Genomic DNA, 57671 nt, shown 5'->3' on the forward strand with positions numbered 1-57671 from the left:
ACTTCCAGGCAGTTGGCCATATTGGACAACTGTTTGCCGGGCATACCTGCCGCCTGCAGGTCTTCTACACCAAATATGGTTTGCCCTTTGGCATAACTCTCCCCGAAGTTAATGGCAATCCCATCCATGGTTACCCGGTTAAAGGGCGGAAAAGGACGGTCTGCCGCTACAGGTTCCCGCAATATCCTGCCAACGGCATCCATAAAAGGCACCTTTTCGGTGCCCAGGTCGCGTACCGACTTCATCACAGCAGCATAGGCAGTAGAAACATCTAGTAGCATTGTATTAACTTTGAGTGAAAGTTGTTGATCATTAGCCGTCAGCTGTTAGTTAATGCGACTATTCGCGACATGCACTAAGGACTTATGACTAATTACTAACAACTTATAAGTGTGTTGTAAATTTATCGCATTATGTCCAATACATCAACCCCCCAGCAGTTCTCTCATCTTGACGAGAAGAACCAGCCGGCTATGGTAGACATCAGTGACAAGAGCAGTACGATTCGTGTAGCCATTGCTGAAAGCCGTGTATGGCTGCCGGAGATCATACGCCGGGAGTTCAGCGGCGGGGATATCAATACCCGCAAGGGGGCTGTGTTCCAGACCGCGATCATTGCCGGTATTATGGCGGCAAAAAAAACACCTGAGCTGATCCCGCTTTGCCATACCCTGCTCCTGGATAACTGCGGCGTAGAGATCCAGCTGCTGAATGAAGAAGCCGTGATACGCTGTACGGTAAAAACCACCGGCAAAACCGGTGTGGAAATGGAAGCCCTCACAGGCGCCAGCGTGGCTGCCCTTACGGTGTACGATATGTGCAAAGCCTTTACCCACGAGATGGTTATCCGTGAAACCAGATTGATCAGCAAAACCGGCGGAAAACGTGATGTATTAGTACCTTAGCAATATGGAATTAAAAGGGCTCATATTATGTGGCGGCTACAGTACCCGCATGCAGCAGGATAAAAGCAGTATCTCCTATCACGGCATGCCGCAATGGCAATACCTGCTAACGCTGCTGAAAGGCATCGTACCGGAGGTGTATATCTCCTGCAGACCTGACCAGGCAGCTGTTTTCAGCGAGGCGGCCCCCCTGATCACTGACAGCGTTCGGGGTGGGGGCCCTGCCACCGGCCTGCTGAGCGCAAGCGCTGCCTTTCCGGATGCCGCCTGGTTCGTACTTGCCTGCGATCTTCCCCTGATCAGCCACCAGAGCCTGGAATACCTGGCAGCTCACCGCAACCCGGGAAAAGCTGCTACCGCCTTCATCAGCCCGGTCAACCATCTTCCTGAGCCTTTAATTGCCATATGGGAGCCCCGCGGACTGGAAGTGCTGGCACAAAGTGTTGCAGCAGGCAAATCCTGCCCGCGTAAAGCCTTATTACAAACCGATATACAAGTGTTGGAAAATCCCTATGCAGGGGAGCAATTCAATGCCAATACGCCGGAAGAAATGCAGGAAGCTATTAAGACGCTAAAGGCTTAATGCAGTATTACGGATGGGCTGCTACCCATACTTCTCCATCTTCAAAATATTCCTTCTTCCAGATGGGAACCGTTTCCTTCAGGGTATCTATTGCATACTGGCAGGCGGTAAATGCAGCCCCCCGGTGTGGTGCTGCGGCGGCTATCACTACCACGGTCTCACCCGGCAGCTTTTCTCCGCTTACATGTAAAATGGCTATTCGTTGAATGCCCATTTCCTGTTGAATGTGGCGGGCAATTTTTTCCATTTCCGACAGCGCCATGGGCGTATAGCACTCAAAATAAAGCTTCTGTACGCTTTTGCCCCTGGTTTCATTCCTGACGGTACCGATGAATACGGCCACTCCCCCGCAGGAGGGCGACTGTACAAAATCAACCGCTTCCTGAACGGTGATACTGTCTTTTATTTGTACTAGTAAGTCCATAGGTCATCCTCCGCTTACCGGCGGTATTACGGCTATTTCATCTCCCGGCTGCAGGGCGTCGCCGTCTGCAGCATAAACTTTGTTCACGGCTATCATGCAGGAGCGCAGCTCCCGCAAACGCGGATACCGCCCGTACAGGTACTCCCGCAGGCCTGCAACCTGCGTAACCGGCGTATCCACCTGGATCACCGGGGCGCCGGCAATATCTTTTGCTATGCCAAATAATAACACTTTCATACGCTACTGCAAATTATTGCATTAAAACTACAATATACCCTGTCTAAAATAGTATTTTTGAATATCAAGGAGTATTGCACACATGAAGATCAGGATCAGGGGAAATACCATCCGTTACCGGCTCGATAAGCAGGACGTTAACGCCCTGCAGCAGACCGGGAAAATAGATGCGGACACCACAATAGGGGCACAGGCCCTGCATTTCTGTATAAAGGCCAAAGATATTGCCAACGCCGCCGTTAAGCTGGAAGCCTTCGGCCTCCATCTCTCCCTACCACAACAGCAGGTAAAGCAATGGACTGAAACAGACCAGGTAGGCATCGAAGCGGAACTGCCCAATGCAGACGGTTCCCGGCTTACCATACTGGTGGAAAAAGATTTTAAATGCCTTACCCAACGCGATGAAGACGAAAGCCAGGCTTTCGATAATCCCCTGGCGGGGCAAAACTGCTGAATGGAATGCTGAAAGACGCGCACAACAGGACGATCAACTACGTTAGGCTGGCGGTTACTGACCGCTGCAACCTGCGCTGCACCTACTGTATGCCTGAACATATGCAGTTCCTGCAACGCCGTGAGCTGCTCAGCTACGAGGAGATCCTCCACCTGATGCAGCTGCTGGCTGCCCGGGGCGTAAGTAAAGTGCGCATCACCGGTGGTGAGCCTTTCCTCCGGAAAGACCTCCTGCACCTGCTCGAAAAGCTGTCTGCTACCCCCGGTATAGAACAGATCTCCATTACCACCAACGGCGTATTAACCCGCTCCTTCATCCCCGCTTTGCAGTCCCTCGGTATCCGCAACATTAACCTGAGCCTGGACACCCTCCAGCGCGACAAATTCAAACAGATCACATTCCGTGATGAATTTGAGGCCGTGATGGCCACCTTCCATGCCCTGCTGGAACATAATATGAAAGTGAAGATCAATGTAGTGGTCATGGATGGTGTAAATACGGGGGAATTACTGGATTTTGCGGCCCTTACCCGTGATTACCCGGTTGGGGTTCGCTTTATAGAAGAAATGCCTTTTAATGGCCATGGCAAGACCTTCTCCGGACCGCTGTGGAACTATGAACATATACTGAATACCATCCGCGCGGCATACCCCATGGAAAAAATAGCGGATGCGCCCCATGCCACTTCCATCAACTACCATGTTCCCGGTCACCAGGGGCAGATAGGCGTGATACCCGCTTACAGCCGTACTTTCTGCGGCAGCTGTAACCGCATTCGTATTACGCCCACCGGGGGACTGAAAACCTGCCTCTATGGAAAAGATGCCATTAATGTGAGAGACCTGCTTCGTGCAGGCGCAACAGATGCACACCTGATGCAGGAGTTACAGCAGGCTATCCATCGCCGTTTTGCCAATGGATTTGAAGCGGAATCGGATAATGAGCGTATGGTGAGTATGTCGGAGATAGGGGGGTAATCAATTACGGCTGCCGGTTCTTCTTTGTCACTGTCTTCTTGTTTTTTACATCTCTTTCATAGTCCCAACTCCTCAAACTTCTGCTAATATGTCATCATCTCCTCATCTATCTCCTGCGCCCAGGCATGTATCCCTCCTTCCACATTATACACTGCGTCAAAACCCGCCGCCGCCAGCTGCTGCGCCACCATCAGGCTGCGCATACCATGATGGCACAATATCACTACCGGCGTGCCGGGCGACAACTGTAACTGCGGTAAAGCGTTCATAACAGCCCGCATGGGTATATGACTGGCCTGCGGAATATGGCAGATCTCCCATTCATCCATTTCACGTACATCCAGCAAGCGGAACTGTTTACCCGTATCCAGCCATTGCTGCAGCTGCTGCACGCTAAGGCTTTGTACACTGCGGGTATTGCAAAGGCCCTGTTCATAATCCGGCAGCAGGGCTTCGATACTGTGATTGCCGGGTACAGGCTTTACTTCAAAAATATGATGGGTGTTGTATAAGGTATCGATCGTTAACAGCTGGTTAGCCAGCGGCACACCAATGCCGCAAAGCACTTTCACCGCTTCATTGGCCTGGTAGGTGCCAACAATGCCGGGCAGCACGCCCAGCACGCCTATCTCACTGCAGTTGAGCATATCACCTGCCTGCGGCGCTTCGGGGAACAGGCAGCGGTAAGTAGCGCTGCCCTTGTAGTTGAATACGCTTACCTGCCCTTCGTACTTGTAAATAGCGCCGTATATAAAAGGTTTGTTCAGTATTACGCAGGCGTCATTCACCAGGTAGCGGGTACCGAAATTATCTGTACAGTCTATTACGATATCGTAGGGCGCAATCACATCCAAAGCATTTCCCGGCATGAGGAAATCAGGATGCTGTACAAAATCCACTTCCGGGTTCAGTTGCTGCAGGCGCTTTACGGCAGCCTGTAGCTTGGGCTTACCTTCGTCCTCCATGGTATAGATCACCTGGCGTTGCAGGTTAGTGATGGAAACATTATCCTGCTCCACGATGCCCACCTTACCAATTCCCATGGCGGTCAGGTATTGCAGCACCGGTACGCCAAGGCCTCCGGCGCCAATTACCAGCGCGCTGGATGCGCCCAGCTGCCGCTGTTTTTCTTCTCCAAATCCTTCCAGTCTTATCTGGCGGTCATATCGTTGCATCTTACTGTTTTAATGATATAAAGATACGCAACAAAGTGCTATCGGTGATAGCCGGGCCTGGCTGCATCTCCCGGTTAATATACCGGATGCGGTTGTTCAAATCGGGATGGCTGCTGAGCCATTCGGAAGGCTGCAGGCTGTTACCCTGTTTAAGGGTATTGAACAGCCACTCAAACCCGCGGGGATCGATATGCCTTTCCTGCAACAGCTGTAATCCGTAAAGGTCCGCTTCTTTCTCCAGGCGGCGTGAATATTGCAAACTTTTCAGGCTGTTGGCATTTTCTACCACCACGGCGCCCGCACCTCCCAGGTCGCCAAACAGCAGGGAAATAAGCATATAGGTGCCCATGCTGCGGAAGATCGTTTTGGTAGTGTGCTTCTTTTCAATATGCGCATACTCATGCGATAACAATGCAGCCAGCTCCTCGTAGTGTTGCATGTTCTGCAGCAGGTGGTCATACACGATAATATGTCCGCCCGGCAACGCAAAGGCATTTGACTGCTTATCCTCCACCACGGTGATCTCTACCGAATAAGGCGTTTGCACTTTCATCTGCCCGAAAAATTCATTCACCAGCTTTGTTGCTTCGGGCTTTATCCTGTATTCTTTGATCAGGGCGTCATAACTGCTTTGCCCCAGTTTTTCCTCGTAACTAACGGGCACATTATTGGCAATACGAACGGCCAGGAAAGGTATGAACCACAAATATGCCAGCAATAGTACAGTGACCAGGAACAGGAATATGGAGACAACAAGCAGCTTTCCTTTATTGGCAAAAAAGCCGGGCTTCTTTTTACGCTCCAGGTAAAATGCCGCTGCATCTGCAAAAGTGAGTGCGTGTACGGTAATGCGCTGTAAAGGGTAACCGGGATATTCCAGCACGGTGCCTGCTTCACCTTTGACCTGCCTTACCTGCTCCCAGAACCAGTGCACCTGCCTGGCGGCGTCCGCAGCATTTCGGATAGTGATGGTAATTTGCTTAGCCGTTAACGTTATGTCCGCATCCACGGCGGCATCGGTCTGTCCGTTATAGTATTTCCCTGTGTAGGTTTGCATAGTATTGGTTAAATCACTGTCCACTATTTTATTTTCTTATACATCATCACAAGGTCTGAATAACTGCCATCTGGCTGATGGATCCCGCCGGGCAAACGCCCGCATTCCATAAAATCAAAGTTACGGTATAGCTGTATGGCTTTTTCATTGTTGGCCATTACGTTGAAATAAATGATCGTGATAAAAGGGTGCGCCTCTGCCCAGCGTAACATAGCCGTCATCAAACGGCGGCCTATTCCGAGGTTCCGGTAAGCATGCTGTACGGCAATACCCATCTCTCCCATATGATGCTGCTTCCGAAAGCCGCCCTGCCGTACACTCACCGAGCCTACTATTTGTCCGCCGGCTTCTGCCACCAGCAATAAATGCCGGGTGTTATCTCCGAATGAAGCGATGAATTGTTGTTCTGCATGCAGGTCTATGGCCTGTGCTTCTGCCGGAGTGGACAACAGGAAATCCGTCTCAAGTGTGATCTGCCTGAAATTGGCCAGTAATGCTGGTGCATCTGCCTCACTGGCGGGACGGATCAACAATACCTGTCCGTTGGATAAGAAATGGCGCATACCTGTAAAATACCAAGAATTTTGTTGTTATTTAACGCTTACATTGCCCCACTTCCGCCTGTACAAATACCAGCCCGCGGCGCCTGCTATCCAGAAGGGCCATAAACGCAGCAGGAAAATAAATACATTCCGGAAGATCTCCACACCATCGCCAGCTGCACTCAGCAACTCGGCTCCAAAGCCTGCACGCACCACTTTCCCCGGGTCTACCACTACCTGTATGTCTGCTACCTCCGGTTGAAAAAGCTGTACGGAAAAAGTAGCATAGTTTACATCATCCAGGATACCCAGGTTAATGATCCTGCGGTCAATGGCCACGTTTCGTTTCGCATCCTGGTAAGCTGCTACATCCAGCGGTGTACTGTTTTTCCCGGGGCTCAGCTGGTCGGCATTCTTTTCAGTGTCTTTATTCTTTAATGCATTGGAAAGATAATCCAGCGTTTTGTCCTGCTCCTTCAGCGTACGGTGCTCAATAAAAGAAGACATAGCGGTAAGGATACGAACAATGGAATCAAGGCCGGCTGCGGGTACCCGCAAAGTAAGGTAGGCGGTAGGGGTGTACAGTTGTATGCGTTTCATCGAATCTGCGCTGTAAGGCGCTTCACTCAGGCGGCCAAAGGAATTACGCATCGTACTCTCCACTATTACGCCATTCATACTTAATACGGCCTGTTCCAGTGCTGCGGTAGCATTGAATACATTGTTTACGCGGCATCGTACATCCGCCGTTCGTATCCTTTTCCTGGAAGGGGAGTTTAGCGCTGCAATGTCGTTGGAGAACTGTGTGGAATCTGCCGCGATTTCGTAGGCTGCAGCAGGTTCGCTGGCATTGACCCGTTTTTCCATATTGGCCTGGCAGGCAACCAGCGTTATAGCTCCCAGGAGGAGATAACATAGTAAAGGGCGCATAGTGTTATAGGTTTCCAGTGTATACACCGGATCCTGTAAAGGTAACCTGGCTTAAAAGTTAAAATAAACCAAAAGCCGTCTCATAAAAAAATCGTTGGGCCATGCCTGCAGCACTTGTCCAACGATCTTTCATTATTAATTATCAATTATCAATTCGCTATCACTGCCGCCCCGAAATAAGGCTGCAGCACCTGTGGTATATGTATTCCATCTGCAGCCTGGTTATTTTCCAGTATACAGGCCAGTATACGCGGCAAGGCCAGGGAGCTGCCGTTCAGGGTATGCACCAGCTGTGGTTTACCGCCGCTGTCTTTAAAACGTATCTTCATGCGGTTAGCCTGGTATGCTTCAAAATTGGATACAGAACTTACTTCCAGCCACTTCTGCTGCGCTGCGCTATACACTTCAAAATCATAGGTCAGCGCAGAAGTAAAGCCCATATCACCGCCACACAGGCGTAAAATGCGGTAAGGTAAGCCTAAGCTCTGTACCAGGCCTTCTACATGCGCCACCATTTCATCCAGCGCAGCATATGATTTATCCGGATGTACCAGCTGTACCACTTCCACTTTATCAAACTGGTGTACGCGGTTCAGGCCTCTTACGTCTTTACCGTAAGAACCGGCTTCCCTGCGGAAACAGGGTGTGTAAGCAGTCATTTTGACGGGAAGTTCACTGTCTTTTAATATCTCGTCGCGGTAAATGTTGGTTACCGGCACTTCAGCCGTTGGTATCAGGTACAGTTTATCTTCACCTACAAAATACATCTGGCCTTCCTTATCGGGCAGCTGACCGGTACCATAGGCCGTATCTGCATTTACCAGGTAAGGCGGCTGATACTCCGTATATCCTTTGCTGATATTATAGTCCAGGAAATACTGGATCAATGCACGCTGCAGGCGGGCGCCCCTGTTCTTGTAAACCGGGAAACCACTGCCGGTGATCTTATTACCCAGCTCAAAATCGATCAGGTCATATTTCTTTGCCAGGTCCCAGTGAGGTACGGCATCAGCAGACAAGGCAGGTTTATCGCCTCCACTCTTTACTTCCACGTTCTCTTCCGGTGTTTTCCCTGCAGGCACAATAGCGGCAGGCAGGTTAGGCAGTCTGATCAGCGTATCGTGCAGTTGCTTCTCTGTTTCGTTCAATTGATCGTTGATAGGCCCCTGCTGTTCCTTCAGTGCAGCTACGGTGGCCTTGCGCTGTTCCGCTTCGTCTTTCAGCCCCTGCTTCATCAGCTTCCCGATCTCTTCCGATGCTATCTTGATCTTCGCCTGCGTTTCATCATAAGCGAGGGTTAACTGCTTGCGCCTGTCATCCAGCGCCAGTACCTCTTCTACCAGGCCCAGTTCCCTGAACTGCTTGTGGGCCAGCCGCTCCAATACTAATTCCTTGTTTTGACGAATGAACGGAACCTGTAACATTAATTCAAATTTTGCGCTAAGATAAATAAATCAGCGGTTAGGATTTAGCTTTTAGCTGCTAGCTATTAGCTGCCAGTGTATGCTGTTGTACAGATGGCTCTCTTAAAGCCAATAGCTAAAATCAATAGCTAATAGCTGGCAGCTAGCATTTAACTCAAATATTTCCCAACTATCGGCACTCTTCTCCCCACGCCGAATGCCTTGGAAGATACCCGTATGATGGGGCAGAACTGGTTACGTTTATACTCATTGGTGTTCACCAGCTTCAGCGTACGGGCTACCAGCTGCGGGTCAAAACCCTGGGAAATGATCTCCCGGGGGCCTTGCCGTCGTTCAATGTACTGGTACAATATCCTGTCCAGTACCGCGTAATCAGGCAGGCTGTCAGAATCTTTCTGATTGGGCCGCAGCTCAGCCGATGGCGCCTTTTCTATGATATTGACAGGGATGATCTCTTTGTCCCGGTTTATGTACCGGGCAAGGGCATATACCTGCATTTTATACACGTCTCCCAGCACAGACAGGCCACCGGCCATATCGCCGTACAACGTGCCGTAGCCGGTGCTAAGCTCACTTTTGTTGGAAGTGTTCAGCAAAATGTAACCAAACTTGTTGGCAAGGGCCATCACCAGGTTCCCCCTGATGCGCGACTGGGTATTCTCTTCCGCCACATTGAAGGGCAGGCCTTTAAAATAAGGCTCCAGCGCATCCAGGAAGCTCTGGTAGATACCATTGATGCGGATGGTATCGTAGGGATTACCCAGGCTCTCTGACAGGGCCACGGCATCATCTACCGAGTGTTCTGTAGAATAAGGCGAAGGCATCAGCACGGCCCTTACATTATCCTTACCCAGCGCCTCGCAGGCAATGGCCAGTGTAACAGCGCTGTCTATCCCTCCTGATGATGCTACAATGGCTTTTGTAAAGCCCATCTTCCCGAAATAATCGCGGATACCCAATACCAGCGCATTATAAATACGGTCAATGTTATAATCAAACACCAGTTCGCGTATTGGCGTGTGCTGCACCACAGGCGCCGGCTGCCTGGAATTCACCAGGTCATCCAGCTCTACCAGCTGCAGGGCTTCCTGGAAATAAGGCATCTCTTTCACAATATTTCCCTGCGCGTCAAAGATCAGCGATCCGCCGTCAAACACGATCTCTGTCTGCGAGCCTACGGTACAGCTGTACAGCATCGGCAGTTTATACTTCAGTACATTGGCGCGGATGATCTCCTTACGATCCTGGTCATGATCATAGTCAAAGGGACTGGCAGAAATATTGATCATCACATCGGGCTGCTGCAGAATCAGCTGATCCATGGGGCAGATACGGTACAGGGGGTTATCACCCAGGTTCCAGATATCTTCGCAAATAGTGAGGGCCAGTTTCTTTCCCTTGAAGGGAATCACGTTCCACTCATATGCCGGTTCAAAATAACGGTACTCATCAAATACATCGTAGGTGGGCAGCAGGGTTTTGTGCACCACATGCTTTACCTCCTGTTCATGCAGGAACCATGCAGCATTGAACAGGTCTTTACCTTCACGCTGGGGGTTGCGGGCCGGCGCGCCTACAATAACGGCTATACGGTCTGTATGCGCTTTAATGGTATCGATGGCGGCGTAACATTTGGTAATAAAATCCTCAAATTCCAGGAAATCCCTGGGGGGATAACCGCATACGCACAATTCAGAGAATACAACCAGGTCTGCCCCCATGGCAATGGCTTCCTGTATGCCGCTGATGATCTTTTCCGTATTCAGTTCAAAATTGCCGATGTGGTAATTCTGCTGCGCCAGTACAATCTTCATATCAAAAATTTAAAAGTACATGCCTAATCTCAGGGCAAAGCCGTTCAGGTTTACTTTGCCGTCATCCCACCTTGAATTGCGGGTAACATCTACAAAACCGTTCTGGTAACCCAGTCCTATCAGCGCTGTCAGCCTTTCGCCCAGGGGATATTCTATACCCGCGCCCAGTAAGAGGCCTGCGTTTATTTTACTGATGCTGCTCAGGATGTTCTCCTTTTCGTAACGCTGATCCAGGCTGGTTACGTTGGCCCGGCCCCGGATCGGGAATCCAAGGTACGTGCCAAACTGTCCCCAGAATGCTATGCCGTTATAAGCGGTGGTCTTGAGTTTGATGCTGGCGGGTATTTCAATATGCTGCAGCTTCATCACATATTCGGTAGGGTTCGTTTTGAAGCGGTCCAGCCCTTTTCCTGCGTCGTATTTTAATGTGCTGCCGCCCATACTGATCTGCAGGCCGGTGGCAAAAGCGTAGTTGCCTTCGTCATTCAGCAAAAAATCTACCATCAGGCCATAGCTCAGACCCAGGCGTGTTCCTGTACGATTGGCCCCTGCATCCTGCGGGTTCAGAATGGATATGGCAGGATCCAGTTTAAAACCCAGCCTTACCCTGTCCATTGAAAACCGCTGCTGTGCCTTTGCTGCCATTCCTATGCCCAATAATGCCAGTATCCAAACTGCCTTTCTCATAATTTTCTTTTTTTTAATACAAGGTAATGATATTTTTACCCGTCATTAATAAAAACGATGCAAAGGTACATCAATAAAATTTCGGGTTCATGCTGGCTGGCTGTATTGCTGCTGATAACATACGCTGCCTGTAAATCACGTAAAAAAGTGCCGGATGTTAGCCATATACCGGTTACCGTTAGCGTAGCCCGCTTTGACCAGGACCTGATACAAATAGATACCAGCCATGTGGCAGAAGGCCTGCAATCCCTGCAGGCGCGTTACCCGGTATTTCTGCCTGCCTATGTGGAGCATATCATGGAATTTGGCGCTTATAATGACAGTGCCCGGCAGATCCCTTTGCAAATGCGGATGCTGCTCACCCACAAAGACTTCCGCTTCCTGCAGGAAACGGTTCAGCAGAAGTTTCCCAACCTTGCACCGCTGGAAAAAGAGCTGGCCCAGGGCTTCCGCTATATGAAATATTATTTTCCGGATTTTAAAGTGCCCCGGGTAGTAAGCTTTATCTCAGCCATCGGCAATTACGGAGCAGTAACAATAGACACGATACTGGGCATAGGCCTGGATATGTACCTGGGCAGCGATTTCCCGGTATATGCAAGCCTGCCTGATTACCCGGCCTATATGGTACGCCGCTTTTCTCCCGAATACATCAGCACCAACTCCATTCAGGCGCTGGCGCAGCAGCGTTACCCGCTGCCCGCTCCCGGCTCCAGGCTGGTAGAACAAATGGTGGCGGCTGGCAAACAGCAATACCTGCTGGAACAAATATTACCCGAAATACCGGATACCATCAGGCTCGGCTATACGAAAGAGCAGCTGGAATTCTGCCACGAAAATGAACGCATGATCTGGCAATACTTTATACAGAACGAACTGTTGTACAAATCAGACTGGCAGGAAGCCATGCACTTCATGGGCGATGGCCCCACCACGCAGGGTATGCCCGCAGGCGCTCCCGGCCGTATCGGTTATTTTGTGGGCTTACAGATCATAAAAAGCTACATGGACAAACATCCGGAGCTGTCCCTGCAACAATTAATGGAAAATAAAAATCTGGCGGAAATATTCAACGAAGCTAAGTACAGACCAAGATAATAGAAGATGGAGCGGTTCGTGAAAAGGGGATATTCGCTGCGATGGTTAACAGCTAATGGCTAACAGCTGAACGCTGCTAATTCAGTTTGAAAGGCACTACCATCTGGAACTCAGGTATCTTCACCTCAAACAGCTTCTTGTTCAGTTGATTCTCCATCTGGTAAGTACCATACATTTTACCGATCTCTGTGCGGAGATTTGAACCGGAAACATACTGGTAGCTTTCCCCGGGGGCCAGTAAAGGCTGAACGCCCACTACGCCCTCTCCCTCCACTTCACGGTGCGTACCGTTGGAGTCTATAATATACCAGTGCCGGCGAAGAAGCTTGATAGGGAAGGTATTGTTGTTCTCTATAGTAATGCGGTAGGCAAACATGTACTCGCTTCCAACGGGATTGGAATAATCAGGCTGGTAGAATGTCTCCACGCTGATCGTGATACCTTCTGTAACCTTTTTTACCATAAGAACCTTTCCTTTAACGTAAAAATAAGGAAAATAAATCCAGTCGGGCTAAAATTTATGTGTTATACCGACACACTTTAACCACCCTTTAACATTAATTAACAGCCGTTAAGCGCCGCTACACAAACTCAACGCCGGTGATCATCCCCTCATCCTTTTCGGCTTCCCTGGCCGCCACTTCAAAGCGGTTTTGCCGGTAGCCACAGCGCCAGTACTCCAGCAGGTACAGCCATATAAAGCGCAGAAAGCCGTAATGCCTGTATTGCTTTACATGACAAACTTCATGCCTCACCCAGGCTTCATCCCACAGGAATTCCTGCCGGTTTACCCCGTGCAGGTGTATGGTATGGCCAAATACAATGGCTACCCGGGGGGCGCCCAGTTGATGGGCCGCCCTCCGGGCAAGCCAGGAATGTTCTTTAATACGGCACCTTATTTTTTCCAATCTTTTTTACCGAATAGCGAAAATCTCCGTGAAATGTTGAAACCCCAACGGAACTGTCCCTGTAACCAGGATGACCGTGTTTCAGGTATGAACTGGTTTTCAAGTATGGCCGTGGAGTTCGTAAAGTTAACACTAAACACGTGACCTCCGGTCTCTATTTCAAGTCCGGCGCCCAGCGGGTTGAAGAACTCAACACCCTGCGACTTGTAATAATCCTTGCTGCTCTGGCTGCGGAAAGGGTAGTAATATTCAGCAATAAAAGCCAGCCTTTTAGACAGCTTCACCCGTCCGCTGCCCCCCAGTGCGAACATATTGTTCTGATCCATATAACCCACACGGTTACGGTGTACGTAGGTGGGAGATAAGGTAAGCGAGAGCCTTTCCCCGAATTTACGGGCCAGGATGGCCTGCCCTACGTAAGTCATACGGTCGGTGAACTCGTCAAAATGCGAAGGCGAAGTGGCATCATCGTTGGACGACATTGTGCTTACGGTAACATTGCCAAATACGGTCAATGATACAGGTATATGATCATCCGTTGTTTGTTTCAGTATCCTGTACTTGGCCAGGCCTTCAAATATCTGCGTCAGGTCTCCCGATCCTTTTGCCCGGCTGATGCCGATCATGAGGTCGTCTGTGATGCCATATTCAAAAGCGATCCGGATGTCGGTAGAGTTATCCAGGCCAAAAGCGGTCTTACCGCCGCCAAAAGAGCCCCCGGCATCTCCAAAGCGGTGCGCTACCCTGAAATCCAGCTCGTGCTTTTTCAGGGTCTCATTAGAATGCCCCATAATGATCCGGGTCGATTTAAAAGTGCCGATCACCGGCTGGTGGCCGGTGGAATCCTTGAACATTGTGCTCAGATCGTCTTGCGCCTGGCTGGTGATGCACAGGCCGCAGCTTATCAGTAACAGACTTATCGCCTTCATAGATCTTTGGTTTGTATAGCAGATGAATTGTTATTAAATATGAAAAGGTACGGGTAGCGAACAACAGCAGCCGGCTTACCTGGCATAGGTTGCCTTTACTGTTACTTCTACTACCTCGGCTATATTCTTGATCACCAGAGTAGGTATTTTTATCTTGTGATCTGCCAGTTTTACATTGAATTTGGAAGCAGAAATAACCTGTCCGTTCTGCACTGTAATGGTGCCTTTTTCCCGGTAGGTCTTGTCTACTCCATGTAGTGACAACACGCCTTCCACCATTACGTCGTGTGTGCCGTCTTTGCTAAGGTTTGCCGCATCCGGCTCCACCACTTTTCCTTTGAACTCCGCATAGGGATACTTATCCGTTTCCAGGTAGTTTTCATTAAAGTGCTCCTGCATCAGCTTTTTCCGGAACTGAAAAGTGTTCACAGGCACTTTGAAGTACACGGCCCCGGTTTTCAGGTTGATGGCAGAAACGCCTTTATCTGTTTTAGCTTCGATATCCTCCATTGGTGCGGATGAAAAGAAGGAAAAACTGGCATTACGGCAGGAGTAGATGTCCTGCGCAAAAACATTCACTGTTCCCAGTACTATACCCAGGATTAAAAGCATTCGTTTCATGCGTACAAAAAATTTTAGTGTAAATCGCTCCAATGGCCAATGGCTGTTACTCCGGCAATCCTTTGTCTATCCAGCAACTGATGGAATCCCGTAAACTTTGCCTCAGCTGTCCGCCGGGAGGCATATCTGCCTGGGCGCTCAGTACCCGCAGGCGGAAGATGGTAGTATTGGCAGATACAAAGCTTACGAACTTGGCCTTGGTGGAAAAATCGGCTCCAAGCGGCGCAGTAGGTCCGCTATGACAACTGGTGCACCTGGAAGAGATCGTGGCATATACATCCGAACTATTGATCACTACCGCATCGCAACCGCTCGGTTCCGGACCTGTGTCCGGCGCCGCGGCTTCCTTGTTCGTACAACTATACATGGTCACTGCCAGCAGGCCTAACAATACAAGATATGTCTTCATGTGTCTCAAAAAGGGTTTTTAATGAACTGATGATTTATTTGTTTTTAATTGTTTAACAATAGTAATTTCACAAGTTGCAGGTCTGCTGCTGTTTGCTGGTGTATGTGACCTTTTCATGCTATACGTAGATTAATACGCATCGCTTTTCTTAATGGTTGCCTCATCAGTGGTAAGGCCCGCTAAATTATTCAAATTATATTTTAAATACATTTGTTGATTATGAGTATCGCCGAGTTATACAGCTTCTACCGCCAACATCCGGGTGTTCAAACGGATACACGCAAACTGAAACCAAACGATATTTTCTTTGCGCTCAAAGGGCCCAACTTCAACGGCAATACCTATGCGGAAACCGCCCTGGATATGGGCGCTTCACTTGCTGTAATAGATGATAAATCATACTTTACACGGCCGGATAAAATGATGCTGGTGGACGATGTACTGAGCACCCTGCAGGAACTGGCCCTCTGGCACCGCATGAAGCTGGATATTCCGATACTGGCCATCACCGGTACTAACGGTAAAACCACTACGAAGGAACTGGTAAGCACAGTGCTTGCTTCCACCTATAAAACAATTGCCACGGCAGGTAATCTTAATAATCACATCGGGGTGCCTCTTACTTTACTGAGCATACCACCGGATACAGATATTGCCGTTATAGAAATGGGGGCTAACCACCAGCATGAAATCGAAAGCTATTGCCGCATTGCCAGGCCCACGCATGGCATCATTACTAATATTGGTAAGGCCCACCTCGAAGGCTTTGGCAGTGAAGAAGGCGTACGAAAGGCAAAAGGAGAGCTGTATGACTTCCTGCGGGATCATGACGGTTCCGTTTTTGTCTGCAATAACTACCCTTACCTGCTGGAAATGAGCCAGGGTATTATGGAGGTGATCACTTACGGAGAAAAGGATGCCGATTGCACCGGTGAGCCCCTGGCTACATCAGCGTTCCTCGGTGTAAAAGTTACCAGTGATGATACGGTAGGCACCCTGCAAACCCAGCTCACAGGGGCCTATAACTTTCCGAATGTAATGGCTGCCGTAACCGTGGGATTATATTTTAATGTGCCAGGCGACAGGATCAGGCAGGCGATAGAAAACTATGTGCCTTCCAATAACCGCTCCCAGGTAATGAAACAAGGTACCAATACCGTGATCATGGATGCCTACAATGCAAACCCCTCCAGCATGCGGGCCGCTGTTGAGAACTTTACCGGTATCAGCGCAGAAAAGAAAGTACTGCTGCTGGGCGCTATGATGGAGCTTGGACCAGATAGTGTGAAAGAGCACCAGGCGCTGGTAGATCTGCTGCAGCGTACGCACTGGCACGCTGTTGTACTGGTAGGAGGCGACTTCAGCAAAGTGCAGCATCCATACCTGTTCCTGGAAAATGCAGCAGCAGCGGCCCAATGGCTGCAGCAACAGCAATTTACAGATACCTACATACTGGTAAAAGGCTCAAGAAGTATAGGCATGGAAAAAGTGGTGGGAAATTAAAAGTTTGAGCGTTTGAAAGTTTGGGGGATCGGATACCGGAAAGGATACTCCTGGTTCAAAGCCAACTTAAACCTTCAAACGCTCAAACTTTTAAGTGTCTATACTTAAACACCGACCCGCGGCGTTATAACAATCAGGGTTATAATAAAAAAAAAGACCTGCAAGTTAAAAAACCCGCAGGTGTTCATAACCTATGCCAACTTTAGAGTTTCGTTTTTAGAAGAAATACGCTTAATTACGATTTTCTATATCTGTAAACACTCTCGAAAAGTTCTTGTTTGTTTGAAAGCCCCTTCCCGGTTCATCCCTTACACTCCCCCGGCTTTTATTTTTACAAAGGCCCACTCATTTGCTATCTCTTTCTCTGCCCTTTATATACTTATTTACGAGGCTGGATCATGTTTGGATTTACTAAAATGGAAAATTTTTCATCACGAACAATCAACTGGTTATCAACTCAATATCAAAAATTCGTCCAAAAGTAAATCCCTCGTATATTATCCGGTTTTAATGCGAATAAAACTGCGTTTTTCCCGGTATTGTTTCCTGCGTTTATCTCCTGGCCCGGTGCCCCGCTGCGGGCAAACTTTTAAGTATACAATTGAGCGCTTAAGCCTGCTCCTGGCACAATTCAACCAGCACACCGCCCGTATCTTTAGGGTGTAGAAAGCAGATCAGTTTATTATCAGCCCCGGGTTTGGGCTTATCCTGCAGCAGGGTAAAACCCGCAGCCTTCAGCCGTTGCATTTCTTCCTCAATATTGCTTACCTCGAAGGCAATATGGTGCATGCCCGCCCCTTTTTTTTCCAGGAACCGTGCAATAGCACTGTCAGGCCCGGTGGCTTCCAATAGTTCTATTTTGGTCTCCCCCTGGCGGAAAAATGCCGTTTGTACCTGCTCACTTTCCACTGTTTCCGTTTTATAGCACGGACTATTCAGCAGTTTCTCAAATAAAGGCACCGAATCCCGGAGTGAAGCAACCGCTATACCAATGTGTTCAACTTTCAGCATGCAACGTTTTTTTATGCCCGGTAAGTTCATAAAAAATCCGGAATCCCATAGAGGCATTCTATCCGCCTATCAGATATATAGATGAAGGGTCAGGGAAAAAATTGTAGTTTAATGGTAAATTTGTAATGATTGCCAACTTAACATAAAGTATTGTATCCATATGATGAAACTGCCTATATACCTTGACAATAACGCTACTACGCCCTGCGATCCAAGGGTGGTAGAAACCATGCTGCCATATTTCACCGAAACATTTGGCAACGCAGCCAGCCGCAATCATCCTTTCGGATGGGCGGCAGAAGAGGCAGTGGACTATGCGCGTGAACAGGTGGCCAGACTGATAGGCGCCGATACAAAGGAGATCATTTTCACCTCCGGCGCTACGGAAGCAGATAACCTGGCCCTGAAAGGGGTGTTTGAAATGTATGCGGCCAAAGGCAATCACATCATCACATGCGAAACGGAGCACAAAGCTGTATTGGATACCTGTAAACACCTGGAAAAAACAGGCGCTTCGGTTACCTGTCTCAAAGTGAACCATGAAGGGCTCATTGATCTGAAAGAACTGGAAGCAGCCATCACGCCCCAGACTATTATGGTGGCCATTATGTACGCCAATAATGAAACAGGCGTGATCCATCCTATCCGCGAGATCAGCCACATTACCCGTAAGCACGGTGTGCTGCTGATGACAGACGCCACGCAGGCCGTTGGCAAGATACCGGTGGATGTACATAAAGATGGTATAGACCTGCTGGCGTTCAGCGCACATAAAATGTACGGGCCCAAAGGCATCGGCGCCCTGTACGTACGCCGCAAATCACCCCGCGTAAAGGTGACCGCCCAGATGGACGGTGGCGGCCATGAAAGAGGTATGCGCTCCGGCACCCTGAATGTGCCCGGCATAGTAGGATTTGGTAAAGCCTGTGAACTGGCCCTGCAGGAAATGGAAGCCGAAGCCAAACGTCTTTCCGCGCTGCGCGACAAGCTGGAAAAAGCCCTGCTGCAGCTGGAAGAATCATATGTGAATGGCTCTCCCGTTCACCGTTTACCGCATGTAACCAATGTCTCTTTTAAATACGTGGAAGGCGAAGGACTGATGATGGGCTTTAACAAAAATATCGCCCTTTCTTCCGGCTCTGCCTGTACCAGCGCATCCCTTGAACCCAGTTATGTGCTGAAAGCCCTGGGCCTCGGTGATGATTTGGCACATTCTTCGCTTCGTTTTGGATTGGGACGCTTTACCACAGAAGAGCAGATCGATTACACGATCACAGCAGTGACAGAGACAGTGAACAAATTGCGCGAAATGAGCCCGCTGTGGGAAATGTACAAGGACGGGGTGGACCTGAACTCTATTGAGTGGGCGCACCACTGATAGCTGTCAGCCATTAGCTGTTTGCTTCTGGCTACAAAGCTGCCGGCCGATCAACCAACAAAGGATAACATAGCATTTAATAACAAAGCCGGCTGAAAACTTTTAGCTGATTGACCATATCCAAAAAAGCTAAAGGCTTTTAGCCGACAGCTAAAAGCTCAATAAAATGGCTTACTCAGAAAAAGTGTTGGATCATTACAACAATCCAAAGAATGTGGGCACGCTGGACAAAAGCAAGAGCACGGTAGGAACCGGTCTGGTAGGCGCGCCTGAATGTGGCGACGTGATGCGTTTGCAGATAGAAGTGGATCCCGCCACACAGGTAATTAAAGATGCCAAGTTCAAAACCTTCGGCTGTGGCTCTGCCATCGCATCTTCCTCTCTGGCCACAGAATGGCTCAAAGGTAAAACCGTGGAAGAAGCAGTGAAGATCGACAACATGGACATCGTGGAAGAGCTCAGCCTTCCCCCAGTAAAGATCCATTGCTCCGTACTTGCGGAAGATGCCATTAAAGCGGCCATCAACGATTACCGCAAGAAGAACGGACTGGAAGAACTGAAGTTCGAGGAAAGCGCCGTGAACTAAGCCAGCGCTCAGCCTTTTGCCCTTAGCTGTGAGCCGGATGCAACAGCTAACAGGCCGTCTGTCTCACTACCGGGCCATACACCCAAACCTGCAACCATCCCCTCCTTTCCTGTTACTGTCAAAGCACCCTATCCTGTTCAATCCCCAATAATGCCCTGTTTCCCCATTTCCGCTGTAAAACGCAGCCGGTATAGCATCCGTATAGCTACTCCGTAACCAGTAATCTGCGGAACTCCGGGCGCCAATGCCCCTGCTTATTCCGCTCAAGAAAAATAAGAGCAAGAATTCCAGCGTTCTAATATATTTGTACTTTTAATAATTCTTATGCTAGCCATCTTCAGAAAGGAAATACACCAGTTTTTCAGCAGTATCACCGGTTACGTGGCCATTATCCTTTTTCTGCTGGCAAACGGATTGTTATTGTTCGTGTTTCCGGATACCAACCTGCTGGACTTTGGTTACGCCAACCTCGATCCGCTGTTCGAACTGGCGCCCATCATCTATTTGCTGCTGATACCTGCCATTACCATGCGCAGTTTTGCAGACGAATTCCGCTCCGGTACCATAGAGCTGCTCAGCACCAAACCACTTTCCTGGTGGCAGATCGTACTGGGTAAATACTGGGCCAGCACCCTAATCGTGCTCATCTCCCTGCTGCCCACCGGGGTATATTACCTGGCCATCCACCAGCTCAGCACTGCCCCGGTACGCCTCGATAACGGCGGCATAGCCGGCTCCTACCTGGGCCTCCTGCTGCTGGGCGCCGTATTCACCTCCGTCGGCATCTGGGCCTCGTCTATTACCACCAATGCAGTAGTGTCTTTCCTAATAGCCGTATTTACCTGTTTTCTTTTCTATAATGGCTTTGACGCCCTGAGTAAAATACCGGCGTTTTCAGGCGGCGCAGATTATTACCTGCAGATGGCCGGTATCAAGTTCCATTATACATCCATCAGCAGGGGAGTGGTAGACAGCCGCGACCTGGTATATTTTGCCAGCGTAATTGTGCTGATGCTCTACCTGAGCAGAACCTCGCTGCAGCGCCGTGTATGGCAGGGGGTAAGCAACCGCAAGAAATATTTCCAGCGGGCGCTGGCCGTGCTGGCTGTACTGATCGGGGTTAACGTACTGGCGGCATATGTACATGGCCGTGCAGACCTCACCGCCGAAAAAAGATATACCCTGGCCCCCGCCACCAAACAGCTGCTGCGTGACCTTGACAGCACCATCACCATCGAAGTGTTCCTCAAGGGCGACTACCCCGCCGCCTTCCGGCAGCTGGCCCAATCTACACAGGAACTCCTGGAAGAGTTCAGGGAATACGGCGGCAAAAACATCCGCTTCTCCATCCTGAACCCGGGACAAGGCCTGCCCGACTCCGCCCGTATGGATTTTCAGCAGCAGCTGGTAGAAAAAGGGATCATGCCCTTTAACCTCCAGGTACAGCAGGAAGCCAGCGAAGGCTACAGCGAGAAACTGATCTTTCCCGGCGCACTCGTACACTATAAAGACAAAACCATTGGGGTGAACCTGCTGAAAAGCCAGGCAGGGCAAGACCCTCAGGCCGCTATCGGCAGTTCGGAAGCCCTGCTGGAATACCAGTTTGTGAACGCGATCTATAAGCTCCGGCAGGAGCATAAACCCCTCGTTGGTTACATGCTGGGCAACGGCGAATCACTGGGCGCCGAAGTCTACGACGCACTGACCACCGTACAGGCCAACTATGCGCTGGATACCATCTCCCTGCAATACAACTCACATATCCCGAAAGATTTCGATCTGATCATCTTTGCCAAGCCTGCCAGCCGTTTTTCAGACGATGATAAGATGAAGATCGATCAATACATTATGCACGGCGGTAAGGTGATCTGGTTCCTCGATGTGCTGAACGCCTCGATGGATAGCCTCCAGGAACAAAGCCGCTTCATTGCGTTTGACCGCGGACTCAACCTGGAAGACCTGCTCTTCCGCTACGGCGTAAGGGTGAACCCGGACATGATCCAGGACCTGCAATCTGATATCGTACCGCTGGTGGTAGGCAATGTAGGCAACAAACCGCAGATACAACCGGTGCCTTTCCCCTATTTCCCGCTGCTCTCGCCCACCGGCAACCATCCTATTGTAAAAAATATGGACCTGGTGATGAGCCGCTTTACCAGCTCTATAGACACGATCAAGGGCGGGGATATTACCAAAACCATCCTGCTCACCTCCTCCCGCAGCAGCCGCCGGGTAAGAATGCCCGCAGAGATCACCTGGGAAAGCATCCGTACAAAGCCCAACCCGCGCGAATTCCGCGAGTCCTTTATTCCCGCGGCTGTATTGCTGGAAGGTCATTTTACCTCCCTGTTCCGCAACCGGCTTGACCGGGCGCAGCAGGCGGCTATCACACAGGCCTCCGGTCAGCCCTTCCTGGATGCCGCTCCTGCACCCGGTAAGATGATCGTGGTGGGCGATGGCGATATCATCTCCAATGCTGTTTCCCGCAAGAACGGCCCCCTGCAGATGGGCATCAATGCTTTCAATCCTGACTACGTATTTGCCAATAAAGAGTTTTTCCTTAACTGCCTGGAATATCTTACCAATACCGCCGGCATCATGGAAACCCGCAACAAGGAAGTTACGCTGCGTCTGCTGGATGCCGCTAAAGTAAAGCAGGAGCGGACGAAATGGCAGATCATCTGCTTCGTGGTGCCTGTCGGCCTCATCCTGCTGTTTGCAATGGTGTTCCAGTTTATCCGTCAGCGCAGGTTTGAGTAATGGTCTGTCCATGGTCCATTGCATGTTCTAATTATTACATGTGTTAGCTATACTACAGGCATTACGCTGCAACACCTGTAGTACAGGGCAGTCTATGGACTATTGACTATATCCATTATCTTTGCTGTTCACTAAACAACAACCGGCTGCATGACACCCACACAGTGGACGTATCTGATCTTTGGCATTGTTATCGTCCTGGCCCTGATCTTTGATCTTGGTTTACTGAGTAAAAAATCTACCACTGTATCCATTAAAAAGGCCCTTATCCAAACCTCTTTCTGGGTAGGACTTTCCCTCGCTTTTTTCGTATTTGTATGGTTTGAGGATGGCGCTGACATTGCTATCAGCTACCTCAGCGCCTACCTGATGGAATGGTCGCTTTCTATTGACAATATCTTTGTATTTATACTCATATTCGGATTCTTTAAAGTAAAAGAAACCAGCTACGCACGCGTGCTGCTCATCGGTATCATGATGGCCATCGTATTCCGCGCCATCTTTATCACTATCGGTACAGCCCTCATTGCCCAGTTTAACTGGATACTCTACATTTTCGGCGCCTTCCTGGTGTATACCGGTGTAAAGATGTTCGTAGTAGATCAGCAGGACGATTTCAAACCCGAAGAGAACATTGCCTACCGCTTTATGAGTAAATACATGCGTATCTCCCACGAAGAGCCGCATGGCAGGTTCACTATCAAAAAAGGCGATAAAGTGTATTTTACCACCCTGGCCATTGTAGTGGTAATGCTGGCAGTTACGGATATTATATTTGCACTGGATTCCATTCCTGCCGTGTTTGCCATTTCACAGGTGCCCCTGGTGATTTATACCTCCAATATTTTTGCCGTACTGGGCCTTCGCTCACTGTTCTTCCTGCTGAGGGGAGCAGTGGATAAATTTGATTACCTGCAGCAGGGCATTGCCATTGTGCTTGTATTCATTGGCCTTAAAATGCTGGCAGAAATTATACATTTCCGTATGCCGGTGTACGTGTCACTGATCGTGATCGTATCATGCCTGGGCGGCTCTATCCTGTATTCTGTTTTCTTTCAGAAGAAAGGAGTGCCTGAAAAACTGGAAGTAGAAGAAAACCATGCAAAAAAGCATTCAGCTAACAGCTAAATGCTAACAGCTAATTCACATTATGTACAACGCAGCAAATATCAGTAAGATCCTGAAGGGGGAACTTTTACAGGACAGAGGAATTCCGGAGATAGCGCATATTTTGCTGGACAGCAGGAAACTGATCTTTCCTGAAACCTCGCTTTTTATTCCATTGGTCAGCACCCGGCGGAACGCGCACCAGTACATCCCCGATCTGTATGAGAAGGGAGTGCGCAATTTTATTGTCAGCGAGCACCTGCCGCTTGAACAGTATCCTGAAGCCAACGTTATACTGGTGAAAGATACCATGCAGGCATTGCATACGCTGGTAGCCTGGCACCGCCAGCAGTTCCATGTACCGGTGATCGGTATCACCGGCAGCAATGGCAAGACCATTATCAAGGAGTGGCTGTTCCAGCTGCTTGAAAAAGATTACAATATTGTTCGCAGCCCTAAAAGCTATAACTCGCAGACAGGTGTTCCCTTGTCTGTATGGCAGATGCAGCCCGAACATGAACTGGCCATCTTTGAGGCAGGTATCTCCCAGCCGGGTGAGATGGAGCATCTCGAAAAGATCATCCGCCCCACTATCGGCATCTTCACCAACATCGGCGAAGCACATAATGAAGGCTTCCTCAATGTCCGGCAGAAGATCAATGAGAAACTGGTGCTCTTCGCCAAAAGCGATATACTTATCTACTGCAAGGATTACCTGGAACTGAATGAGTGTGTGCTCAACTTCCATACACAGATCGGCAGAAAAGATAACCAGGAAGGCCTTCAGCTGCTGTCATGGTCGCGGAAAACCGATGCAGACCTGCGCATTATCAGTATAGACAAGGATCAGTCGCATACCCGTATTGATGCCCTGTACAAAAATGCGCCGCTGTATATACGCATTCCTTTTGTGGATGAAGGCTCTGTAGAAAACGCCATCCACTGCTGGGCGCTCATGCTTTACCTCGGCACCGCACAAAACGTGATACAGCAACGGATGGACCAGCTGGGCAATATTGCCATGCGGCTGGAGCTGAAGCAGGGCATCAATAACTGCTCTGTTATCAATGACAGCTATAACTCAGACCTCGGCTCACTCACCATTGCGCTGGATTTCCTGCAGCAACAGCAGCAGCATCCTACACGTACCGTCATCCTCAGTGATATTCTCCAGAGCGGCAAAAGCGACGCTTCCCTGTATGAGGAAGTAGCCGGTTTGCTGCAGAAAAAGGGGATCACCAAATTTATCGGCATCGGTAAAAATATCAGCCGTGAAAAGAAGAGTTTCCAGCAGATCGAAGGTTTAAAAAACCATTTCTTCCTCACTACGGAAGCGTTTATACAGCAGTTCAACCCGCAGGATTTCCAGCACGAGACCATCCTGCTCAAAGGTGCGCGCATCTACGAGTTTGAGCGTATCGGCAAACTGCTGGAACAGAAAGCGCACCAGACCATCCTGGAAATAAATCTCAGCGCGCTGGCCCATAACGTAAAACAATACCAGTCGCTGTTAAAGCCCTCCACCAAGCTGATGGCCATGGTAAAGGCATTTTCTTACGGCAGCGGCAGTTTTGAAATTGCCAACCTGCTGCAGTTCCATGGCGTAGATTACCTGGCCGTAGCTTATGCAGATGAGGGCGTGGAGCTCAGAAGAACGGGCATCACCATGCCCATTATGGTCATGAACCCGGAACCCAGTTCTTTTGGCGCCATCCTGCAATGGAACCTGGAGCCGGAGATCTACTCACTACACCTGCTGCAGCTGTTTGAAGAAGAAGTGCGGGTGGCAGGGAAAACCGATTTTCCCATCCATGTGAAACTCGACACGGGCATGCACCGCCTGGGATTTGAAAGAAAAGATATCCCGGCCCTGGCCCTGATGCTTACAGAGAGCGGCAGGCTCAAAGTGCAGTCTATTTTCAGCCATCTGGCCGCCAGCGAAGATCCCGGTAAAGATGCTTTCACGCAGCAGCAGGGCCGCCTGTTCTTTGAAATGAGCCATGAGCTGCAAAAAGCCCTGGGATACACCAGCATCCGCCACATTTCCAACAGCGCTGCCATAGGCCGCCATCCTGATCTTCAGCTGGATATGGTAAGGCTGGGCATCGGCATGTACGGGGTTGACAATGGCGAGATGCAGGAAAAGCTGCGGAATGTGAGCACGCTCAAAACCACGGTGGCCCAGGTAAAAGAACTGCAGGCAGGAGATACCGTAGGCTACGGCGGCAAATGGACCGCCAGCGGCCCTTCCGTTATCGCCACCGTTCGTATAGGGTATGCTGATGGCTACCCCCGCAGCCTCAGCAACGGCGTTGGCAAGATGCTGATCCGCGGACAGCTGGCCCCTGTGGCGGGAATTGTGGCCATGGATATGCTGATGCTCGATGTTACCCATATCCCGGAGGTAACAGAAGGCGATGAAGTGATCGTATTTGGGCAGGATCTGCCCGTACAACAGCTGGCTACCTGGGCGGGTACCATCCCCTACGAGATCCTCACCGGCATCTCTCAAAGGGTAAAAAGGATCTATTTTGAAGAATGATACTGCCCCCACTTTAAATAAAACTGTTATTTTTGAGAAAATTATAACGCAGATAACCGGATGAAATACCGTCACGTAATATTCATAGTCGTACTGATCCTCCTGATTGACCAGGCGCTGAAGATTTGGATCAAGACCCATATGTACATGCAGCAGGAGTTTATTATTTTCCCTAACTGGTTCCGCATACATTTTATTGAAAATGAAGGAATGGCCTACGGACTAAAATTCGGTGGCGATTTTGGTAAAATACTTTTAACCCTCTTCCGCCTGGCTGCTGTGGTGATAGGTTTCTGGTATATGAGAAAACTGGTGCGCGAGCATTTTCATACCGGCCTGCTGATCTGCGGCTCCCTCATACTGGCCGGCGCCGCCGGCAACCTGATAGACAGTATGTTCTACGGTATTATCTTCAGCGACAGCACCTATGATATTGCCCGCTTTCTGCCAAAAGAAGGCGGCTACGGACCTTTTCTACACGGTAAGGTGGTAGATATGCTCTACTTCCCTATCTATGAAGGCTATCTGCCTAAATGGATCCCTTTTAAAGGCGGTGACTATTTCATTTTCTTCCGCCCGGTATTCAACATTGCAGATGCCGCCATCTCTACCGGCGTTATCACCATCCTGCTCTTCCAGAAACGTTTTTTCAGCAGACACATAACCACTGAACCTTCTCAGAACGAGCCCGTTGTGAACGGAGCGGTGGAATAAATATTGTTCGAGGGTTTGAACCGTTTGATAGTTTGATAGTTTGATAGTTTGAAGGACGCCTTCTAAGTCATTGACCTCCAAACACTCAAACTGTCAAACCCTCAATTATTCAGACGCTCAAACGTTCCCGCTTCACCGTGAAAGCTGCGTCTTTAACCTGCCGGATCAACGCTATACATCCTTCGCCGCAGGCTCGCCATCAGCGCATTATACTATACTTCCATCCGCCCTGCTAAACTTTCCCGCCTTCACTGCAAAATAGTATCAGAAAGCAGACTTTTTTCCGCATTTATTTGGATATGCTGCTTATTCCGATTACCTTTAGTCTATTATTTATATAGACTATATAACTAATAGGTATTTATGTCGCATAACGAGGTGATAGATAAACTGGAACAGCAGCCGGCAACGTTAAGAAGGCAGGAAATGCTCATTACCCTGGTCAACGAGGAGAACAAGAAGAAAAAGGGGTTATGGGTGCTGATCGTCCTGTTATCTGTCGTAACCGTAGCAGGTTTATGGTTCACTTATTATTACAGTGTTCCTGCCGCTACGCAAACCAAAGTGTACCAGTTCATCCAGTCGCTTTTTACATCACAGTTACTGTTCTATATAGGCGTTGGATTAGCGGCACAGGTAGTAGACGGAGCGCTGGGCATGGCCTATGGCGCCACTTCTTCCTCCCTGCTGCTGGGTTTGGGTATTCCCCCCTCCATTACAAGCGCCAGTGTACACGTAGCAGAAGTTTTCACTACCGGTGCATCCGGCATTGCGCATTTCAAGCTGGGTAATGTAAATAAGAAACTGTTCCTCTACCTGCTTATTCCGGGTATGTCTGGCGCCATTATCGGCGCATACCTGCTTTCTGATAAAATAGATGGGGATGTTATCAAACCTTTCATGAGCGCATACCTCATGATACTGGGCATTATCATTCTTAAAAAAGCCCTGCAGAACAACCGTCGTAAAAGTAAAGTAAAACGTCTTGGTCCGCTCGCTTTCTTCGGCGGTTTCATGGATGCTATTGGCGGTGGCGGCTGGGGTCCCATCGTTACCTCCACCCTTTTAAGCAAAGGCCGTGCAGTACATTATACCATTGGTTCTGTAAATGCGGCAGAATTCTTCATCTCTGCATCCAGTGCAGTCACTTTCCTGATATTCACCGGTATCAGCAGCTGGCAGGTGATCGTTGGCCTGGTGATCGGCGGCGTGATCGCTTCTCCCTTTGCCGCCATCCTGGTACGCCGCGTTAAACGCAAACCCATGATGATCATGGTAGCCGTGCTGGTAATACTCCTCAGCCTGCGCACCATCGTCTTAAGCTTCATGAAATAAAAAAGCTACAAGCCGTTTTACAGCTTGTAGCAATGCTTAATTATTAATCCTTAACTACTAATTAAATATTTATCTCTCCCACCATCTTCGCGGGGTCTACCCATTCGTCAAACTGCTCGGGTGTAACATATCCCAGTTTCACCGCCATTTCTTTCAGGGTAGTGCCTTCATGATGCGCTTTCTGCGCAATCTCCGCAGCTTTGTAATAGCCTATTTTGGTGTTCAGCGCTGTTACCAGCATCAGTGAATTATCCACGTGCTTTTTGATATTGGCTTCTATCGGGGCCAGGCCTTCTGCACACTTGTCGTTGAAGCTTACGCAGCCATCACCTATCAGGCGGGCGCTGTGCAGGAAGTTATAGATCATTACCGGTTTGAATACGTTCAGCTCAAAGTGACCGGTGGCGCCGCCAATGTTAATGGCCACATCGTTGCCCAGCACCTGTGCAGCGATCATGGTCAGCGCTTCACACTGGGTAGGGTTCACCTTACCGGGCATGATGGAAGAACCGGGCTCATTATCCGGGATGAACAGCTCACCGATACCGGAACGGGGACCGGAGCTCAGCATGCGGATATCATTGGCAATCTTCATCAGGCTCACCGCTACTGTTTTCAAAGCGCCATGGGCCTCTACGATGGCATCGTGCGCTGCCAGCGCCTCAAATTTATTTTCAGCCGTTACAAAGGGCAGGCCGGTCAGTTCTGCGATCTTCTTCGCTACATTCTCCGCATAACCTTTCGGTGTATTAATACCGGTACCAACTGCGGTACCACCCAGCGCCAGCTCGCTCAGATGGGCCAGCGTATTTTTAATGGCTTTCAAGCCATGATCCAGTTGTGACACATATCCGCTCAGTTCCTGTCCAACAGTGAGCGGGGTAGCGTCCATAAAATGCGTACGGCCTATTTTCACCACGTTCTTATAGGCAGCGGCTTTTGCTGCCAGTGTATTACGCAGTTTGGTGATGCCGGGTATAGTTACCTCCACCAGCATTTTGTAAGCGGCAATATGCATGGCGGTAGGGAAGGTATCGTTGGAAGACTGTGACTTGTTCACATCATCATTCGGATGCACCACCTTATCCTTATCTGTCAGTTGGCCGCCGTTAAGCACATGCGCACGGTAAGCCACCACTTCATTCACGTTCATATTGGATTGGGTACCGGAACCGGTTTGCCATACCACCAGGGGAAATTCATTGTCCAGTTTACCTTCCAGGATCTCATCGCACACTTTACTGATCAGCGTTGCCTTTTCCTCGGGCAGTACGCCTGCATCCAGGTTGGTCAGCGCAGCCGCTTTCTTCAGATAGGCAAATGCCCTGATGATCTCTTTGGGCATCCTGTTAATATCCTGGGCGATCCTGAAATTATCGATGGAGCGCTGGGTCTGTGCGCCATAATAGGCGTTCACAGGTACTTTCACCTCGCCCATCGTGTCTTTCTCTATTCTGAATTCCATATGCTTGAATTTTGAATTACAAACCTAATAAAGAATTAGGAATACTAACAGCGCAACTAAGCTATTGCCATAATTTCTCCTGCTCCCGGCCAGGAATAAAACCCATGAGCGTAGTGAAACCGACACCGCGTTGACGCAGTAGTTCGATTTGTTTCGATATAGTCGTGGTTGGCTTGGTGTACGGGGTTGCCATATATAAAAAAGCCTCGCCCTGGGACGCTGATCTTACGGGTAGCGTGGCGAGTTCTGTTGATACGAATATCAACACTTTCCGGGAAAGTGTAAAATTATATTTACAATCAAATGTTTACATCAGTGGGCGGTTACTCCCCCGTAAATCTCGCTTGCCTCTTCTGCACAAACGCCTCCGCTCCTTCCTGCAGATCTTTTGTGGCAAAGCATGCAGCAAACTCATTTATCTCCGTTGCAAAGCCATCAACGTCCTTGTCCAGTGCGGCGTGAACACATTTGATCACCCGGGCTACGGCCAGGGGGGCTTTACTATGTATCTTTTTCAGTATTTCCTTTGCTTTGTCCAGCAGGGCTTCCTTTTCTGTTACGTGGTTCACCAGGCCTATGCTCAGGGCATCTTCGGCGCTGATCATATCACCGGTCATCATCAGTTCCATGGCGCGGCCTTTACCTACCAGGAGGGAAAGGCGCTGCGTACCGCCATAACCGGGTATCAGTCCCAGGTTCACTTCCGGCTGACCGAATTTTGCGTTATTGCTGGCCATACGAAAATGGCAGGCCATCGCCAGCTCGCAGCCACCGCCCAGGGCAAAGCCGTTTACGGCCGCTATAATAGGTTTGGGACATTCTTCTATACGCTGGAAAATAGTGTGCCCTTTCTTGGCCAGCTCCGCTCCCTGCTCCGCAGAGAGGGTCAGGAACTCTGCAATGTCTGCCCCAGCTACAAAAGCCTTTTCACCGCTGCCGGTGATAATGGCGCTCCTGATCTCTTTCCGCTTGTATACTTCATCCACCGCCAGCGCCAGTTCAGCCATTACCTGCTGGTTTAAGGCGTTCATCTTATCCGGGCGGTTGATCGTTATGATTAGGATCTCATCTGTTAAGGTAGTGCTGATCGTTTGATACATAAAGCTTGGTTTTATTTGTACAACCTTGTTTATTGCGATGCTGTGCTAGAAATTGCGGTGCTCAGCCACCCAGCCGGTGATATAGCCCGCTATTTCGCCGGTTTTGGTGCCGGGTGGGAACAACCTGCCTACCCCCAGCTGTTGCAGGGCCTGCATATCGGAATCGGGTATGATGCCGCCACCTGTCAGCAGCACATCATCCATGCCTTTTTCTTTCATCAGGTCCATAATCCTGGGAAACACCGTCATATGGGCGCCGGATAATATACTGATGCCTATAGCATCCACATCCTCCTGCAGCGCCGCATTTACCACCATCTCCGGCGTTTGTCTGAGCCCGGTATAGATCACTTCCATACCGGCGTCCCGCAGGGCGGCGGCTATTACCTTGGCCCCCCGGTCATGGCCGTCCAGGCCAACTTTTGCTACCAATACCCGTACCGGGCGATTTAAAGGGTTGATCATTTTCTTGATTGTTGCGTGGGTAAATGTAGCATTTTTTAGCGCTTGGCTATTAGCCCATTGCACTTAGCCCGCTAAAAGCCGGCCGCTAAAAGCTAAGAGCTGATTTTTACTTACCTTTGCAGTTCCGAAAATCACAACCTCTTAGATATGAGCGAAGAAAGGTCACTCAACTTTTTAGAACAGATTGTAGAAGATGATATAGCAAACGGCGTCAACGGCGGCCGGATACATACCCGTTTCCCGCCTGAACCCAATGGCTATCTCCATATAGGCCATGCCAAATCCATATGCCTCAACTTCGGCCTTGCCCGTAAATACAATGGCCAGACCAATCTTCGTTTTGACGATACCAATCCCGTTACAGAAGACACCGAGTATGTAGACTCTATCAAGGCCGACATACGCTGGCTGGGCTTTGAATGGGCCAATGAGCTCTATGCGTCCGACTATTTTGAACAGATATACGAATTCGCGGTAACCCTGATCAAAAAAGGTCTGGCTTATGTGGATGATTCCACTCCGGAAGAGATAGCCGCCCTGAAAGGCACGCCTACCGAACCCGGAAAAGACAGCCCCTACCGCAACCGCAGCGTGGAAGAGAACCTGCGCCTCTTCGGGGAAATGCGCGATGGCAAGTACAAGGACGGCGAAAAAGTATTGCGCGCCAAAGTAGATATGGCCTCGCCCAATATGCACATGCGCGATCCCATTATGTACCGCATTAAACATGCGCATCACCACCGTACCGGCGATAAATGGTGCATCTATCCCATGTACGATTTTGCACATGGCCAGAGCGACAGCATCGAACATATCACCCACTCCATCTGTACACTGGAATTTGTACCGCATCGCCCGCTGTACGACTGGTTCATTGAAAAGCTGGAGATCTTCCCCTCCCACCAGTACGAGTTTGCCCGCTTAAACCTGAACTACACGGTAATGAGCAAGCGTAAACTGAAACAGCTGGTGGAAGAAGGCTTTGTACGCGGCTGGGACGATCCCCGCATGCCCACCATCAGCGCTCTGCGCCGCCGCGGTTATACCGCCGCCAGCATCCGCGCTTTCTGCGACCGGGTAGGAGTGGCCAAACGCGATAACATCATCGAAATCGGACTGCTGGAATATTTTATACGGGAAGAACTGAACCGTACCGCCAACCGCGTAATGGCCGTACTGGACCCTGTTAAGCTGGTGATCACCAATTACCCGGCAGACCAGGTAGAGGAGCTGGAAGCGGAAAATAACCCGGAAGACGAAGCCGCCGGTAAACGCATCGTTCCCTTCAGCAATACCTTGTACATAGAGCGGGAAGATTTCATGGAGAACCCGCCCAAGAAATTCTTCCGCCTGGCCCCCGGACAGCTGGTACGCCTGAAGTATGCCTACATCATCAAATGCGACAACGTGGAAAAAGATGCTGCAGGCAACATCACCACCATCTTCTGCTCTTACCTGCCCGAAAGCCGCAGCGGTGGAGACACCAGCGGCATCAATGTAAAAGGCACCATTCACTGGGTAAGCGCCGCACATGCCGCTACCGCAGAAGTACGCCTGTACGACCGCCTCTTTAAGGTGGATGATCCGGGTAATGAAGAGGGTGATTTTAAATCCTACATCAATCCCGATTCCTTACAGGTAATACCCAACGCCTATATAGAACCGTCCCTTACCAGCGCCAAAGCAGGCGACAGGTTCCAGTTCCTGCGCAAAGGATATTTCTGTGTAGACCAGGATACCACCGCCGATAAACTGGTATTTAACCGTACCGTTACCTTAAAAGATACCTGGGCGAAAGAAGCAACAAAAAACCAAAGCGTAAAAGCAAAATAATAGTTTGAGCGTTTGCAAGTTTAAAAGTTAGAAGGCGGCCCGTCACGACAGGCCGCCTTCTAACTTTTAAACTGTTAAACTTTCAAACTGCATTCACGCATCAAATGCCGGTAATGCTTTCATGATCCTGGCAATGGTTTCATGTTTGCCCAGGGTTTCTGCAATGTTGAATACCGGCGGACCAAACTTGCCACCGCAAAGCATAATGCGGAAGGGCAGCTGCAGCTCACCCACTTTAATATTCATGGAAGTGGCCAGCTGCTTAAAGCTTTCTTCCACGGCGGACAGTGAAAAATCTGACAGCGTTTCCAGTACAGATGCCCAGTCCAGGAAGAACTGGCGCTTTACCTCACTCCACTTGGGCTTTACCGCCGCTGTGTCATAGGTTTCCGGCTGCCGGAAGAAGAAGAAGCCATGATCCCATATTTCATTTACAAGATTGCAACGTTCCTTTACCAGTCCGGCGATAGTAGCCACATATTCTTCAGATGCCTGCACACCTTTCTCTTTCAGCACGGGCATAAACAATGCTGCCAGCCGCTGGTTATCTGCTTTCAGTATATACTGGTGATTGAACCAGTTGGCCTTTTCAATATTGAACTTGGCGCCTGCATGGTGCACCCGTTCCATCGAGAACTTTTCTACCAGCTCGTCCAGTGTGAACAGCTCCTGCTCTGTGCCGTCATTCCATCCCAGCATCGCCAGCATGTTCACAAACGCTTCGGGCAGGTAGCCCATTTCACGGAAGCCCCGGGTAAATTCATTACTGCGCGGATCCAGCCAGTTCATGGCATATACGGGGAAGCCTAAACGGTCGCCATCGCGTTTGCTGAGCTTACCATTTCCGTCAGGGCGCAGTATCAACGGCAGATGCGCCCACTGCGGCATATCTGCTTCCCAGCCCAGGTAGCGCCACAGCAGGATATGTACAGGCGCAGAAGGCAGCCACTCCTCCCCGCGGAAAGCATGTGTGATCTTCATCAGGTAATCATCCACCACTACCGCCAGGTGATAGGTAGGCATACCGTCTGCCTTCAGCAGCACTTTATCGTCTACCGTACCGGTGTTGAACTGTACCTCGCCGCGGATCATGTCTGTAAAAGAGACCTCCTCACTGGCGGGCATCTTGATACGTATTACATGCGGGGTACCGGCTGCCAGCAGCTTTTCCGTTTCTTCCGCCGGCAGGCTCAGCGAGTTCCGCATCTGCTGCCTGACAATATGATTATACTGGGGGGATGGATGCTCCTCCGTTTTCAGGCGGCTGCGCATCTCTTCCAGTTCTTCGGGTGTATCAAATGCGTAATAGGCATATCCGTTCTTCACCAGCTGCTCTGCATACTGGCGGTACATTTCCTTCCGCTCGCTCTGCCGGTAAGGGGCATAAGGCCCGCCTTTGTGCGGCCCTTCGTCTGCCTCCAGCCCGCACCAACGCAGGCATTCTATGATATATTCTTCAGCGCCCGCTACATAACGGGTTTGATCCGTATCTTCTATACGCAGCACAAAATCGCCCTTATGCTGCCGGGCAAACAAGTAGTTGAATAAAACCGTGCGTACGCCGCCCAGGTGCAAACCACCTGTTGGGCTGGGCGCAAAACGTACCCTTACTTTTTTGTGTTCCATAGGCGCAAAGGTAGTAATTTAGTTGTCAGCTGTTGGCTATTGGCACTATAAACGAATACGCATGTTCTATCTCACAAAAACACCCGGCATCCTGAAAGCCCTCTACCCCGGCTGCACCTGGCAGCTCTCTCCGGCCCGCCGGGCGGTGTACCTTACTTTTGACGACGGCCCCCACCCGGAGGCTACTCCCTTCGTGATGGAACAGTTGAAGAAATATGACGCCAAAGGCACTTTCTTCTGTATCGGCAAAAATGTGGTAGCGCACCCGCAGATCTACCAGCAGCTATTAGAGGAAGGTCATGCCGTAGGTAACCATACCCATAACCACCTTAACGGCTGGAAAACAGGCACCCGTAAATACCTGGAAAATATACTGGAAGCAGGTAAATATATTCAGTCTCCCTTGTTCAGGCCCCCTTATGGCCGTATAACACCCTTCCAGGTAAAGAAACTAAAGGATACCATCCCCGGCGCCAGGATCATTATGTGGGATGTATTAAGCGCCGATTTTGACACCAGCCTCACCGGCGAAGCCTGCGTGCAGAACGTAGTGTTCAGGGCACAACCCGGATCAATTATCGTATTTCATGACAGCGCCAAAGCATGGGACCGCCTTTCGTATGCCCTTCCCCGTGTGCTGGAATATTGTAAGCAACAACAATGGGCCATGGAGGCTATACCGGGGTAAATAGTAAATACCAAGTACAAATACCAAGTACCAAATACCAGATAGCAAGATTCAGGTTCAGCCCGGCAATACTGAAAACAGCAGATCCCAAATTCCAGACTGCGGAAACTTCCGGCTATCGTTTGGAATTTGGGATCTGTTGCTTGTGTTCTGGAATTTGATACTTGGTACTTGGAATTTTACTTCATAAGTATGCCTTTCACTTTGTCGCCGATGCTGATAGTAGCGGAGTCGTCGCAAAGACCGGCGCCATAGTTGATGGTGGCGGTGATCTGGTCAATGGTAACATCGGCAGTACCTTGTCCGATCCACGCGCATTTCAGGGCTTTTACCAGCGGTTCTTTAACAGTATAGGTAACACTGCTGCCACCGGGTAAAGTTAAGGTAGCGGTACCTGTTCCACTGTATATATCATCATTTGTATAGAGCGGCGTGGCGGCACCATCTGTTTGTGTAATGGTCTTATTGCTGGTATAGCCGAAAACCTGTGAGTCCAGTGTCAGTTTACCGTCAATCACTTCTGTTTTATAGCTGAAACCGTTGGAGTTGCTCAGGTTGGTAATTATTTTTTTACCTTCTAGTTTGATACCGTTCACCGTATAGTTCTCCGGCTCAATCGTAACAGTAGCACCAGGCAGCAGGATAAAATTGCTGATGGTCAGGTGTACTTTACCCGTGCGTACACGGCCATCATCACCTGCACATTGGGTACCGAAGTCCATGGTCAGCTCTTTAGGCCATCTGCCCGGCGTAGCATCGTCTACGGTAGATACCCAGCAGGTACCTATTTTCCCATTTTTCTTGTCCCGGGGGGCTAAACGGGCATCAGACTGGTAACCTTCAGCTTCTGCACCCTGCAGCGCCACATCGAACAGGTCATCATACAATGCACTGGCCTGCGCTTCATAAGTGGCGGCGGCAATCGCTTTATTATCATTTTCATCGGTCTTGGGATCCGCAGCGCCGTCGTTACTTTTGCTGCATGCAAAGAAGATAGTAGCTACTGCCACCATCGTGATAACCACGGCAAAAATGCGATTGAAACAAAAATTGCTTTTCATGAGGATAGTTTTTCTTAGGACTTTACCTTTGTGCCAAGGTTTAATATGATATTACGATTTTTACAAATTTAAATATTTTCTATTAAATATTCATCCTATTAACGTGTTAATTGAATATTATGTTGTGGATTGATACCCATGCGCATTTATACGGGAAAGAATTTAACCAGGACAGGCCCGGAATGATAACCCGGGCGCTGGAAATGGGTGTGCATAAACTGCTGTTACCCAATATAGACAGTCATTCTATTGAGGGCATGCTGGCCCTGGAAGAAGCGTATCCCGGTAAATGTTACGCCATGATGGGACTGCACCCTTGCTATGTAGATGAGCAGGTGGAAACCCAGATGGCCCTGGTGCGGGAATGGCTGGCTAAACGGTCCTTTATTGCCGTGGGAGAAATAGGACTGGATTTTTACTGGGATAAAACCCATGCCGCCCTGCAGCACCAGGTGTTCAGGGAACAGCTGCAGCTGTCTAAACAATACCAGCTGCCCGTGGTGATCCATAGCCGCGAAAGCACGCGGCAGTGTATAGATGAAGTAAGATCATTGCAGGATGGTTCCCTCAGCGGCGTGTTCCACTGCTTCTCCGGCACCCTGGAAGAAGCCCGCGAGGTAATAGACCTGGGTTTTTACCTGGGCATCGGCGGGGTGGTCACATTTAAGAAGTCCGGACTGGACAAGATCGTTGAACAGGTTGACCTGCAGCATATTATACTGGAAACAGACGCCCCTTACCTGGCGCCGGTACCTTACCGTGGCAAAAGGAACGAAAGCGCCTATATCCCCCTCATCGGGCAGACTGTCGCCAATGTAAAAAATCTAAAAATTGAGGAAGTGGCTGCTATAACCACGAGCAATGCCCTTAAATTATTCAAATCCATTTAATTGATTAGTGGATACCTTTGCGCCACAATCCAGGTGTTTTAGAGAATGAGCAAAATTCTGATTATCTATACGGGCGGTACGGTAGGCATGATCTTCGACGAAAAGACAAAAGCATTACGCCCGATCGGCTTTAATGAGATCCGAAACAATCTGCCGGAACTGTACCGGATGGGGATCGACTTTTATGTATACGCCTTCAACCCGCCGATAGATTCTTCAGATATGCAGCCCGAGATCTGGGTAGAACTGGCCTCCATTATAGAAGACCGTTACGACCGCTACGATGGCTTTGTGATACTGCATGGTTCAGATACCATGTCTTTCACCGCCTCCGCCCTCAGCTTCATGCTGGAGAATTTGTCCAAACCGGTGATCCTCACCGGCTCACAGCTGCCCATTGGCAAGATCCGCACAGACGCCAAGGAAAACATCATCACCGCCATGGAAATTGCCGCTACCCGGCAGAACAGCCATGCCATGGTGCCCGAAGTCTGCATCTATTTCGACTTTTCCCTGTTCCGCGGCAACCGTTCCAAGAAATATAACGCCGAAAAGTTTGAGGCCTTCTACTCCATGAACTACCCGCCCCTGGCAGAAGCGGGGATCGATATCAAATACAAACACCAGTTCATGCTCAGCCATCCCGCTGCACCGCTGAAGGTGCACAAGAATATGGACGATAATGTAACGGTGCTGAAAGTATTTCCCGGCATTACCCGCAAAGCGGTAGAGGCTACGCTCAGCGTATCCGGACTCAAAGGCGTGGTACTCGAAACCTTTGGTAACGGCAACGCCAATACGCAACCCTGGTTTATCGATGCCCTCAGGAAGGTGATACAACAGGGCGCCATCGTGGTAGACATTACCCAGTGCGATGGCGGCTCTGTTGAACTGGGCCGCTACGAAACCAGCCAGTACCTCAAGGAAATAGGCGTGGTCAGCGGTCACGATATGACCTTTGAAGCCGCCATCACCAAACTGATGTTCGTACTGGGACAGGAACTGCCGGTGGAAGAAGCCAAGAAGATGATAGAAACACCGCTTCGCGGAGAACTGACGCCTATTGTTATTGATTAATGACAAACTGATAAACGCCCATCATCCTGTAACTTCTTTCTTCCCTTAACCGTTTACCTGTCAGCACCCTTGCTGACAAAAATTATCCTTATTTTTATATATTTTCATCCCAAAGCCGTCTGATCGCCACAACAATGAAATACGTCCTCTGGCCCCTGTTAATATTCTTTGCTACTGTGCAGCTCCATGCGCAGGTAGTTACTCCCTGTACCACCATTGGCCAGACGCCGGAAACAGCGTTCCCTGTATGTGGCGAGAAAAAGTTCACCCAGGTAGCCGTACCCGTGTGCGGCGGCAGGCTCATTCCCACGCTGAACTGCCCTGCCTATCATGCAGACGTAAACCCCTTCTGGTACAAATTCACCTGTTACAGCACCGGTACCCTCGGCTTTACCATTACGCCGCATGACCTTTCTGAAGATTATGACTGGCAGCTGTTTGATGTGACGGGCCGTCCCCTGAGCGAAGTATATACCAATAACGCCCTCTTTGTTGGATCCGGCTGGTCTGGCGAAGGCGGCGTTACCGGCGCTTCTGATGCAGGTACCCAGCGCGAAGTATGTGGCGGCTACGGCAACCCGCTCTTCAGCTCCATGCCCACCATTTACCAGGGGCGCGACTACCTGCTGATGATCAGCCATTTTGACTCTACACAAGCCGGTTATGATCTTGAATTTGTCAGAGGCACCGCCAGTATAACCGATCCCGTTATGCCGCAGATAGAACGCGTAACCTACGATTGTACCACGCCTGCCCTGCTGGTAAAATTTAATAAACGCCTGCAATGCAGCAGCCTGGCCGCCAATGGCAGCGATTTTGCCCTCACCGGTTCTCCCGGTGCAGTGATCACCGGCGCCCGGGGCGCTACCTGCGGCAATGGCTTCGACTTCGACTCCGTTGTGATCACGCTGAGCGGCCCCCTGCCCGCCGGCAATTATTCGCTTAACATGAAGCACGGTACCGATGGCAACAGTGTGCAGGATCCCTGCGGTAATAACGCCGGCGGACCCGCCAACGGCGTACCGCCCACACCGTTTGCCGTGGCGCAGCAACTGCCTTCATTACCGGATCATGTAATGCCGCTGAGCTGCCGCCCTAACCGGATAAAGATCGTATTGAACCAGCCAGTACGCTGTAGCTCTATTGCTGCCAACGGCAGCGATTTTACCCTCAGCGGATCCACGCCTGTAAGCATAAGAAGCGCTGCAGGGAACTGCAATGCCGGTTTAACAGATACCATTGAACTTATACTGTCTAACACCATATTAACCGCCGGCGCTTATCAGCTTACCCTGCGCAACGGCAGCGACGGTAATACCCTGCTCAGTGAATGCTGGCAGGCCAGTCCCACGGGCAGTAGCCTTCGCTTCAATACCGCCGATACCGTGAACGCAGACTTTACCTATACCATGAGCCTGGACTGTGAATACGATACCCTGCGGCTCAGCCACCCGGGTAATAACGGCGTTAACAGCTGGCAATGGTATTCTGACGGAGAGGCTTTCAGCACCGAACAAAACCCTGTTAAAACATATTCCGTTTTCGGGCAGCATACTATCAAACTCACCGTGTCTAACGGTACCTGCAGCGACTCCGCTACTACGGGTATCCTGCTGGATAATGAGCTCAACGCGGCATTCTCCGCTTCAGCAGATATTCTTTGTCCGCAGGACGCTGTCAGCTTCACCAACCAAAGCTCCGGCAAGAACATTGTTGGCTACCGCTGGATCTTTGGCAATGGTATCATGACTACCGGCGCCAACCCGCTGCCGCAAACCTATCCCCAGCTGAAAGATGAACGCGACTATCCCGTCAGCCTCATTGCGCAAAGCGCCATGAACTGTTTTGATACCGCTACGCATTTCATTAAGGTAGTGCCCAGCTGTTATATAGATGTACCTACCGCCTTTTCTCCCAATGGCGATGGCATTAACGATTACCTCTACCCGCTGAACGGCTATAAGGCCATTAACCTGAAATTTGCCGTGTACAACCGTTTGGGACAACTGATATTTGAAACAAACGACTGGCGTCATAAATGGGATGGCACCCTGGGTGGCCGCCCGCAGGGTATTGGCACCTATGTATGGATGCTTTCTTACACACACAAGGAAACCGGGGAAAAAGTATTCAAGAAAGGTATAACCGTACTGGTTCGTTAACCTGCTTTCCCCACTTGCCACATTGCTGTTTTGCCGCCACTGCAGCTTCATTTCAGCAGTATTTAATTAATATTGCGCTCATTAGGTTTTTAATGCGCATGTAAGGGTACCATGCCACATGCGGAGGACCGGCTGTAGTATAGCAACATAGCAAGGCCCTTTCAACTATAATTCGAAACTGATGGATATCTTGATCAACCCCAGGCAAACGGAAGATCCGGGTAAGGATGTACCTGTACCTGCTCATCTTCAGCAAGACCTGGCGCCCTGGGGTTCGTGGCAGTACCGCCAATATGCATTCGGCCACATATTAACCCAGTCTTTCCTGCATAAACACTATCGTATATACATCTACCGTTTCCTGATAGATACACCGGTGCATCTGTATTTTTCCTGCAGCCTGCCCACCATTGCCTTAAGGCATATGCTCTCCGGACAGGTATTTGCAGATGTGGCAGGCTTCGGAAAGGTATTGCTGGAGCCCTTACGCTACGGGCTTATCTATCTGCCCCAGGGCATGAACAAGGCCTGGTTTGAAGCCGGAACGGCAGAATCGCTCCATATGGAGCTGGAGTATACCTGGCTGGAAGAGATGGCAGAAAGCAACCATGAAATAGCCGGGTTGATGCACCGCGTAACCAGCGCCAGTAAGGAAGGCAAGATGTTAGCCCCCGCCCCGCTGGATTACAATGTACAGGAAACACTAAGCTCCATACGCAGCAGCCGGGAAACAGGCGGCTACCTGCTGATGGAATTTAAAACCGGTATCCTGAAAATACTTACCAGCTACGGTAAGGCTATCAAAGAGCAGGAGTATTTTGAGGCCCTGCCCAATGTACCGGATAAAGAGCTGCTTATCAGCATTCATGATACAATCAGGAGCAGTCCCCGTATACAGTATACGCTTGCACGACTGGCCAAGCAGCACCACATGCATGAGAAAACGCTGAGCAGGCATTTTCACCGGCTGTTCAATATCAGCCTGTCGGCCTACGTACAGGAGCAATGCATGGCCCGCGCCTGGTTCCTCATTTCCACTACCAGCCGGCCCCTCACCGAGATCGCCAATGAACTGGGCTATACGGAGATCAGCAATTTTAACCGTGCCTTCAGGCGGTATTACCGAATGTCCCCCCAGGCCCTCCGCAACGCAAAATTGTCCGGAAATGATCCGGAGAATGTACTGCCCGGATAAGTGGTTTTTGTGCTTTTATCAGCAATTTTATGCCAGGTCAAAAACATGTGCACCTCAATATTCACCCGAACACGGCTAAGCGCATAAGCTTTCAATTATATATAAGGCGACTCACGCCTGGTTCCGTTGTTCCCTCCGGCAGCAGGCGCCCATCACGCTGAAGGGGTGGGTACTGCTCCGGTAAAAACGGTTTTTCATCGCTTTCAGTCAACACTCAGCTAGGTTCACTACCTAATGGTGTCTTTATGGTTATTTGAACATATATTGCAGGTTCTGCCTTTCCAGGTGGAACATTTTCCCGGCAATTTCTTGTCCGGTTTACCCCCTTTCCCTGTCTTTTAGACCTGTTTTTTGCTGTTTTACCGCCTGTTTACCGGGTATTACCCGTATGAACCCCTACGCCAAACAGGGCTGAAACCTAGTACAGGCTTATGTATGATAGGAGATGTCTCCTATATATTCCCTTATTGATCCCTATCTCATCCCTTGTTTATCCCTTCTTTTATAGGAACGGAACATCAAGGTAAGTACATGCAATAGGGAACGAATAAGAATGGGATCTCCTAAAAAACCGCCTGGCGCTCCCATGAAGGTCGCGGTCTCACCATGACCAGTTTACGCTTCCGGAGTGCAGGAAATGCATTAACCCGGCAGCTTGGATGAAAACTTGCCGTGAAATAATCTTTCGGATAAAAATCTGTGGCGCGGAATGTGCCGTATATATCTCAGAAAGACACGCGCCCGATTGATTTGTTTGTTTCCACCTGAGTTCTGATAATGGGAATGCCACCAAAACGGAGCAGGCCCTGTTCATCTCTGCCAAACCTGCAACCAGCCCCTGTATTATGGAACAAGGCCATTTATCGCATTAAAAAACCAGCGTTATGGAACAACAGTCAACACCCTCTTACGAAAAGTTATTGCTGATTGAGCGCGATGACGATAAGTATACCCCCTTATCCGAGATCCCGGAGGAGTACCTGAAACTCATGCTACCTTATTTCCGTGCTTATTTTTACCAGGATGAGGATTGCGACATGCTATGTCAGCATATCCGGGTCAACGAGTTTTCCATCTGGGGGCATGATATCCTGGCCAAGAATTACATTGTACTGAAACCGCGTACGCACCGCCACATCATTGCCCTGCACTACATGCAGGAAGATCCTATAGACGCGGTAATAGACCGTATGGGGCCTTTCAGGCTGAAAACAAAAGAGGTGAACCTTTTCAGCCTGCATGCAGATTTTCATAGCGCTGCGCTGGATCTGGGATGTAAGATCTTCAGCTTCCATATCAACGTAAGACCGGAAACATTACCGGAACTGGCTAAGAAATATCCTGAGCTGCAGCACCTGGCACAATTGCAGCTGGATGGCATAAACGGCCCGCTGAACCTGGCCCCTTATGAAATCAATGATGTGTGCTCCAGGATGCTGAAACGCATATTCCGCTGCAGGTATGTGGAGCTGCAGGCAGCATGCTTCCTGTACCGCTGCTGTGTGGATCTTTTCCGGAACTTCGCCATACAGGACGCCCGGTTCCGGCTGGCTAAAGAAGGGGGAGAGCCAGTCCCCACCAATGACAGCCTCATAAAACAGGTGTTCAGCTACGTAGAGGCCAACAAACGGGAGCCGCTTACTCTTGAAATACTGTCCGGCGTATTTGGCATATCAGCGACTGCACTGAACACCGGTTTTGAACGCACCTACGCTACCTCCCTGAGCGATTACCTGCTGCAACAGCGCATGTACAACATATACTACCAGCTCTTAAAAACAAAGGCCAGCCTTAGCAGCATCGCCTACAAAAACGGTTATCCCAACAGGCGCGCCATGGTAGCTGATTTTACAGCCTACTTTGAACACGATCCTGTGAGGATAAGAAATGCACAGTGATAGAGCTGTTGGCTATTAGCTGTTAGCGGTTAACATGGAGATAACATTGATCCATCCGCGTTAATTGCTAACAGCTAATAGCTTAGTTAGTAGCTAGCAGCTGTTTCCTTATCTACCAGTTTCCATATTCCAGCGCCTAACAGTCCGCCGATGATGGGGCCCACAATGAACACCCACAGGCTGGATAACGCTGCGCCGCCAGCAAAAAGAGCGGGGCCGATACTGCGTGCCGGGTTTACAGACACGCCTGTTACCGGGATGCCTACAATATGGATCAGCGTCAGGGAAAGACCGATGGCGAGGCCGGCGAAACCGCCGTTGCTGTTATTCCTGCTGGTACTACCATGCACCACTACCAGGAAGATGGTGGTTAACACGATCTCCGCAATGAGGCCACTGCCAAGGTTATACCCATCCGGCGAGCCTTCTCCCACACCATTCTGTCCGAGGCCATTGGCCGCCAGTGAATAATCTGCCTTGCCCTGCGCAATAAGGTAAAGGATACCTGCACCCGCAATAGCGCCGATGATCTGCGCAATGATATAGGCGCCTGCATCCTTACCGGAGATCTTGCCGGTAGCCAGCATTGAGATTGTGATAGCGGGGTTGATATGACATCCTGAAATATGACCGATAGCATAAGCCATCGCCAACACAGATAAGCCAAATGCAAAGGCAATGCCCAGGAAGCCAACATGCTTGCCTGCCAGTACGGCGCTGCCGCAGCCCATTAATACCAGTACGAGGGTACCAAACAATTCTGCAATGAACTTTTGAGATAACGTAACTTTCATAGATAGCTTTTTGGAAGTATTAAACAACCAATAAGCAGGAAGTGTTCACTGCAAATATTTTATCTGCCCAGCAGCTTTACCACCAGTGCTGTCCACCCGGTTTGATGGGCGGCTCCGTAGCCGCGGCCATTATCGCCATGAAAATATTCATAGAACAGGATATAATCCCTGAAGTGCGGGTCCTGCTGCATTTGTTCATAATCGCCAAACACAGGCCGTTTGCCCTGTTCATTGCGTAAAAAAAGGCGTGTAAGGCGTTTACTCAGCTCATTGGATATTTCCCTGAGCGTAAGGTATTCACCGCTGTTGGTAGGATATTCTACCTTGAAATCATCGCCGTAGTAGTGATGAAAATGCCGCAGGCTTTCAATGATCAGGTAATTGACCGGCATCCATACGGGGCCGCGCCAGTTGCTGTTACCTCCAAACATAGCGGTATTGCTTTCTCCCGGCGTATAGGCAACGGTAAACAGTTGTCCGTCCATCCAATGCTCACACGGATGCTCTTCATGGTATTTGCTGAGAGAACGGATGCCATAATCGCTGAGGAACTCTGTTTCATCGAGCATGCGCCGCAGGATTCTTTTCATGCGATGGCCGCGTAACAGGCTTAAGAGGTGCTTTCTGCCGCTTTTCACTTCATACCAGCGGCTCACGAGGTTGGCCAGATCAGGCCTGTAGTTCAGGAACCAGTCCAGCCTTTCCGTAAACTCCGGTTGTGTCTTAAAGATCTCTTCATCCAGTACGGCAACGGCAAATAAGGGAATGAGGCCTACCATGCTTCTTACCTTGATGCGCTCCACACCATCGTTCACCATCTTCAGCTGATCGTAAAAGAAACCATCTTCATCGTCCCAGAGGCCATGGTCTTTTTCGCCCATTAAACTGATGGCCCCTGCTATATACAGGAAATGCTCAAAGAATTTGGTGGCCATATCGGCATACACCTTATTGTATTTAGCCAGTTCCAGGGATATACGCAGCATGTTCAGACAGTACATGGCCATCCAGCTGGTGCCATCTGCCTGCTCTATGTAATTGCCGTTGGGAAGCGGCGCAGTTCTGTCGAAGATGCCGATGTTATCCAGTCCAAGGAAGCCGCCTTCAAAAATGTTATTGCCGTTGGCGTCCTTGCGGTTCACCCACCAGGTAAAATTGAGCAGTAATTTATGGAAGATAGATTCCAGGAAAGGCACATCTTCTCTGCCATTTTCTTCGCGGTCTATCTGGAAAACGCGCCAGGCCGCCCAGGCATGAACCGGGGGATTAACATCGCTGAAAGCCCATTCATAGGCAGGCAGCTCTCCGTTGGGATGCATGTACCATTCTTTGGTGAGCAGGCTTAGCTGCTCTTTGGCAAAAGCCGCATCTACCATGGCCAGCGGCAGGCAGTGAAAGGCGAGGTCCCACGCGGCATACCAGGGGTACTCCCATTTATCGGGCATGGAAATAATATCCTCGTTATTGAGGTGTTTCCAGCTGGTGTTACGGCCGTTAAGGCGTTGAGCAGGCGGCGTTGGCTGCCCGGGATCTCCTTTCAGCCATTGGTCTACGTAGTAGTAATAGAATTGCTTGTTCCATAAAAGCCCTGCGAAAGCCTGCCGTTGTACCAGCTTTTCATCTTCCAGCAGGCCGGGTTGCAGGTCCTGGTAGAAAGCATCCGCTTCCTGCTGGCGGGTAGTGAATACCTGGTCAAAATCTCCGAAGGGATGATCTGTTTCACCTTTTACCAGTCGTAAACGAATGCAGCGGCTGCCGCCTGCTTCAATGCTCATCTCATAATTGGCGGCGGCTTTGGTGCCGTTCTTTTCTTCGTTTACGGCGTGGGTATGCCCATGAACCAGGTAATCGTTGATGCCGTCTTTATAGAAGCGCTTACCATCCTGGAAGTTAAATAAGCGCGGATAGTTGGTTTCGTTGTCGGTAAATAATATTTCCGGGTTGTCATCGCAGTACAGGTGGTAATTGCCCAGCTTTTTATGCCCGATGTGGAGACTTTCCTTTGCTGTTAATGTAATGAAGGGTAGTTCCTCATCATACCCCCATGACCAGGTATTGCGAAACCAGATGGTGGGCAGCACATGGAGTGCGGACGTATCTTTTCCGCGGTTGTGAATGGTAAGCCTGATGAGGAGGTCTTCCGGGCTGTTCTTGGCATACTCGATGAAGATGTCGAAATAGGCGTTGTTGTTAAAGATGCCGGTGTCCATCAGCTCAAACTCAGGCTCCTGGCGGGAGCGGCGGCGGTTCTCTTCTACCAGCAGGGTATAGGGAAATTCCTGCTGCGGGTATTTATACAGCATCCGCATATAGGAATGTGCGGGGGTATTATCCAGGTAGTAATACAGCTCTTTTACATCTTCGCCGTGATTGCCTTCATGGCCGTTCAGGCCAAAGAATCGCTCTTTGATGATGGGGTCTTTCTTATTCCAGAAGGCGGGTGCAAAACAGAGCAGCTGCTGATCATCGCTGATGCCGCCAATACCTTCTTCTCCCCAGCGCCAGGCTTTACTGCGCGCCATATCGTGCGTGGTGTATTCCCATGCGCGGCCGTCCTCGCTGTAATCCTCCCGTACAGTACCCCACTGACGGGCGGTTACATAAGGGCCCCATTTTTTCCAGTCTTGCTGTTGCAGCCTTGCCTTCTCTTTGTTCATCGCTAATGTATTATGATCTGTAAGGGACCATCATAGCAGGAGTGTTCCGTCTATGGGTACGATATTGGCGAAGGTACGGAATTGAACAAATCCGTAAATTAGCAGAAACGCGGAAAACAGCACCCAAAATGCGGAAAGCCGAAAGCAGAACGCTGAGGGGCCGATGCTGCCGGATGCCAGACACAGAACGCCTTTTTAGAGAATTTTCAGCTGTAACTGGTTAAAATATAGCCACCAGGGCAAAAAGTATCTGAATAATTTTATTGGCTATCGTTTTGCCTCGACCAAAAAATATTGACATGAAAAAAACTGTGTATTTGACACTTATCTTGTGCTGTATGAGCTGCTTTGTGCTGTTGGCGCAGGACTATCCCATACAGCCGGTACCGTTTACCGCTGTAAAGGTAACAGACCGTTTCTGGGCGCCGCGTATTCTCAACAATTACAAGGTCACTATTCCTATTGCCCTGGAACAATGTTATAAAACGGGCAGGGTAGACAATTTCCTGATAGCCGGCAAACTGAAAGAAGGGAAATTCAAAACCGAATATCCTTTTGACGACACAGACATCTACAAAATTATAGAAGGCGCCAGCTTCTCGCTGCAGACCTATCCCGACAAACAACTCGAAGCGCAGCTGGATACACTGATCTACTACATCAGCAAAGCGCAGGAGCCGGATGGTTACCTGTATACCAACCGCACCATTGCCAAAGACAGCACCGAACTTCATGCATGGGCGGGGGCGAAGCGCTGGGAAAAAGATCCTGACCTGAGCCATGAGCTGTATAACTGCGGCCACCTCTATGAAGCAGCCGTAGCGCATTACCTGGCCACCGGCAAAAGAAGCCTGCTGGACATTGCCATCAAAAATGCCAACCTGGTATACCATGATTTTGTAGAAGGCGGATTAACCTACTATCCCGGTCACCAGATCATTGAAATGGGACTGGTAAAGATGTATCGTGTAACCAACGACAAAAGGTATCTTGACCTCGCGAAATATTTCCTGGATATCCGTAAGAACGGGACAGAATATAACCAGGCACAGGCGCCGGTTACACAGCAGACACGTGCCGTGGGACACGCCGTACGCGCCACCTATATGTACAGCGGCATGGCAGATGTAGCAGCGCTCACGGGCGACAAGGGCTATATCCAGGCCATGGATGCTATCTGGCATGATATCGTTGATCATAAGATCTACATCACCGGCGGCATCGGCGCGGAAGCCGGGCACGAAGGATTCGGACCGGATTACAAACTGCCCAATATGAGCGCCTATAACGAAACCTGTGCTTCTATCGGCAACATTTACTGGAACTATCGTTTGTTCCTTTTACATGGCGATGCCAAATATTACGATGTGCTGGAACAGATACTGTATAATGGGATGATCTCCGGTGTATCTGTAAAAGGAGACCGCTTCTTTTATCCCAACCCGCTGGAATCAATGGGTCAGCATGGAAGAAGCGAATGGTTTGGCTGCGCCTGCTGCCCCAGCAATGTATGCCGCTTCATTCCTTCTGTACCGGGTTATATGTATGCCACCGGTAAAGACCGCATTTATGCCAACCTGTTTATCCAAAGCAGCGCTGATATCAAACTGCAGGATAAAGCAGTAAATATTGAACAGCAAACCAACTATCCCTGGGATGGCAATGTGTTGTTCAAAATAACACCTGCCGCCGCAGAAGGGCCCTTTGAACTGGCCATCCGCATTCCTGCCTGGCTGGAGGATGCACCTATACCCGGCGGCTTATACAGTTTTACCAAACCCGAAACAAAGCAATTTACCATTACGGTAAATGGCCAACCGGCAAAGTATACTACAGAAAATGGTTATGCCATTATCCGCCGCACATGGGCAAAAGGAGACCAGGTGCAGGCTGGTTTCCCGATGGATGTTCGTTATGTAAAAGCCAGCGGGCAGGTAACAGCAGACAACAACAAGGTAGCTATACAACGTGGCCCTATAGTATACTGTTTTGAATGGCCTGATAACAAAGCCGCATCCGTACGTCATTTGCTGGTGAGCGATAATAGTCCTGCAACTACCTCCTATCAGCCAGACCTGCTGAACGGTGTGGAAGTGATCCGCACCGCCGCCCTTACACAGGTGATAAAAGGCGATAAGGTAGTAGACGCCAAAGCCACTGTTACGGCCATTCCCTACTATGCGTGGGCCAACAGGGGTGCCGGCGATATGACGGTATGGGTGGCTGATAAACCAGGTGCAGTGGCTAAACTGCAGCCACCTACTGTTGCATCAAAAAGTAAAGTAAGCGGTTCTCATAAAACCAAAACACTGATGGCGCTGAATGATCAGCTGGAACCTGCCAACTCGCATGACGGCAGTATTCCCTACTATCACTGGTGGCCTAAGAAAGATACTGTACAATGGGTGCAGTATGATTTTGAGAAACCCGCAAAGGTGTCACGTGTACAGGTATACTGGTATGATGATGGCCCCTGGGGCGGTTGCCGCCTGCCTGTTTCCTGGAAAGTATTGTATAAAGACGCCGCAGGACAATGGCAGGAAGTACAACATTCGAATGAATATATGACGGCAAAAGACACCTTCAATACACTCAACTTTTCACCTGTGCAAACTACTGCGTTAAGAATGCAGGTGCAGCTGCCTAAAGAACATGCCGCAGGCATACTGGAGTGGAAGGTAGAGTAGCGCTCATATTATGATATGAGCAATTCCAAACTCCAAAATCCAAATTCCAAAGTCCAGATTCCAAATTGCGGGGACTACACTGTGAAAGCCAATCCCTTCGCTGCATTGATTGGAATCTGGATTTTGGATTTTGGAATTTAATCCCCCGTTTTTCACGAATCAGCCCCATTCGTAATCTCCGCTATTAATTCGTATCTATCTTCATTTTCTATGCTGTTTACGCCCAATATCTTTGCCCTGCTGCCACGTTAGCAATGGTTGGTTACAAAAAAACTCACAGCTCCAATAGTACCTACCGATTGGATGAACGACACCTATGCATAAGAGCGATCTGAACAGAGCCGGGCTAAATCGATTTTGCGAGTAGCTGTATCTTTTTTTGAAACCAAGGCATTATTCATTAAAACCTATAATCCTTTATGAAAACCAGATGTACAATTCCCTCAAGCGGTTGGATACGCCGCGCAAAAAACGTCTGTTATCTCTTCCTGTTGCTTTGGCAAGCTAATGTAATGGCCCAGGTAAGTCCCTCGGTTCCTGCTACTACAAAACAGCATAACAAACAGGTGATCGGCTACATCACCCAATGGGATGCCTGGAAAGACATAGCAGGTATTGTGCCCAAAGGTGGTTATAACCATCTGAACGTAGATTATTCACAGTACACTATCCTGAACTTTTCATTTTTTGGTGTAGCCAAAGACGGTTCACTGCACAGCGGTGATTACCGTAACAAGAACATCTACCAGGTAGGCGCCGTACAGGAGCCTGCGCCTATGGTAAATGATGACATTTACAGCAGCTGGGACATGTTCCTGCTCTATGGTGAGCTGGATGCGCCCCTCTACTACATTTCAGACGGCAGCTATGCCTATTCGCTGGGTTACCGTAATGAAGGCAGCGGCTGGAAAAATGTGAACACCGGCGCTACGGGTGTTTTTCCTTTGTCTGTTCCCAAACAGGGCGGCGCACCGGGCATCATTGATCTTGCCCACCAGAAAGGGGTGAAGGTAATGGCCTCTATCGGCGGCTGGAGCATGTGTAAGCACTATCCTGAAATGGCTGCAGACGCTACCAAGCGCGCACGCTTTGTGGCCGACTGTCAGAAGCTGATCAACATGGGCTTTGACGGTATCGACTTTGACTGGGAATACCCTAATGATCCGGGTATGAACATTGAGCGCTACAGCCAGGCAGACTATAACAACTTTGCTGCATTGGTAGAGGCAGTAAGAGCGGCTATCGGTCCCGATAAGCTGATCACTGCAGCTTTCTCTGCCACACCTGCTAAGCTGCAGGGCTTTCCCTGGGCGCGTCTGAATGCTGCCATGAACTACTTTAACATGATGACCTATGACTTCAACGGCGGCTGGTCTAATAAAGCAGGGCACAATGCTCCGCTGTACGACTACCCCGGTGCAGAGTTTACCGGTCTTTCGCTCAACGCCTGTGTACAGGGCCTGCGCTCAATGGGTGTTAACATGAGCAAGGTAACGCTGGGCGCTCCCTTCTATGGCCGTGGCGTAGTTACCAACGGCGCAGCTGCTCTCAATGCACCTACTGTTAAACGTGCTGAAACAGTACAGCCGGATGGTCCCATCCAGACCTGTGCGGATTACACCAACTGGGCGCTGAACCTGTGGGATGGTACGCCCAACTACAGCTACATCTTACAGCAAACAGGCGCTAACTCCGGATGGACAGAGCATTGGGACGATGTTGCGAAAGTGCCCTATAAAACAAAAGGCAACTATTTCCTGAGCTACGACAACGAACGCTCTATCGGTGAAAAAGCAAAGTATATTAAAGACAACAACCTGGCGGGCATTATTGTATGGCAGGTGTATGGCGACATGCTGGATATGACCAGCAGCACGCAGACAAGGGGTAAACTGATCTATTGCCCCAACACCAAATCTCCGCTGGTGAACAAGATCAACGAAGTATTTGCCAATGGCGGTACGCCGGGTAATGCATCACCAACCGTGAGCATCACATCGCCTGCCAATAATACTACGCTTACTGCTCCGGGCAGTGTAACCATACAGGCTACTGCTGCAGACAGCGATGGCAGCATTGCCAAGGTAGAGTTCTTCAATGGCACTACCAGCCTGGGTGTTGACAACAGCGCTCCTTACAGCTTCAGCTGGAACAATATCCCCGCAGGAAACTATACCATTACAGCGGTAGCTACTGACGATAAAGGCGCTGCCACTACTTCTGCTGCCGTAACCCTGACCGTTGGGACGCCTCCCACCAACAACACCGGCAAGGTGATCGTAGGTTACTGGCACAACTGGGGCAGCACTACCGGCACGCCTCCCTATATCCGTTTACGTGATATCAGCAGCAGGTACAATGTAGTACAGATCGCTTTTGCTATTGCAGCAGCTGACCAGGCTACACTGAGCTTTACTCCCGAAGGTACCAGCGTGGCTGATTTCAAATCGGACATTGCTTACCTGCAATCACAGGGTAAGAAAGTGCTGATCTCCATCGGCGGACAGGATGGTGTGGTGGTATTGGGTACACCCACGCAGAAAGCTGCCTTTGTAAGCTCACTGAAATCCATACTGGACACTTACAACTTTGATGGTTTTGACATTGACCTCGAAGGCGGTCACTCGCTGCAGCTGGATAATGGCGATAACAACTTCATGAATCCTACCACTGCAAAAGTGCAGAACCTGATCTCCGGTATCAAGGAGGTGATCAACTACCGTAAAGGCCAGGGTAAGGATTGCTGGCTCACCATGGCGCCTGAAACCTATTATGTACAAACCGCCTATGGCGCTGCGTACTCTCCGCTGGTAGGCGCTTATCTGCCCGTGATCTATGGCCTGCGTTCAGAGCTCACCTTCATACATCCGCAGCTGTACAACACCGGTTCTGTAATGGGCCTCGATAATAAAGTGTACAGCCAGGCCACTCCTGATTTCATCGTTTCCATGACGGAAATGCTGCTGAACGGTTTCACCGTAGCAGGCACCAGCCAAACCTTCCCGGCGCTGCGTGAAGACCAGGTAGCTTTTGGTCTGCCGGCTACTCCTGCCGCTGCTCCCTCCGGTGGTTACACTACGCCGGATAATGTGAAGAAAGCACTGAACTACCTGACCAAAGGTCAGTCTTTCGGCGGCGGTTATACGCTGCGTAAAGCAGGCGGCTATCCCGGTCTGCGTGGTATCATGACCTGGTCTATCAACTGGGATAAATCCAACAACTACGAATTTGCCAACAATTATTACGATTACTTCTTTGGCAATACCGGTGGTAACCAGTCTCCTGTTGTGAGCATCACCTCCCCCGCCAATAATGCATCCTTCACACCGCCCGCTACCATCACCATCCAGGCCAGCGCCAGCGACAGTGACGGTTCTATTGCCAAAGTAGAATTCTTTAATGGCGGCACTAAACTGGGTGAAGCTACCAGCGCACCTTACAGCTATACCTGGACCAACGTGGCAGCCGGTACTTACAGCCTGACTGCCAGGGCTACTGATAACGCCAACGCAACTGCTACTTCTGCTACGGTTACCATTACAGTAGGTACTACCGGCGGCGGTGGCTGCGACGGCATTGATGCATGGTCTGCATCTGCTGTTTACACACAGGGTATGCAGGTAGTATACAACAGCAAGGTGTACAGCGCCAGGTGGTGGACACAGAACGAGCAGCCAGATACGCACGCCGGCGACGGACAGGTATGGGGTTATGTACGCGATTGTAACGGCGGTGGCGGCAATAACAGCCTGCCCTCCGTGAGCATTACATCTCCTGCCAACAACGCCTCATTTGCGGCTCCGGCCAGTATCACTATCCAGGCCAGCGCAACAGACAGCGATGGCACTATTGCCAAAGTTGAATTCTTTAACGGCGGCGCCAAACTGGGTGAATCTACTGCTGCGCCTTACAGCTTCAGCTGGAACAACGTAGCTGCAGGTACGTATACGCTGACCGCAAAAGCTACTGACAATGCCAACGGCGCTACTACCTCTGCTGCAGTAACAGTAGTGGTGGGTACTACCGGCGGCGGTAACTGCGCAGGCGTAGCAACTTATGAGCCTTATCCTAAAATATACAACAGAGGAGACCGTGTAGTATATAACGGTGTACTGTACGAAAGCCAGTCTGACGCACTGTACAACGTTACCCCCGGCACAGCCGAGTGGTGGTGGAAACCGCTGGGTGCATGCGGCGCAAGCTTTGCACGCACCAGCGCAACCACCCCGTTTGTTACACAGGAACCTACCAATGCTACACTGCTGGCTTATCCCAACCCGGTAACAGGCAGTGAACTGCAGATCAAAGTAGCAGCACAGGCAGGTGATAAATTGGTGATCACCCTGCAAGACCTGAAAGGAAGTGCACCGGTGCTGCGTACCGAACAGGTAGCCGCAGGAAAAAATCAGTCTATCAGACTGCAAACCGGCCAGGTACCCAGCGGCACCTGGATCCTGAAGGTTGAAAACAGAACCTCCCATCGTATAGCCACCACAAAAGTGGTCAGGCTACAGTAATAGCTAAAAATGAAGAATGAAAAATGGTCCCGGTTATCCGGGACCATTCACTTTTTCAAATTTTAGCTGTCAGCTCAACAAGTATCGGCTCTTATCTATCCCTCGAACCATTAAACACTTAACCATATGCTGCAACCTTATCCATTTCAGTTACGATCGCCCCGTTGGCAATGCTTCCGCCAGCGGGGCTATTATTTTACCGGATCCGCCACAAGATGATTCAATTAACCATTTCGAACATTAAACCCACGTATTTATGCAATCAATTAAATTTCTATTACTGTTGATAACGTTCAGCGCGATGCGGCTGGTGGCGTTCTCACAAAACTGGCAACTGGTCTGGCAGGACGAGTTTGACAACAGCATCGGTCCCGACTGGGTATTTGAAACCGGCAACGGCGCCAGCGGCTGGGGCAATAATGAACTGGAATACTATCGCCGCGAAAACGCAACCGTAGAGAACGGCCAGCTGGTGATCACCGCCAGACGCGAAAGCTTCAACGGCTTTAACTACACCTCTGCCAGGATGAAAACACAAGGCAGGAAATCATGGACATACGGTAAAATAGAAGCCCGTATCAAGATACCTACCTTCTCAGGCGCATGGCCTGCCTTCTGGATGCTGGGCGACAACATCGGTTCCATTGGATGGCCTGACTGCGGCGAGATCGACATCATGGAGCACGTGAATACAGACCCTAATGCCGTTGGCACCATTCACTGGCGCGGCCCTGCCAACGAGCATGCATCCTATGGCGGCAGCAGACCGGTTAATTTTTCTGATTATCATGTTTACACCATTGAATGGACGTCATCTTCCATCAAATGGTTTGTAGACGGCGTGCAATACAATGAGGCCAATATCCAGAACAGCGTTAACAGCACGGAAGAATTTCACCGCAATTTCTTCATCCTGCTCAACTTTGCCATTGGCGGTAACTGGCCCGGCTTCAATATTGACAACAACGCCTTCCCTGCCAAGATGTATGTAGACTGGGTAAGGGTATACCAGAACGGCGGCGGCAACAACAACCCGCAACCCTGGAGCCAGACCATAGAAGCAGAAAACTTCAGCGCACAGAACGGCGTGCAGGTAGAGCCCTGTAATGAAGGCGGCCAGAACGTAGGTTACATTGATGCCAACGACTGGATAGCCTTCCCTTCCGTCACCATTCCTACCTCAGGTAATTATCGTATAGACTATCGCGTTGCCAGCCTGAATGGTGGCGGCAGACTGTCGCAGGACCTGAACGCAGGCGCGATCGTACTGGGTGCGGTAGACATCCCCAATACGGGCGGATGGCAGAACTGGACCACTGTTTCACAAACGGTACACATCAATGCAGGTACCTATAACCCCGGCATTTTTGCGGTATCAGGCGGATGGAACATCAACTGGTTCCGTTTTACCAGATTATAAACCCTCTAAATCGATCTTATGAAACCAATTCTAAAATTTACAGCAGGCTTACTCGTACTGCTCACCTCTTACATCTCCACCTTTGCGCAGGACCACCAACCGGTATCGCTGGGTAAAGCGGCCACACTGGTACAACAATTCAGGCAGGCCGGCGCAAGGCAACAGCAATTTGTCAGCAGCGCACAATTAAGAACAAGCGCCAATACCACGTTAAACGCAAAGGTCAATTACCGTATCTCCGGCGACAATGAAGAGTTCATGGCCGGCGAAATTGCCAGCACTCCGGGATCATCCTTCTTCGTACGCCTGAAGGACGGAAAGCTGGAAGGTAATATCGTATTACGCCAGGCACAGAAAGCCTATCAGTATTACTCTAATGAAGCCGGTGAGGCTTTTGTGAAAGAAGTGAACATCGATGAAGTGATCTGTATCAATTACCAGGAAGGTCCGGCTGTATCGCAGGCGGCTTCCAAGGTAAGCGCAGCAGCTGTTCCCACCAACCTGCAAAGCTTCCCCGGCGGCAATGGTTGTGTGCTGCTGGATTTTGACGGCCAGTATGTTGCAGGCACTCCCTGGAACAACGGCAACCCTATCAACGCCGCACCTGCCACGCTCAGTGAATCAGAGATGCTGGATGTATGGGAGCTGGTGAGCGAAGACTTCAAACCCTTCCACCTCAACGTTACCACCAGCGAAGCTGTGTTTAACAGCTATCCCAAAAACAGGAGAATGCGTGTGATATTCACACCTACCAACACCGCTTCTCCCGGCAATGGTGGCGTTGCCTATATCGGCTCTTTTAATTGGAACGATGAAACGCCCTGCTGGGTATTTAACGGCGGCGTAAAAGGCGCCGGCGATGCGGCTACGCACGAAGTAGGTCATACCTTTGGTTTGGGTCATGACGGCCGCACTTCTCCTTCAGAAGGTTATTACCAGGGCCATGGCAGCTGGGCGCCCATCATGGGTGTGGGCTATTACAGGCCCGTTGTACAATGGAGCAAAGGTGAGTACACCAACGCCAACAACACGGAAGACGACCTGGCAAAGATTTCCAGCGCTACCTATGGCGTAGGTTACCGCGCCGATGATTACGGCAACACCATTGCCACCGCTGCTCCCCTGGGCGTAAGCGGCACCGGTAGTGTAAGCACTTCCGGCATCATTGGCCGCACCGGCGATATAGACGTATTTTCTTTCTCTACCAGCGGTGGTAATGCTACCCTGAACTTTGCACCGGCAGCCAAGCATCCTAACCTGGATATTGCCGTTACGCTGTACAACAGCAGCGGCAGTGCGGTGGCCAGCTCCAACCCCAGCGGACTGCCTGCCTCCATTAACCAGTCACTCGCTGCAGGTACTTATTATGTAGCGGTAACAGGTACAGGTGCAGGTAATCCTGCCAGCGACGGTTATTCCAACTACGGCTCACTGGGTTACTATACCATCAGCGGCACCATCGCCAACGGCAGCTCCAGCGGTGTGGTAACCGTATACGAGAACTGCAACTACACCGGCGTTTCTGCAGCGCTGGCGCCAGGAAGCTATAACATGGCCGACCTGGCCGCCAGAGGTATACCGAATGATTTCATCTCTTCACTGAAAGTACAAAGCGGCTATGAAGTGATCCTGTACCAGGATATCAATTTTGGCGGCAGCGCTTATGTGTTCAGGGGTGATTTCTCCTGCCTGGCTAACCTTACGCTGAATGGTCAGCCGCTGAACCTGAACGACTGGGCTACGTCCCTGGTGGTACAGCCTTCCAGCGCTATTGCACCGGCTACGCTCAGCAAAGCGGTGGCCAATACCATTGGTGTGGCTAAAGCAGAAAGCGCACTGGCTAACGGCAGCAAGGAAGTAAGCGTACAGCTTTCCCCCAATCCGTTCAGGGATCAGCTGTATATCAAGGTAAATAACGTAACCGAACAATATTATGTAAGGGTATACAACGTAAACGGCGCTGAAGTAAGGCCTGCCCAGCGCATCAGCAATGGTCAGCCTGTTAATCTTTCCAGCCTGCCCGGCG

The 57671-nt window shown here is 50.0% G+C and carries 47 protein-coding genes (2 of these 47 only partly in view); 24 read left to right on the forward strand and 23 right to left on the reverse strand.

Annotated features, from left to right (window positions below):
* A protein-coding gene (locus Q0577_RS11490) for a molybdopterin molybdotransferase MoeA (RefSeq protein ID WP_298736271.1) crosses the window boundary here: on the reverse strand, positions 1 to 281 show its 5' end (the start). The gene continues 928 nt to the left of window position 1, outside the view; only the first 281 of its 1209 coding nucleotides appear in the window; its start codon is at positions 279 to 281; its stop codon lies off the left edge, out of view.
* Between the two features lie 132 nt (positions 282 to 413).
* Between Q0577_RS11490 and moaC the strand changes: the two genes are divergently transcribed.
* Both moaC and Q0577_RS11500 read left to right on the forward strand, forming a co-directional pair.
* Positions 414 to 905 (forward strand): cyclic pyranopterin monophosphate synthase MoaC, encoded by a 492-nt coding sequence (moaC, locus tag Q0577_RS11495; protein ID WP_298736274.1) that lies wholly within the window; start codon positions 414 to 416, stop codon positions 903 to 905.
* Positions 906 to 909: 4 nt separating this feature from the next.
* The gene (locus Q0577_RS11500; RefSeq protein ID WP_298736278.1) at positions 910 to 1488 is read left to right on the forward strand and encodes an NTP transferase domain-containing protein; all 579 of its coding nucleotides are present in this window, start codon (positions 910 to 912) and stop codon (positions 1486 to 1488) included.
* 7 nt (positions 1489 to 1495) lie between these two features.
* On the opposite strand, the gene Q0577_RS11505 is transcribed toward Q0577_RS11500, so the two are convergent.
* Both Q0577_RS11505 and moaD read right to left on the reverse strand, forming a co-directional pair.
* Positions 1496 to 1912, reverse strand: a complete 417-nt coding sequence (locus Q0577_RS11505) for a molybdenum cofactor biosynthesis protein MoaE (protein WP_298736280.1) — start codon at positions 1910 to 1912, stop codon at positions 1496 to 1498.
* A 3-nt stretch (positions 1913 to 1915) separates the two neighbouring features.
* Complete coding sequence (moaD, locus tag Q0577_RS11510) at positions 1916 to 2149, reverse strand: molybdopterin converting factor subunit 1 (RefSeq protein WP_298736283.1); 234 nt, start codon at positions 2147 to 2149, stop codon at positions 1916 to 1918.
* 82 nt (positions 2150 to 2231) lie between these two features.
* On the opposite strand from moaD, the gene Q0577_RS11515 reads away from it, so the two are divergent.
* Together Q0577_RS11515 and moaA are read left to right on the forward strand one after the other, a co-directional pair.
* Positions 2232 to 2603 carry a hypothetical protein gene (locus Q0577_RS11515; protein ID WP_298736285.1) on the forward strand — a complete coding sequence of 124 codons (372 nt, stop codon included), beginning with the start codon at positions 2232 to 2234 and terminating at the stop codon, positions 2601 to 2603.
* Between the two features lie 5 nt (positions 2604 to 2608).
* Positions 2609 to 3580: a GTP 3',8-cyclase MoaA gene (gene moaA, locus Q0577_RS11520; RefSeq protein WP_298736287.1), complete on the forward strand. Its 972-nt coding sequence runs from the start codon at positions 2609 to 2611 to the stop codon at positions 3578 to 3580.
* 83 nt (positions 3581 to 3663) lie between these two features.
* Here moaA and Q0577_RS11525 read toward each other — a convergent pair whose 3' ends face one another.
* The 7 genes from Q0577_RS11525 to Q0577_RS11555 all read right to left on the reverse strand — a co-directional run bounded on the left by Q0577_RS11525 (position 3664) and on the right by Q0577_RS11555 (position 11209).
* Positions 3664 to 4755, reverse strand: coding sequence for a HesA/MoeB/ThiF family protein (locus Q0577_RS11525; RefSeq protein WP_298736289.1), 1092 nt, complete (start codon positions 4753 to 4755; stop codon positions 3664 to 3666).
* 1 nt (position 4756) lies between these two features.
* On the reverse strand, positions 4757 to 5812 hold the full coding sequence (locus Q0577_RS11530; protein ID WP_298736291.1) for a M48 family metallopeptidase: 1056 nt from the start codon (positions 5810 to 5812) through the stop codon (positions 4757 to 4759).
* 23 nt (positions 5813 to 5835) lie between these two features.
* Complete coding sequence (locus Q0577_RS11535) at positions 5836 to 6375, reverse strand: GNAT family N-acetyltransferase (protein WP_298736293.1); 540 nt, start codon at positions 6373 to 6375, stop codon at positions 5836 to 5838.
* 27 nt (positions 6376 to 6402) lie between these two features.
* Positions 6403 to 7284, reverse strand: a complete 882-nt coding sequence (locus tag Q0577_RS11540) for a DUF4349 domain-containing protein (protein WP_298736295.1) — start codon at positions 7282 to 7284, stop codon at positions 6403 to 6405.
* A 149-nt stretch (positions 7285 to 7433) separates the two neighbouring features.
* Positions 7434 to 8708, reverse strand: a complete 1275-nt coding sequence (gene serS, locus Q0577_RS11545; RefSeq protein ID WP_298736297.1) for a serine--tRNA ligase — start codon at positions 8706 to 8708, stop codon at positions 7434 to 7436.
* A gap of 149 nt (positions 8709 to 8857) precedes the next feature.
* Positions 8858 to 10522, reverse strand: a complete 1665-nt coding sequence (locus tag Q0577_RS11550; RefSeq protein WP_298736300.1) for an NAD+ synthase — start codon at positions 10520 to 10522, stop codon at positions 8858 to 8860.
* A 9-nt stretch (positions 10523 to 10531) separates the two neighbouring features.
* A complete protein-coding gene (locus Q0577_RS11555) occupies positions 10532 to 11209 on the reverse strand; it encodes a porin family protein (RefSeq protein ID WP_298736304.1) in 678 nt (225 codons plus the stop codon).
* A 57-nt stretch (positions 11210 to 11266) separates the two neighbouring features.
* On the opposite strand from Q0577_RS11555, the gene Q0577_RS11560 reads away from it, so the two are divergent.
* Positions 11267 to 12307, forward strand: a complete 1041-nt coding sequence (locus Q0577_RS11560) for a hypothetical protein (RefSeq protein ID WP_298736306.1) — start codon at positions 11267 to 11269, stop codon at positions 12305 to 12307.
* 76 nt (positions 12308 to 12383) lie between these two features.
* Here the strand turns inward: Q0577_RS11560 and apaG are convergent, their stop codons facing one another.
* The 5 genes from apaG to Q0577_RS11585 all read right to left on the reverse strand — a co-directional run bounded on the left by apaG (position 12384) and on the right by Q0577_RS11585 (position 15174).
* Positions 12384 to 12770 carry a Co2+/Mg2+ efflux protein ApaG gene (apaG, locus tag Q0577_RS11565; protein ID WP_149835907.1) on the reverse strand — a complete coding sequence of 129 codons (387 nt, stop codon included), beginning with the start codon at positions 12768 to 12770 and terminating at the stop codon, positions 12384 to 12386.
* A 118-nt stretch (positions 12771 to 12888) separates the two neighbouring features.
* Positions 12889 to 13215 (reverse strand): DUF4157 domain-containing protein, encoded by a 327-nt coding sequence (locus tag Q0577_RS11570; RefSeq protein ID WP_298736317.1) that lies wholly within the window; start codon positions 13213 to 13215, stop codon positions 12889 to 12891.
* Positions 13203 to 14144, reverse strand: coding sequence for a DUF5777 family beta-barrel protein (locus Q0577_RS11575; RefSeq protein WP_298736320.1), 942 nt, complete (start codon positions 14142 to 14144; stop codon positions 13203 to 13205). The genes Q0577_RS11570 and Q0577_RS11575 overlap by 13 nt, the downstream gene beginning before the upstream one ends.
* Before the next feature lie 75 nt (positions 14145 to 14219).
* Positions 14220 to 14765, reverse strand: coding sequence for a YceI family protein (locus tag Q0577_RS11580; protein ID WP_298736323.1), 546 nt, complete (start codon positions 14763 to 14765; stop codon positions 14220 to 14222).
* Between the two features lie 46 nt (positions 14766 to 14811).
* Entirely contained in the window at positions 14812 to 15174 is a 363-nt protein-coding gene (locus Q0577_RS11585) for a hypothetical protein (RefSeq protein WP_298736327.1), read from the reverse strand.
* A 219-nt stretch (positions 15175 to 15393) separates the two neighbouring features.
* On the opposite strand from Q0577_RS11585, the gene murF reads away from it, so the two are divergent.
* The gene (murF, locus tag Q0577_RS11590; protein ID WP_298736330.1) at positions 15394 to 16677 is read left to right on the forward strand and encodes a UDP-N-acetylmuramoyl-tripeptide--D-alanyl-D-alanine ligase; all 1284 of its coding nucleotides are present in this window, start codon (positions 15394 to 15396) and stop codon (positions 16675 to 16677) included.
* Between the two features lie 609 nt (positions 16678 to 17286).
* On the opposite strand, the gene mce is transcribed toward murF, so the two are convergent.
* On the reverse strand, positions 17287 to 17688 hold the full coding sequence (mce, locus tag Q0577_RS11595) for a methylmalonyl-CoA epimerase (RefSeq protein ID WP_298736333.1): 402 nt from the start codon (positions 17686 to 17688) through the stop codon (positions 17287 to 17289).
* Between the two features lie 163 nt (positions 17689 to 17851).
* Between mce and Q0577_RS11600 the strand changes: the two genes are divergently transcribed.
* The 7 genes from Q0577_RS11600 (at position 17852) to Q0577_RS11630 (ending at position 28110) form a co-directional block, all read left to right on the forward strand.
* Positions 17852 to 19066, forward strand: coding sequence for an IscS subfamily cysteine desulfurase (locus tag Q0577_RS11600; RefSeq protein WP_366884410.1), 1215 nt, complete (start codon positions 17852 to 17854; stop codon positions 19064 to 19066).
* 166 nt (positions 19067 to 19232) lie between these two features.
* Positions 19233 to 19652, forward strand: coding sequence for a Fe-S cluster assembly scaffold IscU (gene iscU, locus Q0577_RS11605; RefSeq protein WP_298736339.1), 420 nt, complete (start codon positions 19233 to 19235; stop codon positions 19650 to 19652).
* A gap of 324 nt (positions 19653 to 19976) precedes the next feature.
* Complete coding sequence (gldG, locus tag Q0577_RS11610) at positions 19977 to 22412, forward strand: gliding motility-associated ABC transporter substrate-binding protein GldG (protein WP_298736341.1); 2436 nt, start codon at positions 19977 to 19979, stop codon at positions 22410 to 22412.
* A 150-nt stretch (positions 22413 to 22562) separates the two neighbouring features.
* Complete coding sequence (locus Q0577_RS11615) at positions 22563 to 23540, forward strand: TerC/Alx family metal homeostasis membrane protein (protein ID WP_298736342.1); 978 nt, start codon at positions 22563 to 22565, stop codon at positions 23538 to 23540.
* 22 nt (positions 23541 to 23562) lie between these two features.
* Complete coding sequence (locus Q0577_RS11620; protein WP_298736343.1) at positions 23563 to 26061, forward strand: bifunctional UDP-N-acetylmuramoyl-tripeptide:D-alanyl-D-alanine ligase/alanine racemase; 2499 nt, start codon at positions 23563 to 23565, stop codon at positions 26059 to 26061.
* A 60-nt stretch (positions 26062 to 26121) separates the two neighbouring features.
* The gene (locus Q0577_RS11625; protein ID WP_298736345.1) at positions 26122 to 26775 is read left to right on the forward strand and encodes a lipoprotein signal peptidase; all 654 of its coding nucleotides are present in this window, start codon (positions 26122 to 26124) and stop codon (positions 26773 to 26775) included.
* Positions 26776 to 27138: 363 nt separating this feature from the next.
* The gene (locus tag Q0577_RS11630) at positions 27139 to 28110 is read left to right on the forward strand and encodes a sulfite exporter TauE/SafE family protein (RefSeq protein ID WP_298736347.1); all 972 of its coding nucleotides are present in this window, start codon (positions 27139 to 27141) and stop codon (positions 28108 to 28110) included.
* 61 nt (positions 28111 to 28171) lie between these two features.
* Here Q0577_RS11630 and fumC read toward each other — a convergent pair whose 3' ends face one another.
* The 3 genes from fumC to Q0577_RS11645 form a co-directional block, all read right to left on the reverse strand.
* Positions 28172 to 29575, reverse strand: a complete 1404-nt coding sequence (fumC, locus tag Q0577_RS11635; protein ID WP_298736349.1) for a class II fumarate hydratase — start codon at positions 29573 to 29575, stop codon at positions 28172 to 28174.
* A gap of 323 nt (positions 29576 to 29898) precedes the next feature.
* On the reverse strand, positions 29899 to 30675 hold the full coding sequence (locus Q0577_RS11640) for an enoyl-CoA hydratase-related protein (RefSeq protein WP_298736352.1): 777 nt from the start codon (positions 30673 to 30675) through the stop codon (positions 29899 to 29901).
* 45 nt (positions 30676 to 30720) lie between these two features.
* On the reverse strand, positions 30721 to 31140 hold the full coding sequence (locus Q0577_RS11645; RefSeq protein WP_298736355.1) for a cobalamin B12-binding domain-containing protein: 420 nt from the start codon (positions 31138 to 31140) through the stop codon (positions 30721 to 30723).
* A 147-nt stretch (positions 31141 to 31287) separates the two neighbouring features.
* On the opposite strand from Q0577_RS11645, the gene Q0577_RS11650 reads away from it, so the two are divergent.
* Positions 31288 to 32973, forward strand: a complete 1686-nt coding sequence (locus Q0577_RS11650; protein ID WP_298736357.1) for a glutamine--tRNA ligase/YqeY domain fusion protein — start codon at positions 31288 to 31290, stop codon at positions 32971 to 32973.
* 93 nt (positions 32974 to 33066) lie between these two features.
* On the opposite strand, the gene gltX is transcribed toward Q0577_RS11650, so the two are convergent.
* Positions 33067 to 34599, reverse strand: coding sequence for a glutamate--tRNA ligase (gltX, locus tag Q0577_RS11655; protein ID WP_298736359.1), 1533 nt, complete (start codon positions 34597 to 34599; stop codon positions 33067 to 33069).
* A gap of 61 nt (positions 34600 to 34660) precedes the next feature.
* Between gltX and Q0577_RS11660 the strand changes: the two genes are divergently transcribed.
* Entirely contained in the window at positions 34661 to 35287 is a 627-nt protein-coding gene (locus Q0577_RS11660; protein WP_298736362.1) for a polysaccharide deacetylase family protein, read from the forward strand.
* 179 nt (positions 35288 to 35466) lie between these two features.
* On the opposite strand, the gene Q0577_RS11665 is transcribed toward Q0577_RS11660, so the two are convergent.
* Positions 35467 to 36348, reverse strand: a complete 882-nt coding sequence (locus Q0577_RS11665; RefSeq protein ID WP_298736365.1) for a hypothetical protein — start codon at positions 36346 to 36348, stop codon at positions 35467 to 35469.
* A 119-nt stretch (positions 36349 to 36467) separates the two neighbouring features.
* On the opposite strand from Q0577_RS11665, the gene Q0577_RS11670 reads away from it, so the two are divergent.
* The 5 genes from Q0577_RS11670 (at position 36468) to Q0577_RS11690 (ending at position 43570) form a co-directional block, all read left to right on the forward strand.
* Positions 36468 to 37238 (forward strand): TatD family hydrolase, encoded by a 771-nt coding sequence (locus tag Q0577_RS11670; protein ID WP_298736368.1) that lies wholly within the window; start codon positions 36468 to 36470, stop codon positions 37236 to 37238.
* Between the two features lie 45 nt (positions 37239 to 37283).
* Positions 37284 to 38315 (forward strand): asparaginase, encoded by a 1032-nt coding sequence (locus Q0577_RS11675; RefSeq protein ID WP_298736370.1) that lies wholly within the window; start codon positions 37284 to 37286, stop codon positions 38313 to 38315.
* Between the two features lie 134 nt (positions 38316 to 38449).
* Positions 38450 to 40477 carry a gliding motility-associated C-terminal domain-containing protein gene (locus tag Q0577_RS11680; RefSeq protein WP_298736373.1) on the forward strand — a complete coding sequence of 676 codons (2028 nt, stop codon included), beginning with the start codon at positions 38450 to 38452 and terminating at the stop codon, positions 40475 to 40477.
* A gap of 181 nt (positions 40478 to 40658) precedes the next feature.
* On the forward strand, positions 40659 to 41672 hold the full coding sequence (locus Q0577_RS11685) for an AraC family transcriptional regulator (protein WP_298736374.1): 1014 nt from the start codon (positions 40659 to 40661) through the stop codon (positions 41670 to 41672).
* A gap of 884 nt (positions 41673 to 42556) precedes the next feature.
* Positions 42557 to 43570, forward strand: a complete 1014-nt coding sequence (locus tag Q0577_RS11690; RefSeq protein WP_298736376.1) for an AraC family transcriptional regulator — start codon at positions 42557 to 42559, stop codon at positions 43568 to 43570.
* An 86-nt stretch (positions 43571 to 43656) separates the two neighbouring features.
* Here the strand turns inward: Q0577_RS11690 and aqpZ are convergent, their stop codons facing one another.
* Together aqpZ and Q0577_RS11700 are read right to left on the reverse strand one after the other, a co-directional pair.
* On the reverse strand, positions 43657 to 44364 hold the full coding sequence (aqpZ, locus tag Q0577_RS11695) for an aquaporin Z (protein WP_298736378.1): 708 nt from the start codon (positions 44362 to 44364) through the stop codon (positions 43657 to 43659).
* Positions 44365 to 44423: 59 nt separating this feature from the next.
* A complete protein-coding gene (locus Q0577_RS11700; protein WP_298736380.1) occupies positions 44424 to 47021 on the reverse strand; it encodes a glucosidase in 2598 nt (865 codons plus the stop codon).
* Between the two features lie 317 nt (positions 47022 to 47338).
* Here Q0577_RS11700 and Q0577_RS11705 point away from each other — a divergent pair, with 317 nt between their 5' ends.
* The 4 genes from Q0577_RS11705 to Q0577_RS11720 all read left to right on the forward strand — a co-directional run.
* Complete coding sequence (locus Q0577_RS11705; protein WP_298736382.1) at positions 47339 to 49708, forward strand: beta-L-arabinofuranosidase domain-containing protein; 2370 nt, start codon at positions 47339 to 47341, stop codon at positions 49706 to 49708.
* Between the two features lie 491 nt (positions 49709 to 50199).
* Positions 50200 to 54225 carry a glycosyl hydrolase family 18 protein gene (locus tag Q0577_RS11710; RefSeq protein WP_298736385.1) on the forward strand — a complete coding sequence of 1342 codons (4026 nt, stop codon included), beginning with the start codon at positions 50200 to 50202 and terminating at the stop codon, positions 54223 to 54225.
* A gap of 256 nt (positions 54226 to 54481) precedes the next feature.
* On the forward strand, positions 54482 to 55645 hold the full coding sequence (locus Q0577_RS11715; RefSeq protein WP_298736387.1) for a carbohydrate-binding protein: 1164 nt from the start codon (positions 54482 to 54484) through the stop codon (positions 55643 to 55645).
* Positions 55646 to 55663: 18 nt separating this feature from the next.
* Positions 55664 to 57671, forward strand: partial view of a T9SS type A sorting domain-containing protein gene (locus tag Q0577_RS11720; RefSeq protein WP_298736389.1) — the 5' portion only. The gene runs 65 nt beyond the window's last position; 2008 of the gene's 2073 nt are visible here — the first part of the coding sequence; the start codon lies at positions 55664 to 55666; the stop codon falls past the right edge of the window.

It is taken from the genome of uncultured Chitinophaga sp. (assembly GCF_937898475.1).
In the GTDB taxonomy this organism is placed as follows: Bacteria; Bacteroidota; Bacteroidia; order Chitinophagales; family Chitinophagaceae; genus Chitinophaga.

Excerpts from the sequence above, each read along its gene's own strand:
- moaC (WP_298736274.1), top strand. The coding sequence starts at position 414 with ATGTCCAATACATCAACCCCCCAGCAGTTCTCTCATCTTGACGAGAAG.
- Q0577_RS11690 (WP_298736376.1), top strand. The coding sequence starts at position 42,557 with ATGGAACAACAGTCAACACCCTCTTACGAAAAGTTATTGCTGATTGAG.
- Q0577_RS11680 (WP_298736373.1), top strand. The coding sequence starts at position 38,450 with ATGAAATACGTCCTCTGGCCCCTGTTAATATTCTTTGCTACTGTGCAG.
- Q0577_RS11530 (WP_298736291.1), bottom strand. The coding sequence starts at position 5,812 with ATGCAAACCTACACAGGGAAATACTATAACGGACAGACCGATGCCGCC.
- Q0577_RS11555 (WP_298736304.1), bottom strand. The coding sequence starts at position 11,209 with ATGAGAAAGGCAGTTTGGATACTGGCATTATTGGGCATAGGAATGGCA.
- murF (WP_298736330.1), top strand. The coding sequence starts at position 15,394 with ATGAGTATCGCCGAGTTATACAGCTTCTACCGCCAACATCCGGGTGTT.
- Q0577_RS11620 (WP_298736343.1), top strand. The coding sequence starts at position 23,563 with ATGTACAACGCAGCAAATATCAGTAAGATCCTGAAGGGGGAACTTTTA.
- Q0577_RS11540 (WP_298736295.1), bottom strand. The coding sequence starts at position 7,284 with ATGCGCCCTTTACTATGTTATCTCCTCCTGGGAGCTATAACGCTGGTT.
- mce (WP_298736333.1), bottom strand. The coding sequence starts at position 17,688 with ATGCTGAAAGTTGAACACATTGGTATAGCGGTTGCTTCACTCCGGGAT.
- aqpZ (WP_298736378.1), bottom strand. The coding sequence starts at position 44,364 with ATGAAAGTTACGTTATCTCAAAAGTTCATTGCAGAATTGTTTGGTACC.
- Q0577_RS11560 (WP_298736306.1), top strand. The coding sequence starts at position 11,267 with ATGCAAAGGTACATCAATAAAATTTCGGGTTCATGCTGGCTGGCTGTA.
- moaD (WP_298736283.1), bottom strand. The coding sequence starts at position 2,149 with ATGAAAGTGTTATTATTTGGCATAGCAAAAGATATTGCCGGCGCCCCG.
- apaG (WP_149835907.1), bottom strand. The coding sequence starts at position 12,770 with ATGGTAAAAAAGGTTACAGAAGGTATCACGATCAGCGTGGAGACATTC.
- Q0577_RS11505 (WP_298736280.1), bottom strand. The coding sequence starts at position 1,912 with ATGGACTTACTAGTACAAATAAAAGACAGTATCACCGTTCAGGAAGCG.
- Q0577_RS11630 (WP_298736347.1), top strand. The coding sequence starts at position 27,139 with ATGTCGCATAACGAGGTGATAGATAAACTGGAACAGCAGCCGGCAACG.
- Q0577_RS11645 (WP_298736355.1), bottom strand. The coding sequence starts at position 31,140 with ATGATCAACCCTTTAAATCGCCCGGTACGGGTATTGGTAGCAAAAGTT.
- iscU (WP_298736339.1), top strand. The coding sequence starts at position 19,233 with ATGGCTTACTCAGAAAAAGTGTTGGATCATTACAACAATCCAAAGAAT.
- Q0577_RS11715 (WP_298736387.1), top strand. The coding sequence starts at position 54,482 with ATGCAATCAATTAAATTTCTATTACTGTTGATAACGTTCAGCGCGATG.
- Q0577_RS11665 (WP_298736365.1), bottom strand. The coding sequence starts at position 36,348 with ATGAAAAGCAATTTTTGTTTCAATCGCATTTTTGCCGTGGTTATCACG.
- Q0577_RS11600 (WP_366884410.1), top strand. The coding sequence starts at position 17,852 with ATGAAACTGCCTATATACCTTGACAATAACGCTACTACGCCCTGCGAT.
- Q0577_RS11515 (WP_298736285.1), top strand. The coding sequence starts at position 2,232 with ATGAAGATCAGGATCAGGGGAAATACCATCCGTTACCGGCTCGATAAG.
- Q0577_RS11525 (WP_298736289.1), bottom strand. The coding sequence starts at position 4,755 with ATGCAACGATATGACCGCCAGATAAGACTGGAAGGATTTGGAGAAGAA.
- Q0577_RS11660 (WP_298736362.1), top strand. The coding sequence starts at position 34,661 with ATGTTCTATCTCACAAAAACACCCGGCATCCTGAAAGCCCTCTACCCC.
- Q0577_RS11500 (WP_298736278.1), top strand. The coding sequence starts at position 910 with ATGGAATTAAAAGGGCTCATATTATGTGGCGGCTACAGTACCCGCATG.
- Q0577_RS11550 (WP_298736300.1), bottom strand. The coding sequence starts at position 10,522 with ATGAAGATTGTACTGGCGCAGCAGAATTACCACATCGGCAATTTTGAA.
- Q0577_RS11575 (WP_298736320.1), bottom strand. The coding sequence starts at position 14,144 with ATGAAGGCGATAAGTCTGTTACTGATAAGCTGCGGCCTGTGCATCACC.
- Q0577_RS11700 (WP_298736380.1), bottom strand. The coding sequence starts at position 47,021 with ATGAACAAAGAGAAGGCAAGGCTGCAACAGCAAGACTGGAAAAAATGG.
- Q0577_RS11535 (WP_298736293.1), bottom strand. The coding sequence starts at position 6,375 with ATGCGCCATTTCTTATCCAACGGACAGGTATTGTTGATCCGTCCCGCC.
- gldG (WP_298736341.1), top strand. The coding sequence starts at position 19,977 with ATGCTAGCCATCTTCAGAAAGGAAATACACCAGTTTTTCAGCAGTATC.
- Q0577_RS11640 (WP_298736352.1), bottom strand. The coding sequence starts at position 30,675 with ATGTATCAAACGATCAGCACTACCTTAACAGATGAGATCCTAATCATA.
- Q0577_RS11675 (WP_298736370.1), top strand. The coding sequence starts at position 37,284 with ATGAGCAAAATTCTGATTATCTATACGGGCGGTACGGTAGGCATGATC.
- Q0577_RS11650 (WP_298736357.1), top strand. The coding sequence starts at position 31,288 with ATGAGCGAAGAAAGGTCACTCAACTTTTTAGAACAGATTGTAGAAGAT.
- Q0577_RS11615 (WP_298736342.1), top strand. The coding sequence starts at position 22,563 with ATGACACCCACACAGTGGACGTATCTGATCTTTGGCATTGTTATCGTC.
- Q0577_RS11685 (WP_298736374.1), top strand. The coding sequence starts at position 40,659 with ATGGATATCTTGATCAACCCCAGGCAAACGGAAGATCCGGGTAAGGAT.
- Q0577_RS11625 (WP_298736345.1), top strand. The coding sequence starts at position 26,122 with ATGAAATACCGTCACGTAATATTCATAGTCGTACTGATCCTCCTGATT.
- Q0577_RS11670 (WP_298736368.1), top strand. The coding sequence starts at position 36,468 with ATGTTGTGGATTGATACCCATGCGCATTTATACGGGAAAGAATTTAAC.
- Q0577_RS11585 (WP_298736327.1), bottom strand. The coding sequence starts at position 15,174 with ATGAAGACATATCTTGTATTGTTAGGCCTGCTGGCAGTGACCATGTAT.
- serS (WP_298736297.1), bottom strand. The coding sequence starts at position 8,708 with ATGTTACAGGTTCCGTTCATTCGTCAAAACAAGGAATTAGTATTGGAG.
- moaA (WP_298736287.1), top strand. The coding sequence starts at position 2,609 with ATGCTGAAAGACGCGCACAACAGGACGATCAACTACGTTAGGCTGGCG.
- Q0577_RS11580 (WP_298736323.1), bottom strand. The coding sequence starts at position 14,765 with ATGAAACGAATGCTTTTAATCCTGGGTATAGTACTGGGAACAGTGAAT.
- gltX (WP_298736359.1), bottom strand. The coding sequence starts at position 34,599 with ATGGAACACAAAAAAGTAAGGGTACGTTTTGCGCCCAGCCCAACAGGT.
- fumC (WP_298736349.1), bottom strand. The coding sequence starts at position 29,575 with ATGGAATTCAGAATAGAGAAAGACACGATGGGCGAGGTGAAAGTACCT.